Here is a 57,671-nt window from a genome sequence, read left to right on the forward strand (position 1 = left end):
CGGTCCAGGCCTCCGGGAACCCGGGCAGGTCCTCGCCGCCGAACTTCGCGTAGTGCAGGGACGGCATGTCCTTGTTCGCCTCGAGGTAGGCGTCGAGGTCCTCGGCGACGACCGGCGACTGCGGCAGGACCCACTCGGACGGCACCTGCTCGCCGGCCCAGATCATCTGCGCCGCGAGGATCGGCGTGCGCCACTGGAAGTTGGAGTACACGGCGCCGATGGCGGTCATGTCCGTGTCCTTCCACTTGCGCAGGAAGCTCATCTCGTCCTCGCCCATGAAGACGGGGTACGGCTTGCCCGCGTCCTCGAACGCCTCGACGGCCGCGACGGCGCCGTCGCCGGCGTCCATCCAGATGCCGTCCACGTCCCCGCGCTGGAGGTACTGCGTGACGATGTCCTTGATCTTCGCCCCGTCGCCGCCGGTGAACTCGGCGCCCACGACCTCGAGCTCCGACTCGGAGAAGATCTTGTCGGCCGCGGCCCAGCGGTTCTCGAGCACGTCGACGCCGGGCAGGATGCGCAGCGCGAGGACCTTCGAGCCGGGCTCGAGGTTCTCGACGAGGAACTCGGCGCCGTCGGCGCCGTACGCGTAGCCGCCGATCGGGTGGATGAACGTCACCATGCAGTCGGTGTTGACGCCGCGGTCGAACACGATGACGGGCTTGCCCGACTCGCACGCCGCCTCGACGGCGGGCGTGAGGGTCGCGGTGGTCGACGGCGAGATGATGATCGCGTCGCAGTCGCCCGCCGCGACGAACGCCTGGATGTCGGAGATCTGCTTGTTGTCGTCGTCGGCGGCGTCAGAGACGCGGAACTCGCCGATCACGCCCTCCTCGGTGAGGACGTCGACCTGCTGCTGCATGGTGATGAACCCGGTGACGCGCCACGGGTTGGACACCGACGCGTTCGAGAAGCACAGCGTGTTGCCGCCCTCGGCGCTCGCGAACTCGGCCGTGTCCACGTACTCGGGCTCGATGGCCTGGAGCCACGGCTGGTCGGCCGGGCCCTCGGGCACGACCTCGCGCTGGGCGAGCTGGCGGTCGTAGTCCGCCTGGACGAACCACTCGGAGTCGGCGCCGCCGGACTCCTCGCCCGCGGGGCTCTCCTCGGCCGAGGTCTCCCCGCCCGTGTCGGTGGGGGTGTCGGTCGTGCAGGCGGCCGCGAGGAACAGCGTGGCCACCGCCGTGCCGGCCAGGAGTGCTCGTGTACGTCGCATGTCCTTCTTCTCCTTGGTGAGACGTCGTCGTCCCGCAACGTGCGGGGAAGGGGGTACAGCTCGGGTGCTGCCGCACGGCCGTGCGCGGGGGTCCGGCAGGGGTCGTGCGCGGGGAGGGGCGCGGGCGTCGTCGCCGGGCGCGCGGGGCTCAGGCGTTCGCGGGGGCGGGCTCCTTCGGTGCGGGGGTCGGGCCCGCCGCCGGCGGGGCGTCGGGGGTGGACGCGCGGCGCCGCGACCGGCGCGGCAGCGCGGCGTAGGCGACGGCCGCGATGATGATCACGCCCTGCACGGCGGGGCGGATCGTCGACGGCAGGCTCAGCTGGTTGAAGAGGGTGAACAGCGCCTCGAGCGTGAGCGCGCCCGCCATCGCGGCGATCACGGTCCCCCGCCCGCCGCCGAGGACGACGCCTCCGAGCACGACGGCGGTGATCGCCATGAACTCCAGGCCCTGCCCGACCTGGGCGGTGACGCCGGCGTACCCGCCGATGAGGATCGCCGCGACGGTCGCCAGGAAGCCCGAGAGGAGGAAGGCGCGCGTGCGCACCCACCACACCGAGCCGCCCGCGTAGCCCGCCGCGACGTCGTTGTCGCCCGTGGCGACGAGCGTGCGGCCGAACGGGCGGCGCATGAGCAGGGCCGCGGCCACGCCGAGCACGACGACGACGAGCAGCGCGTACGGCACCTGGAACTGGCCCGGGGTGTCGGGGATGCCCCCGCGTCCCCACTGCCGGAACCCGTCGGTGAGGGCGCCCGTGGGGGCGCCGCCCGTCCAGAGCCGGATCGCGCCGTAGAGCACGAGCATCATGCCGAGCGTCGTGATGAACGACGGCACCTTGAGCAGCGTGGTCACGAGGCCGTTGACGAGCCCGACCGCGAGGCCGAAGACGATCATGAGGGCCATGACGGGCCAGGTCATGGAGTCCTCGCCGTCCATGAGCTTCGCGGCGATGACGACCTGGGCGCCCACGAGCGACCCGACCGACAGGTCGAACTCGCCCGAGACGATGACGAAGTACTGCCCGATCGCGAGGATGACCAGCGGCGCGGCCTTCTTGACGAACGCCATGAGCGACATGGGCTCGCCGAACGACGGGTTCATCACGAGGATGACCGCGAAGACGAGCACGAGCAGAGCGAACACGGTCCAGCTGCCGCCCGCGGTGAGGCGCTCGAGCCAGCCGGCCCGCGGCGCGCGCGCCGGGATGGTCCGGCGCGTGGTGTCGGTGGTCATGCGGACGCACCTCCGGTGCGGGTCGGGCGGAAGCGGGCCCGGCTGCTCGCCGGGTCGATCTGGCGCCGGGCGTACAGGGCGACGGCGGCGATGATGATGACGCCGCGCAGCACGTCCTTGAAGAACGGGTCGACGTCGAGCACGTTGAACACCGTGTCGAGCACGGCGAGGATGAGCACGCCGCCCACCGTCCCGACGACCGAGCCGCGCCCGCCCATGAGGAGCGTCCCGCCGAGCACGACGGCGGCGATCGAGTCGAGGTCGAGACCGTAGGAGTAGACGAGCGCGTTGCCGGTGCCGAAGCGCGCGGCGATGAGCAGACCGGCGACGCCCGCGCAGACCGAGCACAGCACGTGCGCGAGGACCAGCGTCCGGTCCGTCCGGATGCCCGAGAGCCGCGCGACGTCGGTGTTCCCCCCGACGGCGAACATGTGGTATCCGGGGCGGGTGCGCGTCAGGAGCACGACGCCCGCGGCCGCGACGAGCAGCATGACGATCGTCGAGACCGGGACCGGCCCGACACGCGTGTACCCGAACATCTGGAACGAGGCGGGCACCTCCCCCGCCGGGCCCTTGAACTGCGTGTCGAGGTAGCCCTTGATGATGAGCCCGACGCCGAGCGTCGCGATGAACGCGTTGACCCGCAGCTTCGCGATGACGAGCCCGTTGACGAGGCCGACGACCGCCGCGACGCCCACCGCCGCGAGGACGCCGAGCCAGACGCGTGACGGGTCGCCCGCCATGGTCGTCGCGCCGACGATCGAGCTGAGCGCGACCACGTAGCCGACGGACAGGTCGAGCGACTTGCACAGGACGGCGAACGTCTGCCCGATCGCGACGAAGCCGAGGAGGCTCGTCTGCGTGAGCATGTACGCCGTGTTCGCCGTGCTGAACAGGTTGCCGCCGCCCACGGCCACGAGGACGCCGGCGATCACGAGGATCCCGACGAGGGCGAGGTAGACGATCTCCGTCGAGCCCAGCCGGCGGCGGCGCGCGGGGGCGCGGCTCGCGGTGGGGGCGGCGGTCGCGACCGCGGTGCTCATCGGTGCTCCTTCGGGCCGTCGGGGGCGTGCGGGGCGCTGCGGGGCGTGGTGCCGGGGTCGGCGCCCGGGAGGTCGTCGGCGTCGGCGAGGGCGCCGAGGTCGACCTGGACGTGCTCGCCGGAGGTGTCCTCGCCCGCGCCCGTGGCGAGCGCCATGACGGTCTCCTCGTCGCTGCCCGCGGGGAGCTCGCCCGCGAGGCGGCCGTCCCGCATGACGAGCACGCGGTCGGCCATGGCGACCACCTCGGGGAGCTCGGACGAGATGAACAGGACGGCGACGCCGTTCGCGGTGAGCTCGCGCATGAGGTCGTAGACCGCGCGCTTGGCGCCCACGTCGATGCCGCGCGTCGGCTCGTCGAGCACGATGACCTGCGGGTCCGTGACGAGCCACTTCGCGAGGACGACCTTCTGCTGGTTGCCGCCCGACAGGTACTGGACCTCGGCCTCCTGCGAGCTCGCGACGAGCTCGAGCGAGGACAGGATGCCCGGGATGCGCTTCGCGCGCCGGTCGGCCTGGCCGGGCACGACGGCGTCGAGCACGAGGCGCGCGTTGGCGAGGATCGACTGGCCCAGCGCGAGCCCCTCGGCCTTGCGGTCCTCGGTGACGAGCGCGAGGCCGGCGCGGACCGCCTGGCGCGGCGAGCGCACGTCGACCGGCTTCCCGCCGACGAGGACGCGGCCGCGCGTGAACCCCGCGATGCCGAAGACGCCGTGCGCGATCTCCGTGCGTCCCGAGCCCTGGAGCCCGGCGAGCGCGACGATCTCGCCCGCGCGGACCTCGAACGACACGTCGTCGACCTGCGTGTTGCCGACGCCCTCGAGCGCGAGCCGCACCTCGCCCGGGACGATCGCGGGGTCCTTGTCCGGGAAGTACCCCGCGAAGTCGCGGCCGACCATCGTGCGCACGAGGCGGTCCGCGTCGATGTCCGCCGTCGGCGTCGTCAGCACGTGGTTGCCGTCCTTGAGCACCGTGATGGTGTCGCAGAGGTCGAAGATCTCCTTGAGGCGGTGCGAGACGTAGAGGATCGCGACGCCGCGCTCCTTGAGCCGGTGCACGAGCTCGTAGAGGAGCTCGACCTCCTGGTCGGCGAGCGCCGCCGTCGGCTCGTCCATCGAGATGATCCGCGCGTCGTAGGAGACGGCCTTGACGATCTCGACGATCTGCTGCTGCGCCACGGACAGCGAGCCGACGCGCGTCCACGACGCGAGCCCCGTCAGGCCGAGCTCGGTGAGCAGGGCGGTCGTGTCCGCGTGCATGCGCCGCCGGTCGACGAGGCCCGCGCGGCGCGGCTCGCGGCCGAGGTAGACGTTCTCGGCGACGGACCGCTCGGGCAGGAGGTTGAACTCCTGGAACACCGTCGACACGCCTGCGTGCTGCGCGGCGAGCGGTGAGGCGAACGTCGTCGTCTCGCCGTCGAGCTCGAGCGTGCCCGCGTCGGGGCGGTGCACGCCGGCGATGATCTTCATGAGCGTCGACTTGCCGGCGCCGTTCTCGCCGACGAGCGCGTGGACCTCGCCGGGCCGCACGTCGAGGTCGATCCCGCGCAGCACGGAGTTCCCGAAGAACTCCTTGCCGATGCCGCGCAGGCGCAGGAGCGGCCGGTCGTCGCCCTCCCCCGCGGCGGGACGCGGCTCGCGCGTCGTCGTCGCGGTCACGACGCGACCTCGACCCAGCCGCCCGTGCGCACCGACGTGGCCACGGCCTCGGCGAGCCGTGCGGCGCGCAGGCCGTCGTCGAACGTGGGCAGGCCGTCCGGGACGGCGCCCCCGATGGCCGCGGCGGTGTCGGCGACGAGCGCGTCGAAGCAGTCCTGGTAGCCCTGCGCGTGCCCGGCGGGGAGGCGCGAGTACCGGACCGCCGCCGGGGAGAGCGTCTCGGGGTCGCGCACGAGGAGGCGCGACGTCGTGCGCCGGCCCTCCCAGAGCGTCTCGGGCTGCTCCTGGTCGAACGCGAGGGTGGACTCCGAGCCGGAGATCTCCAGGTAGAGCCGGTTCTTGCGGCCGGCCGACACCTGCGAGATCACGGCCGAGCCGAGCGCGCCGCCGTCCGTCGCGTACTGGAGCGTCACGGCGTCCTCGGTCGCGACCTCGTGCACGACGCCGTCGGCGCCGCGACGGTGCTGGTTCACCGTGGCCGACTGCGCGACGAGGCGCACGATGCGCTGGCCCGTCGTGAACTCCAGCAGGTCGCAGAAGTGGGAGCCGATGTCACCGAACGCACGGCTCGCGCCGCCCAGGGCGGGGTCGACGCGCCAGTTGTCGTCGGAGTCGCGCAGCAGCCAGTCCTGCAGGTACGAGCCGTGCACGAGCGAGACGGTGCCCACCTCGCCGCGGCGCACGCGCTCGCGCGCCTCGCGGACCATGGCGTGGAAGCGGTAGGTGAACGGCACGACGGCGACGCGACCGTCCCGCTCGCGCGCCGCGGCCGCGAGGCCGGCGAGCTCGACCGCGCCCGCGACGTCGGTCGCGAGCGGCTTCTCGCACACCACGTGCTTGCCGGCGGCGAGCGCCGCGCGCGCCAGGGGGACGTGCAGGTGGTTGGGCGTGCACACGTGCACCACGTCGACCTCGGGGTCCGTGAGCAGCTCCTCGACCGTCGCGACGGCGCGCTCGGCGCCGAGACCCGGCGCGGCGGCGCGCGCGATGTCGAGGTCGGCGGCGGCGACGCTCACGACGCGGCCTCCGCCCGTGCGCACGGCCCGGGCGTGGACCCCGCCCATGAACCCGGTGCCGAGGATCCCGGCGCGATACCCGGCGGCGGGCAGCCCGAGCTCGTCGGGGCTGCTGGCGGGGAAGGTGCTTCGGGCGGTCGAGGCCCCTGGCGTGGTCGCTCCCGGGAGGGGCGTCTCCGGCTCCAGCACCGGGGTACGCACGTCCTGCGCGACGTCGTCGGCTCGCATGGATGACAACGTAGGGGCACTTATGTCGAGGGTCAAGCAAAAGCCGAACATTGACCGTCACGGTTAGATAACCCTGGCCGCAAAACAAATGTGAAGGCTCACATAGTCGTGCCCGGACGCGCGCACGCCACCGCCCCCGGCCGTCGGGACGACCGGGGGCGGTGGCGCGTCGGACTGCCCCCACCCGCCGGCCGGCGACGCCGGCCGACGGGGAGACTGCGGTGCTACTTGGTCGAGAACGCGGCGTCGAAGGCCGCGTCAGGCGCGTCGAACGCGTACTTCTTGACGAACTCCAGGGCCTCGGGCGCGCCGACGAGACGGTCCATGCCCGCGTCCTCCCACTCGACCGAGATCGGGCCCTCGTAGCCGATCGTGTTGAGCATGCGGAACGCGTCCTCCCACGGCACGTCGCCGTGGCCCGTGGAGATGAAGTCCCAGCCGCGGCGCGGGTCCGCCCAGGCCAGGTGCGAGCCCATGCGGCCGTTGCGGCCGTTGTGCATCCGCTTCTTCGTGTCCTTGCAGTCCACGTGGTAGATGCGGTCCTTGAAGTCCCACAGGAAGCTCACCGGGTCGAGGTCCTGCCACACCATGTGGCTCGGGTCCCAGTTGAGGCCGAACGCCTCGCGGTGCCCGATCGCCTCGAGCGTGCGGACCGTCGTCCAGTAGTCGTACGCGATCTCGCTCGGGTGCACCTCGTGCGCGAACCGCACCCCGACCTCGTCGAACACGTCGAGGATCGGGTTCCAGCGGTCCGCGAAGTCCTGGTACCCGGCGTCGATCGCCTCCTGGGAGACCGGCGGGAACATCGCGACGTACTTCCAGATCGCCGAGCCCGTGAAGCCCACGACGGTCTTCACGCCGAGCTTCGCGGCGAGGCGCGCGGTGTGCTTCATCTCCTCCGCGGCGCGCTGGCGCACGCCCTCGGGGTCGCCGTCGCCCCACACGACGTCCGGCAGGATGTCGCGGTGGCGCTGGTCGATCGGGTCGTCGCACACCGCCTGGCCCTTGAGGTGGTTCGAGATCGCGTAGACCTTGAGGTCGTACTTGGCCAGCAGGTCGAGCTTGCCCTGGACGTACTCGTCGTCGTCCCAGCGCCAGGGGTCGAGGTGGTCGCCCCAGCACGCGATCTCCAGGCCGTCGTAGCCCCAGCCGGACGCGAGGCGTGCCACCTCCTCGAACGGCAGGTCGGCCCACTGCCCGGTGAAGAGGGTGATCGGTCGTGCCATGGTCGTGTCTCCTTCGGTCGTTCTCGGTTCGTGCCCGGGGTCACCGGGCGGACGTCTTGGTCAGGGGGCGGGGCGTGTCCCCCGCGGCCTCGTCGGTGCCCGACGCGCGCGCGCGGCGCCGCACGACGACGTAGCCCGCGGCGAGCAGCAGCGCGGCGACCACGGCGACGGCGACCCACACGAGCGCGCTCGTCGACCCGTCGTCCGTGGCGGTGCCGTCGCCCGCGGCGCCCTCTCCGGCGGCGTCGTCGCCTGCGGCGGCGTCGTCGCCGGCCGCGTCGGCGCCCGCCGCGTCACCCTCCGCGCCGGCGGCCTCGCCGCCCTCCTGCGCCGCCGCGTCGTCGCCCTCGCGCGGGGCGGGCTCCGGCAACGGCACGACGTCGACCTGCGCCGTCGCGGTGGCCTCGGCGGGGTGGGTGATCGTGGCGGTGAGCGTCCAGTTGCCGTCGGCGAGGACGCCGGGGTCGGACGTGTACCAGCCGACGCCCTCGGACGCCGACCGCAGCGTGAGGGGGCCGACGGTCTCGCCGGCCGCGGACTCCCCCGTCACCGAGACGTCGGCCGCCTCCTCCACGGGGTGGCCGTCGACCTTCCAGGTGAGGTTCGCGGACACGCCGCCCTGGCCGTCCGTGCCGAGCGAGATGACGACGTCGCCGCCGTGGGCGCCGGCCGGGGCCGCGCCGACGAGCGCGAGCACGCCGCCGAGCAGGAGGCCCAGCGCCGCGGTGAGGAGCGCGCGGGGGCGGCGCCGCACGGGGGCGGTCGTCCGGCGGAGCGGCAGGAGCCGCGTGCCGCCCGGAGGTCGGGGGCTGGTGCGCTGGCGGGGCGTACGGGACATCGGGTCATCACCTCGTCGTGGGTCCGTGTGCGGTGGGGGGCGGCGGTCGTCGCCGGTCCCCCGGGGTGCCCCGGCGCCGGGCCGGAGCGCCCGTTCCCGGGCGCCGGGGCCGGAGACCCGGAGGTCCCCGTCGTGCTCGTCGTGCGGGCAGCGTACGGTCGGCCCGGCCGATGGGCCGCCCGGACGCCCGAGCGCCCGCGCGCCGAGCGCGGTGCCCGGCGGGCCGGTGCTCAGCGCACCGACCCGCCGGAGCTCGTCAGGAGCAGGACCGGGCCGCGTAGTCCGCCGTCCCGGAGAACGTCCTCCCCTCGGCGTCCGTGGCGGTCACGGTCACGGTGCCCGCGTCGACCGCGACGGCGCGCGACGCGAACGACTGGTACGCGTTCGCACCCGGCGCGACGTCCGCGACCTGCTTCGACCCGTACGGGGTCTCGAGCGTGATCGCGAGCGGGACCGTGTCGTCGTTCGCCGCGCGGACCGCGACGAACACCTTGCCGGCCATGCAGCGCGTCTCCGCGGTGATGGTGACGGCGATCGGCTCGGCCTCGTCCTCGACCACCCGGAAGTGGCCGAAGGACGCCGGAGCACCGGTGTCGGCCGACGCCCCGAGGGCGAAGAGACCGACCTTGGCGTCCGCGGCGGGCGCGTTGGTCACGCTCTCGTCGAACGTGGTCCACGTCTCGCCGTCCGCGCTGTACGCGCCGGTGAACGTGTCACCGGAGCGCGTGAGGCGCAGGTGCCACACCGACTCGGCGAGGCTCCCCGTCTGCGGCTGCGGGTTCTGCACCACGCCGCCGACCTCGCTGCGCAGCTCGATCCGGGCGTTGCGCGCCTGGCCGGCCTGGTTGTCGACCACGTAGTCGAGCTTCACGTAGTCGTCGTCGCCGCCGTAGACGATCAGACCGCCCTGCTGGTACTGACGGTCGAACGCGGAGCCGTCGACGACGGTCTCGATCGTCCACTCGTCACCCGGCTGGTCCTGCAGCACGATGTTCGGCACCGGGCGGTTGTCCGTCCCGTAGATGTCCGTGGGCGTCGTGTCGATCTGCAGGGAGCCGTCCGCCACGCGGTAGCCGGTCGGGTCCTCGCGGACGATCGACCAGCGGCACGTGTCGAGGGCGTCGCCGTCGAACTCGTCGTCCGGCCCGGGGGCCGCCGCCGTGTCGTCGGGCGTGATGTGGAACCAGTCGAACTCGGCGTCGACGACCGGGGTGGTCGTGTTGTTGCCCTTGAGGGCCACGAGCCCGATCTTCGCGTTCTCCAGGTCGGCGATCGACTTGGTCTGCGGCATCGTCGTGAAGTCGATGCCGTCGGCCGAGTACGCCGCCTGGAGGCTCGCGCCGTCGCTGACGAACCGCACGTAGACCGTGTCGGGGTAGTCGGCACCGAGCGCGGCCGAGTTGGACTCGTTGACCTCGTTCGGCTGGGCGTTCTCCTCACGGATGAACTGGAAGATCCGCGTCGCCGGGTCTGCAGCGGCCGACCGGCCCTGGAGCACCATCTTCGCGTAGTTGTCCTGGTCCTCCCAGATCAGCAGACCGGCCTGCTGGTACTGCTGGCGGGCCGGCAGGGTCACCTTCGCGGTGGCCGTGAACGGTCCGTCCGGGAGGTCCTGGAGCACCAGGTTCGGCACGGCCGTGTTGTCCGTGCCGTAGAAGTCCCGCGTCGCCGTGGGGACCACCAGGCGCCCGTCGCGCACGACGAGGTTCTGGTCGCGGTTCGTCACGGTCCAGCGGTCCTCGTCGAGGTCGGTGCCGAGGAAGTCGTCCGAGCGGCCGGAGAAGCAGAGCCCCGGACCGGTCTCGGGCGCCTTGACGGTCACCGTCGTGTACTCGACCGAGTACGCGCCGCGCTCGTCGGTGGCCCGCACCTGGAGCCGGTAGGTGCCCGGCTGGTCGTACGTGACCGCGAACGAGTCGGTGCCGTCGACGAACCCGTCGCCGAGGCCCGCGTCCCACGCGAACGTGACGGCCTCGTCCTCGGGGTCGGTCGCCGTGACCGACGCCGTGACCTCCAGAGGAGCGGTGCCCTCCGTCGGCGTGACCTCGAACGTGTCGATGGTCGGGCGCACGTTGTCCGTGACGCCGCGGCCGTCGAACTCGAGCCAGTTGACGTTCATCTGGCCGGCCACGTTGACGAAGTAGAGCGTCCCCGTGCCCTCGGGCACGTCGGTGATCTCCGTCGTCGCCATCGTGTACGCCTGCCAGTCACCGGTGTTCGGCACGGTCACCCGGCCGATCTCCGGACCGTCGGGCGCGTCCCAGCGCACGGACACCGTGCCGCCCGAGGGCGACGCGACGCGCATGCCGAGACCCTCGACGTTGTAGAGCGACATGGGCTCGTAGGCCCACCAGTCGTCGACCTCGATGTAGCCGAGGTTCTGGCCGCCGCCCGCGCTGTCGCTGGTCTGCTCCGTCTGGACGCCCGGGTCACCGGTGCTCGCCGAGCCGGGGAGCCGGCCCGTCGAGGTGTAGTACTCGGCCTGGAGCAGCTTCGGCTGCAGGATCTGGAGCGAGTTCGTCGTGAGCGGGACGCCCACCTCGCCGCCGTCGTCGGTGTAGAACGCCTCGAGCACCCAGAAGATGTTGGCCTCGAGCCCGTGGCCCTCGTCGCGGGCCGTCTGCATGACGCCCTCGCAGCCGGTCAGCTCCTCCATCGGGTGCGCGTGGGCGTCGTGCCCGAGCGCGGTCATCATCTGCAGGTTGGAGCAGTCCACCTCGCCGTCGGGGTCCTCGACCTCGACGACGTAGCGCACCTGGTCGCCCCACTCGAACACGCCACCGTTGTCCGGGAACGTGATCGTCACGCTCGGCGCCTGGTTCCCGACGACGATGCTGACGTTCGCGAAGCCCGTCTGGCCGTTCGCGTCGGTCGCCACGAGCTGCGCGGTGTAGCTGCCGTTCTCGGTGTAGGTGTGCACCGGGTTCGCCTCGGTCGACGGGTCGGACCCGTCGCCGAACGTCCACTGCAGCGAGATCGGGTCGCCCGCCGGGTGGCGGGTGCCCTCCGAGGAGAACTGCACCGTGAGGGGCGCGGCGCCGCTGGTCACGTCCGCGCTGGCGCGGGCGATCGGCGTCGGATCACCCTGCACGTAGTTGACCTTGTAGATGCCCGACGTCGTGTTGTTGCCGCCGAAGCCCTGGCCCCAGTCGATGACGTAGAGCGAGCCGTCCGGACCGAAGTCGAAGTCCATCGCGCGGTAGAAGCCCGCCGCGGGGTCGAAGTGCTTCGGCAGGATCCGGTTGATGTCGACGAGCTCGTCGCGGTTCTCCCCGTCGAGCTGGAACGAGTACATCTTGCCCTGGTTCCACTCGCCGAAGATCGCCTTGCCGTCCCAGTACTCGGGCCACTTGACGTCCGAGTCGAGCTCCGGGTCGTAGTCGTAGACGGGGCCGCCCATGGGCGCGCCACCGCCGCCGATCTCCGGGAAGAGCGGGTTGCCGGCGTAGTTGTACCAGACGTCGGCCGCGACGGCCGGCGGGAGCTGGGTCAGGCCGGTGTTGTTCGGCGAGTCGTTCACGGGGCCGTTGGCGCAGTCGAACGCCTGGCCCGACTGGCCGGTCGCGAAGTTGTAGTCGATGTACGCCGCGTTGTCACCGGTGCAGTACGGCCACCCGTAGAAGCCCGGCTCCGCGACGATGTTCCACTCGACCGTGTTCCCCGGGCCGCGGCTCGGGTTGGCGTTCTGCGCGTCGGGGCCGTAGTCGCCGACGAGCACGTTGCCCGTCTTCTGGTCCACGCCGATGCGGAACGGGTTGCGGAAGCCCATCGCGAAGATCTCGGGCTTCGTCTTGTCCGTGCCCGGGGCGAACATGTTCCCCTCGGGGATCGTGTACGTGCCGTCGTCCTCCGGGTGGATGCGCAGCACCTTGCCGCGGAGGTCGTTCGTGTTCGCCGACGTGCGCTGCGCGTCGTACGACGTGCGGCCCGCGCGCTCGTCGAGCGGCGCGTAGCCGGCCGACTCGAACGGGTTGGTGTTGTCGCCCGTCACGATCACGAGGTTGTCGTCGCCGTCGAAGACCATGTCACCACCCGCGTGGCAGCACGTCTCGCGCTGCGTCGGGATGACGAGGACCTTCTCCTCGCTCGCGGCCGAGATCGTCCGGGTCGCCTCGTCATACGTGAAGCGCGAGACGCGGTTGTGCGGCCCGTCCGTCCCGACGTCCTGCGGCGACCAGAAGAGGTAGACCCAGCCGTTCTCCCCGAAGTCCGGGTCCAGGACGACGCCCGTGAGCCCGTCCTCGTTGGCCTGCGTGACCGCGAGGGTCATCGCCGTCGTGGTCTGGTTGCTCTCCGGGTCGATGAGGCGGACGCGCCCGTCGCGCTCGACGTAGAAGACCGTCCCGTCGGGGGCGACGTCGAGCATCATCGGGTTGGACGTCTCCTCGTCGAGCGAGACGACCTCGTAGCTGTCCGACTGCGACGCGGCGCAGTCCGACGGCACGACGCCCGCGGCGGTCTGGATGCCGCCGAGCAGGTGCTGGAGGAACTCCGGCTCCGCGTAGGACTCGTTCGTGTGGCCGCCGCCGGTGTACCACGAGCGGCCGCCGTCGTACGCCTGGCACCAGGCGATCGGGTGGTCGGCGCCCATCGCGCCCGACCCCGCGGTGTAGGACGTCTCGTCCAGGCTCGCGAGCACGTGGACGGTGTCACGCGGGTTGGTGCGGTAGTTGTACCACTCGTCGTAGCGGTCCCAGCGCGACGGCAGGTGCGCCGTCGACTCGTGGGCGTGGTCCTCGACCTTGACGGTCGCGTCCTGGTTCTGCGGGTGGCTGCTGAAGTACGCGCCGACCAGCTCGCCGTACCACGGCCAGTCGTACTCGGTGTCGGACGCCGCGTGGATGCCCGCGTACCCGCCGCCGTTCTGGATGTAGCGCTCGAACGCGGCCTGCTGGTCGTCGTTGAGGACGTCACCCGTCGTGGACAGCCACACGACGGCGTCGTACTGCGCCAGGTTCTCGTCCGTGAACGCTCCCGCGTCCTCGGTCGTGGTCACGTCGAAGTCGTTCTCCGCGCCGAGCTGCTGGATCGCCGCGATGCCCGCGGGGATCGACCCGTGCCGGAACCCGGCGGTCTTGCTGAAGACGAGCACGTCGAACGGTGCGGTGTCGGCGGCGGCTGCGACCGGAGCCGCCGGAGCGACGCTCCCGGCGGCGGGGGCCGCCGTGGCCGACACCGCCGTCGCGATGGTCAGGGGGAGAGCGATCGCCGCCGCGGCTGCTGCCGCGACCGTGCGCCTCATGGCGAGCGATCCTCCAAGCACGTTTCTCACAAGGTCTCCTCGTCGAGATGGGGAACTGTGCTGCGCTCCGCCGGGTCGGCGCCATCGGCCTGCCGTCCGTCCCGGGCTCGTCGGCGGACTGTCTCGGTGCTCCGCCGGGCACCTTCCTCGCCGCCAGCGCGGCGGTCGTACCTCCTCTCGTCGTCCGGTCGTCGGCCGTGCACCTGCGCGCGGCCGACGACCGGTCTGCCGTCCGTGCGGCGGGTCGAGAACTAGGGCTCGACCCAGCCGCCCGACGCCGCGCTGCGCTCGACCGCGTCGAGCACGCGCTGGACCACCAGGCCGTCCGCGAAGGTCGGCGCCGGGTGCGTCCCCGCGGCGATGCCCTCGACCAGGTCGACGACCTGGTGCGTGAAGGCGTGCTCGTAGCCGAGGCCGTGGCCCGCGGGCCACCAGTGCCCGACGTACGCGTGCTGCGGCTCCGTCACGACGATGCGGCGGAAGCCCGCGACGGCCGGGTCGTCGGCGGCGTCGAAGTAGTGCAGGACGTTCATGTCCTCGAAGTCGAACGCGACCGAGCCCTTCGACCCGTTGATCTCCAGCCGGATCGCGTTCTTGCGGCCGTAGGCGAACCGGGTCGCCTCGAACGTGCCGATCGCGCCGCCGGACATCCGGGCGAGGAAGATCGCGGCGTCGTCCACGGTGACGGGGCCGCGCTCGGTGCCGCCCTGTCCTGAGAGACCGGCGAACTCCGTCGCGACGGGACGCTCCTTGACGAACGTCTCGAGCAGGCCGGAGACGCTCGTGATCCGCTCGCCGGTGATGAACTGGGCGAGGTCGATCACGTGCGCGCCGATGTCGCCGAGCGCGCCGCTGCCGGCCTTGGTCTTGTCCAGACGCCACGACAGGGGCGCGTCCTCGTCCGCGATCCAGTCCTGGAGGTACTGCGCGCGCACGTGCCGCACGGTGCCGATGCGGCCGTCGGCCACGAGCTGGCGCGCGAGCTGGATCGCCGGCACGCGGCGGTAGGTGAAGCCCACCATCGCGACCTGCCCGCGCCGCGCGGCGGCCTCGGCGGCCGCGACCATCTTCTCGGCCTCGGCGACCGTGTTCGCGAGGGGCTTCTCGCAGAGCACGTGCTTGCCGGCCTCGAGCGCGGCGATCGCGATCTCGGCGTGGGTGTCGCCGGGCGTGCACACGTCGACGAGGTCGACGTCGTCCCGGCAGACGAGCGCCTGCCAGCTCGTCTCCGTGGACTCCCAGCCGAGCCGCTGCGCGGCGGCGGCGACCGCCTCCGGGTTGCGGCCGCCGAGGACCCGCATCCGCGGGTCGAGGGGGAGGTCGAAGAACCGGGGGGCGGTCCGCCAGGCCTGCGAGTGCGCTGCCCCCATGAACGAGTACCCGACCATGCCGACGCCGAGCTGCGCGCCGTCGTTTCCTGCCATGACGTTCCTTCCGTGCTTCTCACGGCGCACGCCCACGGTCCGGCCGGGCGGTACCCGGGCGGACCGTGGGCGTGGTCCGCGTGCTTCCTGCTGCGTGCTGACGGGTGTCAGCGGGTCCGTCAGGACTGGAACGCGGTGGGCAGGTACTGGTCGACGTTGTCCTTCGTCACGACGGGCGCGAAGAGCTGGACCGTGCGCGGCACGTCGGACGACGCGAGGTCGCTGAGGTTCTTCTCGTGCGCCACGAGGCGGGCGAGCTTGATGCCGTCCGCGGCCTGCGTCGACGGGTAGACGACCGTCGCCTGGAGGACGGAGTCACCGGCCTGGATGTGCTCCATGACCTGCTTCGAGCCGGCGCCGCCGACCATGAAGAACTCGTCACGGCCCGCGTTCTCGATCGCGGAGAGCACGCCGACGCCCTGGTCGTCGTCGTGGTTCCAGATGGCGTCGATCTGCGGCGCGGCCTGGAGGAGGTTGGCCGTCGCGGCCTCGCCACCCTGGACCGTGAAGTCCGCGGCGACGCGGTTGTCGACGTCGAGGCCGCAGTCGGACAGCGCGTCCTCGAAGCCCTGGCTGCGGTCCTGCGTGAGCGGCAGCGAGTCGATGCCGGCGATCTCGGCGACCACGGCGTCCGGGTTGTCGCCCAGCTGCTCGCAGATGTACTGGCCGGCGCTCACGCCCATGCCGTAGTTGTCACCGAGGACGGTGGTCCGCGCCGCGAACGGGCTGGAGAACTCACGGTCGACGTTGATGACGGGGATCCCGGCGTCCATCGCCTTGGTCGCGACCTCGGTGAGCGCGGCGCCGTCGAACGGCAGCAGCACGATCGCGTCGACGCCGTCGTTGATGAAGCCCTCGATCTGGCTGATCTGGACGTTCACGTCGTTCGTGCCGTCGGCGACACGGAGCTCGACGTCCTCGTACTCCGCGGCCTCCGCCTCGGCGGCGGTCGTGATAGCGCCCATCCAGCCGTGGTCGGCGGCGGGGGCCGAGAAGCCGATGACGATCGGGTCGCCCGGGGCGTCGTTGTCGGAGACGGCCTGGTTGGCGCTGCCCCCGCCGTCGCCCTCGGCCGTGCCCTCGTCCTGCGGCGTGTTGGAGGTGCACGCCGTCGCGATCAGCGCGATCGAGGCGGCCGAGACCGTCGCGAGCGTGATGCGGCGGCGGAGGGTGGTGCGTGCGGACATGGGATCTCCTTCGATGCTGTCCTGCGGGTGGAACCTCAGGGGAACTGGCGGGGTGGGGGTGGTGCGGGGCTCGTCGGGCTGCGGCGTGGTGCGGGGGCGCCGCGGGGCCCGGGGTCGCTAGGTGGTGCGCCGGGAGAGGCGCTGCTGGAGCAGGACCGCGCCGACGATGATCGCGCCCTTGGCGATCTGCTGCACCGAGCTGTCGATGTTGTTGATGATGAAGACGTTCGTGAGCGTCGTGAAGATCAGGACACCGAGGACGGTGCCGACGATCGTGCCCCGGCCTCCCGCGAGGAGCGTGCCGCCGACGACGACCGCCGCGATGGTGTCCAGCTCGAGGAGCAGACCGTTGGTCGAGGACCCGGCGCTGGTGCGGGCGAGGATCATGACGCCGGCGATGCCGGCGGTGAGGCCGGACAGCGCGTACACGTACAGGAGGTGGCGCTTGACCTTGATGCCCGCGAGACGAGCGGCCTCGGCGTTGCCGCCGACGGCGACCGTCCGGCGGCCGAACGTCGTGCGGTTGAAGAGGAACCAGCCGAGCACGGCGACGACCGCGAAGATCCACACGATCTTCGGCACCCCGAGGAGGTTGCCGCGGAAGATGTCGTTGAACGCGTCGACCTGGACGATCTGCGTGCGCTTCTGCGCGATGAGCTCGGCGAGGCCGCGGGCGGCGACGAGCATCGCGAGCGTCGCGATGAACGCCACGACCCGGCCGTAGGCGATGATCAGGCCGTTGAGGAGACCCGCTCCGAGGCCGACCGCGAGCGCGCAGATCACCATGACGACCCAGCCGTACGACTGCGTCGCGAGCGTCGTCGCCCAGACCGAGGACAGACCCAGCACGGAGCCGACCGAGAGGTCGATGCCGCCCGTCGTGATGACGAACGTCATGCCGATGGCCAGGACGCCGGTGACCGACCCGAGGCTGAGGATGGTCATGAGGTTGCTGACGCTCGCGAACCGCTCCCCCGCCGTCGCGAAGCCCACGGCGCACAGGAGGAGCAGAGCGACGACGAGGCCGATGTTCCGCCCCGCGGCGCCGGACATGAACCCGCTCTTGCGGCGTTCGCCCGCGGCCTTCTCGACCCGGGCCGACTCGTCGGCCTCCGGCTTCTTCGTCGGCATCGACGCCGACACCTGCTGCTCGCTCACGCGACACTTCCTTCCATGACCATGTCGAGCACCTGGTGCTCGTCGATGGAGCTCGAGGGCCCCTCGTGGACGACGCGACCCTCGGAGACGACGAGGACGCGGTCGGCGAGGCCGAGGACTTCGGGGATCTCGCTGGACACGACGACGACGGCGGCACCCTCGTCGGCGAGCCTGCGGATGAGGGCGTAGATCTCGGCGCGCGCGCCGACGTCGACGCCGCGCGTGGGCTCGTCGAGGAGCAGCACGCGGCAGCCGTGGACGAGCCAGCGGGCGAGCATCGCCTTCTGCTGGTTGCCGCCCGACAGCGTGCGGATGGCCCGGTCGACGCCGGTGGGGCGCAGCTCGAGCGAGTCGGCCTGCTCCTTCGCCGCCTTGCGCTCGGCGCTCTCGTCGAGGAGACCGAAGCGCGCGAAGCGCGAGAACGTCGAGAGCGTGACGTTGCGGTAGACGGGCTCGTCGAGGAGCAGGCCCTGGCTCTTGCGCTCCTCGGGCGCGAGCCCGATCCCGGCACCGACGGCGGAGGCCACGGACCCGGGCCGCAGCCTCGTGGAGTCGACGGTCACGGTGCCCGCGGTCGCCTTGCGCGCTCCGTAGACCGTCTCGATGATCTCCGAGCGGCCCGCGCCCACGAGCCCGGCGAGACCGACGATCTCCCCGGCGCGCACCTGGAACGACACGTCCGCGAACACGCCGCGCAGGCTCAGCCCCGCGACGTCGAGCACGACGGGAGCGGCGTCCACCGGGCCGTCGGAGTCCGGGAAGACGTACTCGACCGAGCGCCCGGTCATGAGCGTGATGAGCTTCGCCGTCGGGGTCTCGGACACCGGGAGGTTCTGCGCGACGGTCCGGCCGTCCTTGAGGACGGTGATGCGGTCGCCGATCTCGCGGATCTCCTCGAGCCGGTGGGAGATGTAGACGACGGCGACCCCCGCCTTGGTCAGCTCCTTGACGACGCGGAAGAGGTTGCCCACCTCCTCGGAGTCGAGCACCGCCGAGGGCTCGTCCATGATGATGACGCGCGCGTCGTGGGACAGCGCCCGGGCCATGGAGACGATCTGCTTGCCGGCGGCCGACAGCCGTCCGACCTCCGTGCTCGGCGAGACCTCCGAGTGCCCGAGCCGCTGGAGCAGCTCGCGCGTCTTGCGCACCGCCTCGCGGCGCTGGGAGAACCCCATGGTCGCGAGCTCGTGCCCGAGGTAGACGTTCTCCGCGACGGTCAGGCCGTCGACGACGTCGAGCTCCTGGTACATCGTCGCGACGCCGTGCTTCAGCGCTGCGACGGGGTCGGAGATGGTGATGGGCTCGCCGTCGAGGAGGATCCTGCCCTCGGTGGGCTGGTGGGCACCGGCGAGCACCTTGATGAGCGTGGACTTGCCGGCCCCGTTCTGGCCGAGGAGACAGTGGACCTCGCCCGGGAGGATCTCGAGATCGACGCCGTCGAGCGCACGAGCCCCGGGGAAGACCTTGACGATGCCCTGCATCTGCAGGAGCGGCTGGGGAGGGTCTGCGGTGACCATGCGGTGAACCTAGCGAACCTTTTGACGAGCGTCAATCATAAGGTTGTCGTCTTTTGCCACTGTTACCACTCCGTGACCGACAAAAGTGTGCGCGCCCTGATCGCCGGATGGGAACGCTCCCGCCGCTCCCGGGGTGCCCCGGGGTGCTGTGGAGGCGATAGTGTCCGGCAAGCCCTGTACGAGCAGGGATGCCGAAGATGCGACGTGCGATCGGGGACCAGGGGGAGCTCGTGGGGCGGTCGTCGCCCGGACCGGAGGCCCACCGTCGGGCCTCCACACCTTTCGACGACGTCCATGTCGCCTTGGGAGGGGACAGTAGGGTACCTTTTGGCGATCGTCAAGCAAAAGCCGATGACTCGTCCGCCTGGTACGGACGACCGACGAGAGGCTCCGTGATTCACTGTGCCCATGGAGGAACTGCTGAAGTTCGCGCCGCGCCCGACCGGTGCCGGCGACATGTTCCAGCTGCTCCGGGACGGTCAGCCGCGCACCCGTGCGGACCTCGCAGCGATCACGGGGCAGGCGCGGTCGACCATCGCCGCCCGGATCGACCTCCTCATGACGGCCGGCCTCATCGCCCCCGCGGGCGAGGCCAGCTCGACCGGCGGGCGCCCGCCCGTGACCTTCGCCTTCAGCCCTGAGGCGCGCATCGTGCTCGCCGTGGACCTCGGCGCGACCCACGCCCGCCTCGCCGTCACGGACCTCGCGTCCAACGTGCTCGCCGAGACCGACGCGGCCCTCGCGATCGCGGACGGTCCCGACGTGGTCCTGTCGTGGGTCGCGGACACCGGCGAGAAGCTCGTCGCGACCACGGGGCGCAGCATCGACGACCTGGTCAGCGTCGGCGTCGGCCTCCCCGGCCCCGTCGAGCACTCCTCCGGACGGCCCATCAACCCGCCGATCATGCCCGCATGGGACGACGTCGACGTCCCCGGGATCCTGCAGAAGCGGTTCGACGCCTCCGTGCTCGTCGACAACGACGTGAACATCATGGCGCTGGGCGAGCACCGCACCGCGTGGCCCGCGGTCACCGACATGCTCTTCGTCAAGGTCGCGACGGGCATCGGCTCGGGCATCATCGCCGACGGCGAGCTCCGGCGCGGCGCGCAGGGCGCCGCGGGCGACATCGGGCACGTCGCCGTCCCGAGCGCCGCCGACGTCCCGTGCCGCTGCGGGAACGTGGGCTGCCTCGAGGCCGTCGCGAGCGGCCAGGCCGTCGCCGCGGCCCTCGCCGCCGCGGGCCTCGACGCGACCACCAGCTCCGACGTCGTCGCGCTCGTGCGCGGCGGCGACCTCGCCGCGAGCCAGGCCGTGCGCCAGGCCGGGCGCGACATCGGCTCCGTCCTCGCGGCGTGCGTCAGCCTGCTCAACCCCTCGCTCATCGTCATCGGCGGCATCGTCGCCGAGGCGGGCGAGCACCTCATCGCGGGCATCCGCGAGATCGTCTACCAGCGCTCGCTGCCCCTCGCGACGCAGCACCTGCGCATCGTCACCTCGCAGGCACGAGGTCAGGCCGGCGTGCTCGGTGCGAGCGCCATGGCCGTCGATCACGTACTCTCGCCCGCAGCGATCGACGCGCTCATCGCCTGAGCGCGGTCGACGGGGGCCGCTGCCCGCGCGCGCGGGCGCGACGAGTGTGACGAAGCACGAGGAGGAGTCATGACCGAGCGGAACCGTCGAGCGCTCGTGGTCCGGGGCGGGTGGCCCGGGCACGCACCCGAGGAGGCCGCCGAGCTGTTCATCCCGTTCCTCGAGGCGTCCGGCTACGACGTGACGCTCGAGGGGTCGCTCGAGGCGTACGCCGACGAGGAGTTCATGACGAGCCTCGACCTCGTCGTGCAGTGCTGGACGATGGGCGAGATCCTCCCGGACGAGATGCGCGGCCTGCGCACGGCCATCGCGAACGGCACCGGGTTCGCGGGCTGGCACGGCGGCATCGTCGACTCGTTCCGGCTCGCCACCGACTACCTGCAGATGGTGGGCGGGCAGTTCGCCGCCCACGCGCACGACCTCGTGGACCACACGATCGAGATCGTGCCCGAGCGCGGGGACCACCCGATCGTCGCGGGGATCGACTCGATCGCGCTGCACTCGGAGCAGTACTGGGTGCTCGCCGACTCGTACAACGACGTCCTCGCGACCACGACGATCCTCCCGCGCGACGGCGACCCGTGGCACGAGCCCGTCGTTTCCCCCGCCGTGTGGACGCGACGCTGGGGCGCCGGACGCATCTTCGTGTGCGCGGCGGGGCACCAGCTCGCCGACCTCGAGGTGCCTCCGATCCGCACGATCGTCGAGCGCGGCATCCTCTGGGCGAGCCGCTGAGCCCGCGCGCATGACCGCCTTCCGCGGCCTGCTCGCCTACCCGATCACGCCCCTCACCGACGACGACGCCCCCGACCTCGACGCTCTCGGCCGCCTGGTCCGGGACGCCGCCGGTGCCGGGGTCGACGGCGTCGTGGTGCTCGCGTCGTCGGGCGCCGGGGTCACGTTCGACCCGGACGAGCGCGACGCCGTCGTGCGGGCGGCCGTGTCCGCGGGGTCGACGGGCGCCACGGCCGTGCCCGTCCACGTCGCGGTGAGCGGCGCGTCGACGCGCGAGGTCCTCGCACGAGCCCGTGCTGCGCGCGACGCGGGCGCCGACGGGCTCGTGCTCGCGCCGTTCTCCTACCTCCCGCTCGACGAGGCGGAGGTCGTGGCGCTGTTCGAGGCGGTCGCGGCGGACGTCGACCTGCCGGTGTGCTTCTACAACCGCAGCGTCCAGACCGCGTACGACCTCACGCCGGGCGCCCTGGCGCACCTCGCCCGCACGACGACCGTGGTCGCGGTCAAGGACGCGGCGTCGACGCCCGCGCGACCCGGAGGGCGGGTCGCCGAGCTGCGGGACGCGACCGACGGCCTCGGCGTGAGCGTCGGGCTGAGCGGCGACGTCCCGCTCGTGCGCGGCGCCGAGCCGGCCGATGCCTGGCACACCGGGCTCGCCGCGCTCGTCCCCGCGGAGTACGTCGCGCTCCGCCGCGCCCGCACCGCGGGCACGGTGCCGGACGCGCGGGTCGCCCGCTGGCTGCACGACCTGACCGCCGTGCTCGCCGACCTGCGCCCGGTGAGCGGGTTCCACGCCCTCGCCACCCTGCTCGGCGTACCGACCGCTCCCCCGCGCGGGCCGTCGCTCCCCGTCCCGCCCGACGGCGTCGCGCGGCTGCGCGAGGTCGTCGGGCGGCGGCCCCGGGGCTGAGCCGTCAGACCGCCGCGAGCACCGCGGCGTGCAGGTCGAGCAGGCCGGTGGTGCGCTCGCTCGGGCCGCGGCCGAAGCCGCACTCCGTCGCGACGCCGACCGGGCGGTCGCCGAGCACCGACGCCGCCGCGGCGAGCCGACGGCGTGCGCCCTCGACACCGTCCTCGTGGTGCAGGAGCCCGAGGTAGAGCTCGGTCGCCGGGTCCAGGCGCAGGTCCGCCAGCGGCGCGACGTACGCGACGTCGTCGCGCGCGATAGGGACCGGCAGGTGGACCCACTGGACCGGCCGGTCGAGGTGCTCCACGAGGGCGTTCGCGACGCGGACGAGGTTCGCGGTGTCCGTCGGCTCGACGAAGTGCTTCTCCGCGACGTCGCCGTAGCAGAGGTGGAACCCCAGCTCGGCCGCGGCGGGGACGTGCCGGGCGAACGCCGCCGCCCGGCGCGCGCAGCCGACGACGACGTCCTCGTCTCCCCCGGCCTCGGCGTCGAACCACGCGCGCGCGGCCCCGCCGCCGAGGTTCGCGCCCTCGACGAACGCGAACTCGGTCGCGAGGTCGACCTGGACCGCGAGGTCCTCCGCGGGGATCGCGGCGCTGATCGCCGCGAGCTCGCGGACGAGCGCGGCCTCGTACGCCGGGTGCACCGCCGCGCGGTCCTGGGGCGCGACGAACGCCGTCACCGGCGCGAGCGGCGAGGGCAGGCACACCTGGAAGCGGGCCCCGGCCGGTAGGGCGCCCTCCTCGCGCAGCGCGACGAAGTCGGCGTACGAGGCGAGGGCCGCGTCGGCGTAGCCGAGCGGGCCGAACCGCAGGTCGGCCGCGTCGACGGAGCCGTCGAGGACGTGCGGGCGCACGTCGAACCCTGCGACGACGACCGGGTCCACCGGGACGCGCGCGAGTCCGTCGACGGCGGAGAACCGCTCACCCTGGAAGAGGATCCAGTGGAACCGCTCGCCGACCTCCCCGTCGGGGACGCGGCGCACGTGGTCGCCGAGGTGCTCCCCCACCGCACGGAAGGTCTCGCGCGCGGTCGGCAGGTTCACGGAGCCCACGAGGTGGGCGCCGCGCAGGGTCGGGAGGGTACGGGACGGGGCGGTGGTGGCGTCGAGCACCGGAGCATCGTAGGCGCCCGGCCCGACGCGCGGCTCAGCCGTCCGCGCCGGGCTCTGCCCCGCCGTCCGTGGCCGGGGCGTCGCCCGCGTCGTCCGACGCCGGGCCCGCACCGAGGCGGTCGGCCACGGCGTCGGGCCCTCCGGCGAGGAGCGCGACGAAGCCCTCCTCGTCGAGGATCGGCAGCCCGAGGTCGCGCGCCTTGGTCTCCTTGGAGCCGGCGCTCGCCCCGACGACGACGTAGTCCGTCTTCTTCGAGACCGACCCGGACGCCTTGCCGCCCGCCGCGATGACGGCCTCCTTGGCGCCGTCGCGGCTGAACCCCTCGAGCGACCCCGTCACGACGACCGTCAGCCCGGCGAGCGGACCGGTCGGCTCCTGGCGCGCGCCGGGGCCGGGGTGGTCGGGGATCTCGAAGCGCACTCCGGCCGCCCGCCAGCGGTCGACGATCTCGACGTGCCAGCCGACGGTGAACCACTCGACGACCTGGTCGGCGATCACGGGCCCGACGCCCTCGACCGCGGCGAGCTCGTCGCGCGTCGCCGCCCGGATCGCGTCGAGCGAGCCGAACCAGTCCGCGAGGGCACGCGCCGCGACCGGGCCCACGTGCCGGATGTTCAGGCTGACGAGGATGCGCCAGAGGTCCTTCGTCTTCGCGAGCTCGAGCTCTTCCACGAGCTTCGTCGCGTTGGTCGACGCCTCGAAGAGGGGCTCCCCCGCCTCGATCGCCGCGCGCTCCGCGGCCTTCGACAGCTTGCGCTTCTTCCGGAACGGCCACACGGACTTGACGGTCGCGGTCGAGCCGTCGGGCATCGTGATCTCGGCCGGCTCGCCCGTGCCGTCGTACTCGCGCGGCAGCCCGGTCTCGGAGTCGCGCACGACGACCCGGATCGGGACGAGCTGCTCGACGCTCAGCTCGAACAGCCCGGCCTCCGTGCGCAGCGGCGGCTCGGCCGGCTCGAGCGGCTGCGTGAGCGCGGCCGCCGTCACCTCGCCGAGCACCTCGACGTCGAGCCCCCCGCGCGAACCGATGTGCTCGACGCGGCCGCGCACCTGGGCGGGGCACGACTCGGCGTTGGGGCAGCGCAGGTCGACGTCGCCCTCCTTCATGGGGCGCAGCGGCGTGCCGCACTCCGGGCAGTCCGCGGGCATGACGAAGTCCTCGCGCGGGTAGCCGTCGTCCGCGAGCGCCGCGACCGGGCCCAGGATCTCGGGGATGACGTCGCCCGCCTTGCGCAGCACCACCATGTCGCCGATGCGCACGCCCTTCGCGCGGACGACGTCCTGGTTGTGCAGTGTCGCCTGGCGCACCGTGCTGCCCGCGACCTTGACCGGCTCCATGACGGCGTACGGGGTCGCGCGGCCCGTGCGCCCGACGCCGACCTGGATCGCGAGGAGGCGCGTGTTGACCTCCTCGGGCGGGTACTTGTAGGCGATGGCCCACCGGGGCGCGCGGCTCGTGGCGCCGAGCCGCCGCTGGAGCGCGAGCTCGTCGACCTTGACGACGATCCCGTCGAGCTCGTGCTCGATGTCGTGCCGGTGCTCGCCGAAGTAGGCGATGCGGTCCATGACCTCGTCGAGCCCGTGCACGACCCGGTTGTGCGGCGACACCGGCACGCCCCACTGCTCGAACAGGGCGTAGGCGTCGGACTGCCGCGCGAGCTCGGCGTGCTCGCCTGCCTCCCACTGGAGCGCACCGACGCCGTGCGCGTACATGCGCAGGTTGCGGCTCGCGGTGACGGCCGGGTCCTTCTGGCGCAGCGACCCGGCCGCGGTGTTGCGCGGGTTCGCGTACGGCGCCTGGCCCGCGGCGACGAGCTTCTCGTTGAGCGCGGCGAAGTCCGCGACGCCCATGAACACCTCGCCGCGGATCTCGATGACGTCGGGGTGCGTCGCGGGGTCGCCGGCGAGGCGCTGCGGGATGCTCGGGATCGTCCGCACGTTGGCGGACACGTCCTCGCCCGTGCGCCCGTCGCCGCGCGTGGCGGCCCGCACCAGACGGCCCTTCTCGTAGAGCAGCGCGATGGCGAGGCCGTCGATCTTGACCTCGCACAGGTAGTCCACCTCGGCGTCCGCGGCCACGCCCAGGTCGCGGTGCACGCGCGCCGCCCACGCGGCGAGGTCCTCGGCGCTGAAGGCGTTGTCGAGCGAGAGCATGGGCTCGAGGTGCTGGACGGTCGCGAAGCCGGCCGCGGCCCGGCCGCCCACGCGCTGCGTGGGCGACTCGGGCGTCTGGAGGGCGGGGTGCGCGGCCTCGAGCGCCTGCAGCTCGTGCATCCGCGCGTCGTACTCCGCGTCGGACGAGACCGGCTGGTCCTCCTCGTAGTAGGCCCGCTGGTCGGCCTCGACCTGGGCGACGAGCTCGGCCCAGCGCCGCTGCGCCGCGGCCTCGTCCAGCTCGGCGGCGGACGACGCCGCGGGCGCGTCCTCGTCCGTCGGGGTCGGGGGGGTCGGCGCTGACGTCGCGGGGGTGCTCTCGCTCACCCGCACATCATCGCGCGGACCGCCCACATCCGCCGCCCCCGGACCGCACCCCGGCGGGCCCTCACCCCCAGCCGTGCGAGGCGTCCTCGTGCATCGGCGGGCACGTCCCGCCCGGCTCCGTCGCGGCCTCGAAGTGCCACATCTCGTTCGCGTACGTGCGGCACAGGCCGAACCGGGGGCCGTGCTCGCCGAGCCACAGTGCGCCGTCGGTCGGCCCGACGTCGATCGCGAGGCCCGCGACGTGCTCCGAGGTCTCGGGCGGGAGCACCCACCGGTGGGCCTCCTCGGGCGACCCGTAGCGCTCGAGCGCCGCCTCGACGAGCTGCTCCTGCTCCGCCGCGGTGCGCCACCCCGAGGTGAGCGTCAGCTCGACCCCCTCGGCGTCGGCGGCGGCCCGCGCCTCGTCGAAACGGCGTTCGAGCTCGGGGTCCAGCCCGGTCGCGGTCTGGGGGCGCAGGGTGGGCGACGGGTCGGCGACGGCGTCGCCGTCGTGCGTCGTCACGGTGAGGTACGTGAGCGCGCCCGCCGCGCCGAGCGCGCCGACGGCGAGGACGCCGAGCACGGTGCGGGCGACGCGCCGCGGGCCGCGAGAGCCCGGGACGTGGCGGGCGGGCGGCGTGGGGCGCAGGGGTGTCGTGGCCATCTGACGAGGCTCGCCCGCGGCGACCTCGCGCCACATCGACCCGACGGCGACTCCTCGACCCCGCCGTGCGGTGCAGCCGGACGGGGAGCGTCCGCCCCCGGCCCGACGTCGTTCCGCCCTGGGGCGGAGGCGGCACGGGCCGGGTTCCCTCCCGGGGCGGTGCCGCGCACGACCCGCCCCCGCTACCGTGGACGCGTGCCCCCGACGACCCGCCTGCCCGTGTGGGCGCAGGACCTCGCGACCGCGCTCGTCGCGGGCGCCGTGTGGTTCACCGTGGTCATGGTCATGGAGCGCGGCGACTACTGGTACCCGCGCTTCCCCGACTCGTACCGGATCGCCGGCCTGGGGATCGTGCTCGCGCTCGCGCTGCGGCGCGTCGCGCCCGGCCCGCTGTTCTGGGGCACCGTCACGCTCTACCCGCTCGCGATCCCCTGGATCATGCAGACCCCGTTCGAGCTCGTGCCGCTCATGATCGCGGCCTTCGCGGCGACCCGGTCCGGGGCGGTGCCGCCGGTCCTGGCGACCGTCGGCGCCGGCCTCGCGGCGTTCGCGCTGCAGCTCGCGGGGCGCCCGGGGCTCGTCCTGCCGCCCCGAGCCTTCTTCGTCGAGGAGCTCTGGGTCGCGAACTCCCCCTCCGACGTCGTCCTCGCGCTCGCCCTCGTGCTCGTCGCGGTCGCCGCCGGGTACTTCTTCCGCCGCCTCGCCCTGACGTCCGAGAGCCTGCGCGAGCGCAACGCGGAGCTCCAAGAGCTCCAGGCCGAGCTCGCGGAGCGCGCCGTGCTCGCCGAGCGCACGCGGATCGCGCGCGAGCTGCACGACGTCGTCGCGCACCACATGTCGGCGATCGTCGTGCGCGCCCAGGCGGCGGACCGCGTCGCGGCGAACCGCCCGGACGCGCCGGCCGAGGCCGTGCGGTGGATCGCCGACGAGGGCAAGCAGGCGCTCACCGCGATGCGGTCCGTCGTGCAGGTGCTGCGCCGCGGCACCGAGGCCGACGGCGGCACCGCGGCCCTCGCCCCGACGCCCGACGGCGACCGGGCCGCGGACGAGCTGCGCGCGGCCGCCCGCCGCCTGCGCGACGCCGGGCGCGCCGTCGACCTCACGCTCCCCGACCCGTGGCCCGCGACGAGCGCCGAGTCCGGCCTCGCCGTCGTCCGCATCGCCCAGGAGGCCCTGACCAACGTGCTGCTGCACTCCCTCGCCCACGACGTGACCGTGACCCTGACCGACCGTGCGGGCGACCTGCGCCTGCGCGTCCACGACGCCGGACCGCCGCTGCCGAGCACCGACGGGCGGCAGGGGCACGGCCTGACCTCCATGCGCGAGCGGGCGCTCGCGGCCGGGGGCGCGCTGTCCGCCGGGCCGGACGGGCGCGGCGGCTGGACGGTCGAGGCGCGAGTCCCCCGGGCGGCGGCGTGAGCGCCCCCGGCACGGGCACGACGCCGGTCCGCGTCGTCGTCGTGGACGACCAGGCGACCATCCGCCTGGGCCTGCGCATGATCCTCGACAACGAGCCGGACGTCACGGTCGTCGGCGAGGCCGGGGACGGGGAGACGGCGGTCGCCATGGCGCGCGCCCTGCGCCCCGACGTCCTGCTCATGGACGTGCGCATGCCCCGGCTGGACGGCATCGAGGCGACCGCGCGCATCGTGGCCGACCCCGAGCTCGCGGCGGTGCGCACGCTCGTCCTCACGACGTTCGACGACGACGAGTACGTGTACGGCGCGCTGCGGGCGGGCGCCGCGGGGTTCCTCCTCAAGGACGCGGACCCGCAGTCGCTCGTCGACGCCGTGCACCGCGTCCACGCCGGCGACTCCCTGCTCGACCCGGCGGTCACGGGCCGCATCATCTCGACCTACGTCGAGCTCGCCCGGCAGGCGCCGCTCGCGGCCTCCGACGCCGTCGAGACCGGGTCCGCGGTCACCGGGCTCGACGCGGCGACCCCGCGCGAGCGCGAGGTGCTCCTCGCGGTCGCGCGCGGCCTGTCGAACCGCGAGATCGGGGCGGAGCTGCACCTCACCGAGGCGACCGTGAAGAGCCACGTGCGGTCGCTGCTCACCAAGGTCGGGCTGACGAACCGGGTGCAGCTCGTGATCCTCGCGTACGAGGCCGGGTTCGTGCGGCCGGGCGGCACGGCCTGAGCCCGGCTCACGCCTCCGGGGGCAGGCCCTCGACCGCGTGCCCGAACGCCTCGACGATGCGCCACATGTCGCCGAGCAGCACCTCGAGGCGCTGCTCGAACCCGTCGCCCACGTAGACCCACGTGTCGTGCGACCCGTCCCTGCGGTGGAGCGACACCACGAGCTCCGACGCCGACCGCTCGTCCCGGTGCACGCCGTCCGGCGACGCGTGCGCCGCGAGGGTCGTGGCGGGCACCGTGAGCTCCGGGCCGAGGTGCTTGCGGTCGTGCGGGTGGTCGCCCTCCTCGTGGACGGCCACGCACCACGGCGGGCAGTCGTCCACCTGCCAGGACGGCCTCCCGAGCGGCGAAGCCCACACTGCTGATCCCCCTGTCGTGCTGTCGAGCACGTCGGTCATGCCGATCACCTCCCCGGCGACGGGACCATGATGCCGGGGGCGTCCGACACGCCGGACCGCGCCGTTACGAAGGCGGTGGACGGAGGAGCGAGACGGGGTCGACGTCGAGCCGCTCGGCAAGCTTCTCGACCGAGCGGAGGGTCAGGTTGCGCTCCCCGCGCTCGACCCCGCCCATGTAGGTCCGGTGGACGCCGAGGAACTCGGCGAAGTCCTCCTGGCTCATCCCGCGGCCGACCCGGAGGGTCCGCAGGTTCTCACCCAGCGCGCGCTGCAGATCTCCTTGCACGCGTGCAACCGTCACCCAGCGCTACTCCTCGGTCTACAGACTTATCGGTATCACCCCGTTCTCGACCGACCCCCTCCCCCCGCTCCGCGAGGGGCGCCCGCGCCACGCGTGCTACTCATAGATAGCACATCGCGGGCCCTCCCGTCACACGACGGAGCCCGACGGCGGAAGGGGACTCGCGCCGTCGGGCTCCGGGTTTCGTGGGGCCGGGAAGGGTCAGCCGGCCGCCACGCTCCCGGCAGGCGGGGTCGCCGCCTGCCCGTCCTCGGTGCTCGCGCCCTCGTGGGCCGCGAGACGCTCTGCCCGCACGACCTCGCGGCTGCTGCCGCGGTAGGCCGCGACGAGGATGTCGCGCATGTCCTCCAGGACCGGCATCCGCGGGTTCGCCGGGGCGCACTGGTCCTCGAACGACCGGAGCGCGAGGTCGTCCAGGCGGCTCATGAACGCCCGCTCGTCGACGCCCTGCGCGGCGAACGTGGCCTCGATGCCCACCTTGGCGCGCAGCTCCTCGACCGCCCTCGCGTACGACTCGACGCCCTCCTCCGGGGTGGAGGCCGGCAGCCCGAGGTGCTTCGCGATCTCCTGGAACCGCTCCGGGGCCACGTAGCGCTCGTACTTGGGCCAGCTCGTGAGCTTCGTGGGCACCTGGCCGTTGTAGCGGATCACGTGCGGCAGGAGCACCGCGTTGGTGCGCCCGTGCACGAGGTGGAAGGTCGAGCCCACGGTGTGCGCCATGGCGTGCACGATGCCGAGCATCGCCGAGCCGAACGCCATGCCCGCGATGGTCGCCGCGTTGTGCATCTTCTCGCGGGCCTTCGGGGCCGCCGCGCCCTGCGTGACCGAGTCCTCGATGTGCTCGAAGACCATCTTGATCGCCTGCAGGCACAGCCCGTCGGTGAAGTCGTTCGCGTAGACGGAGACGAACGCCTCGGTCGCGTGCGTGAGGGCGTCGAAGCCCGAGTCGGCGGCGAGCTTCGCCGGCATGGTGTCCGTGAGCACGGGGTCGACGATGGCGACGGTCGGGGTGAGCGCGTAGTCCGCGAGCGGGTACTTGAAGCCCGTCTCCGGGTCGGTGATGACCGCGAACGGCGTCACCTCCGCGCCGGTGCCCGACGACGTCGGGATGCACACGAGCTTCGCCCGGCCCCCGAGCTCCGGGAACTTGTACGCGCGCTTGCGCACGTCGAAGAACTTCTCCCGCATGTCGGAGAACTCGATCTCCGGGTGCTCGTACCGCAGCCACATGACCTTGGCGGCGTCCATCGGCGACCCGCCGCCGATCGCGATGATCGTGTCGGGCTCGAAGTCGCGCATCGACTCGGCGCCGCGGTTCACGGTGCCGACGCTCGGCTCCGGCTCGACCGCGTCGATGATCTGGATCGCGACCTTCTCCTCGCGGCGGGCGAGGACGTCGAGCACGCGGTCGACGACGCCGATGCGGCTCATGACCTTGTCGGTGACGATCGTGACGCGGTGCACGTCGCGCATCTGCGCGAGGTACTGGATCGAGTTCGGCTCGAAGTACGTCTTGGCGGGCACCTTGAACCACTGCATGTTGTTGTTGCGCCGCCCGATCCGCTTGACGTTGATGAGGTTGACCGCCGACACGTTGTTCGACACCGAGTTCGCGCCGTAGCTGCCGCAGCCCAGCGTGAGCGACGGGAGCAGCGCGTTGTAGATGTCGCCGATGCCGCCGAGCGACGTCGGGCTGTTCCACAGCACGCGCACAGCCTTCACGCGCGACCCGTAGCGCTCGACGAGCGCCTCGTCGGACGTGTGGATGGCGGCCGAGTGGCCCAGGCCGTCGAGCTCGACCATGCGCTCGGCCAGGCGGACGCCGTGCTCGGTGTCCCGCGCGCGCAGCACGGCGAGGACGGGCGTGAGCTTCTCGCGGCTCAGCGGCTCGTCGGGGCCGACGTCGTCGATCTCGGCAAGGATGATCGACGTGTCGTCGGGGACCTCGAACCCCGCCTCGCGCGCGATCCACACGGGCGACTTGCCCACGACCTTCGGGTTGAGCTTCGCCCCGGCGCAGTTCGTGCCGTTCGCCTCGACCCCGAAGATGAGGCGCTCGAGCATCGCCTTCTCGGCGGGCGTCACCCGGTAGGCGTGCAGGCGGGCGAGCTCGCGCATCGCGTCGTCGTAGATCACGTCGTCGAGGATCAGCGCCTGCTCCGAGGCGCACACCATGCCGTTGTCGAACGCCTTCGACATGACGACGTCGTTGATCGCGCGGCCGAGGTCGGCGCTCTTCTCGACGTAGGCGGGGACGTTGCCGGCCCCGACGCCGAGCGCCGGCTTGCCGGCCGAGTAGGCCGCGCGGACCATGCCGTTGCCGCCCGTGGCGAGGATGAGCGCGACGCCGGGGTGGTGCATGAGCGTGCTGGTCGCCTCGATCGACGGGTGCTCGACCCACTGGATGCAGTCGTCGGGCGCGCCGGCCGCGACCGCGGCGTCGCGCACGATGCGGGCCGCCTCGACCGACGAGCGCTGCGCGCTCGGGTGGAACGCGAACACCACGGGGTTGCGCGTCTTGAGCGCGATGAGCGACTTGAAGATCGTGGTCGACGTCGGGTTCGTCACCGGCGTCACGGCGCACACGACGCCGACGGGCTCGGCGATCTCGACGACGCCCGTGAGCTCGTCGCGCCCGATGATGCCGACCGTCTTCAGGTTCGCCATCGAGTTGGGCACGTGCTCGCACGCGAAGATGTTCTTGGTCGCCTTGTCCTCGAAGACGCCGCGCCCGGTCTCGACGACGGCCATCTGCGCGAGGTGGCCGTGCTGGTGCAGGCCGGCGACGGACGCCTTGAGGACGATCCGGTCGACGTCCTCCTGCGTGAGGCTCATGTACTGGTCGAGCGCCTTGCGGGCCCGCTCGACGAGGACGTCGATCTCGTGCGTCGTGCGGGTGTCCTCGGTGCGGTTCTCGACCTTCGTGCTGGCGCTCTTCGCGCTCATGCGTCCCCTCCGGTGCCCGACCTCGCCGGGCGTCGGCCGCGGGTGTGCCGGGGCCGGGATGCCCCGGCTCCTTCGGCGGTCTCTCTACTTGTGAAGGTTTTCACAAGGCGCTCGTGCCCACAAGGGTCGAGCCCCGATGCGGGCCGAAGGTCCCCGCCTCCTCGTGACCTCCGCACCACGGGCCGCGCGCCGTAGGGTGGGTGACCATGACCGCCGAGCAGACGACGAGCCCCTCGCCCGCGACCGAGAGCCGCGCCGCGACCGACCGACCCGACGGCACCCCCCACGACCCGTACCTCTGGCTCGAGGAGGTCGAGGGCGACGAGGCGCTGGCCTGGGTCCGCGCCCGCAACGCCGAGGTCGCCGACACGCTCGAGACCGCCGACGAGTTCGCCGCGACCGAGCGCGCGATCCGCGAGGTGCTCGACTCCGACGCGAAGATCCCCGAGGTCTCGAAGATCGGCGACCGGTACTACAACTTCTGGCGCGACGCGCAGCACGAGCGCGGCGTCTGGCGGCGCACGACGCTCGAGTCCTACCGCACCGACGACCCCGAGTGGGAGACCGTCCTCGACCTCGACGCGCTCGCCGCGGCCGAGGGGGAGTCGTGGGTCTGGCACGGCGCGAGCGTCCTGCGCCCGACGCCGGAGCAGCTCGCCGCGGGCGAGCCGTGGCGGCACGCGCTCGTCGAGCTCTCCCCCGGCGGCTCCGACGCCGACGTCACGCGCGAGTTCGACCTCGTGGAGAAGCGGTTCGTCGCGCCGGAGGACGGCGGCTTCCACCGCGCCGAGGCCAAGGGCTCGCTCGGCTGGATCGACGCCGACACCGTCTACGTCTTCACCGACTTCGGCGAGGGCACGCTCACGCCGTCCGGGTACCCGCGCGTGGTCAAGCGCTGGACGCGCGGCACCCCGCTCGACGCCGCGGTGACCGTCTACGAGGGCACCGACGAGGACATGTACATCTCCGCCTGGCGCTCGCACACGCCCGGGTTCGAGCGCGACTTCGTGCACCGCTCCAAGGCGTTCTACTCCGACGAGCTCTACCTCGCCGAGCGCACCGGCACGCCCGAGCAGCGCCTGACGAAGATCGACGTGCCCGACTCCGCCGAGGTCGGCGTGCGGCGCGAGTGGCTCCTCGTCGAGCTGCGCGACGACTGGACGGTCGGCGGCGCGACGTACCGCGCCGGGTCGCTCCTCGCGGCCCGGTTCGACGACTTCCTCGCGGGCGACCGCGGCTTCACCGTGCTCTTCGAGCCGACGGCGACGACGTCGCTCGCCGGCGCCACGTGGACGCGCCACCACCTCGTCGTCAACGTGCTCGACGACGTGAAGAACCGGCTCCACGTGCTGACGCCGCCGGACGCCGCCGCGCCCGGGGGCGCCGTCGGGCAGGAGGCCGCGGACGCGCCGTGGGTGCGCTCGGAGATCCCGGGCCTGCCCGCGCTGGGCACGGTCGCCGTCGGGGCGGTCGACCCCGTCGACACCGACGACCTCTGGCTCGTCACGACCGACTACCTCACGCCGACGACGCTCTCGCTCCTGTCGCTCGGCGAGCACCCGGGCGACGCGGGCGCGCCCGAGGTCGTCAAGTCCAACCCCGCGTTCTTCGACGCCGACGGCATGACGGTCGCGCAGCACTTCGCCACGTCCGACGACGGCACCCGCGTGCCGTACTTCGTCGTGGGCCGCGCGGACCTCGTCGCGGGGGCGGGCGAGGGCGGCAGCGGAACCGGTACCGCGCCCACGCTCCTGTACGGGTACGGCGGCTTCGAGATCTCGCTCACGCCCGCCTACTCCGGCGCGCTCGGCCGCGCGTGGCTGTCGCAGGGCGGCGTCTACGTCGTCGCGAACATCCGCGGCGGCGGCGAGTACGGGCCCGCGTGGCACCAGGCCGCGCTCAAGGCGAACCGCCACCGCGCCTACGAGGACTTCGCCGCCGTCGCGCGCGACCTCGTCGCCCGCGGGATCACCACGCCCGAGCACCTGGGGATGGAGGGCCGCTCCAACGGCGGCCTGCTCGCCGGCAACATGCTCACGCAGTACCCCGAGCTGTTCGGCGCCGTCATCGTCGGCGTGCCGCTGCTCGACATGCGCCGCTACACGAAGCTCCTCGCGGGGGCGTCGTGGGCCGCGGAGTACGGCGACCCGGACGACCCCGAGCAGTGGGAGTTCATCCGCACGTTCTCGCCGTACCACCTGTTCGACGCCGAGCGCGAGTACCCGCCCGTGCTGTTCACGACGTCGACGAAGGACGACCGCGTCCACCCGGGCCACGCGCGCAAGCTCGCCGCGAAGATGCTCGGCGAGGGCAAGGACGTCACGTACTACGAGAACATCGAGGGCGGCCACGGCGGCGCCGCGAACAACGCCCAGGCCGCGCACATGGCCGCGGTGCACTACCGCTTCCTCGCCGAGCGCCTCGGCTGACCGGGCGCTCCCGCCGGGCCGAGCAGGTGGTCCTGGCGCGTCCGCGAGACCGGACGCGCCAGGACCACCTGGTCGGCGAGGTGCGGGCGGGCCTCAGGAGTGCGGCACCGTCGCGGTGATGAGGGTGCCGTCCTCGCGGCGGTTGCCGGAGAGGGCGCGCAGGCTCGGGCGGCCCGGCCTGACCGGGCCCTGGCCGTCGAGCGCGACGCGCGCGACCTCGCCCGGGACGACCTTCACCTGCTCGCCCCGCACGACGACCTGCGCGCCGTCGCCGGTCTCGGCGTCGAGCTCGATCGCGTCGGGCAGCACGGTGACGCGCAGCCGCGAGCCGCGCCACTGCACGCGGAACGTGAGCGACTCCCACTCCTGGGGCAGGCGCGGGTCGAACGTGAGGTCGCCCTCGGAGTCGCGCATGCCGCCGAACCCGTACGCGAGCGCGGACCACGTGCCGCCCGCGGACGCGACGTGCACGCCGTCGGACGCGTTGGCGTGCAGGTTCGCGAGGTCGACGAAGATCGACGACACGAAGTACTCGAGCGCGAGCTCGTGGTACCCCACCTCGGCCGCGACGATGGACTGCACGACGCCCGAGAGCGTCGAGTCGCCCGTGGTCAACGGGTCGTAGTACTCGAAGTCGGCGAGCTTCTCCTCGGCGCTGAAGTGCTGCCCCTGGAGGAACAGCGCGAGCACGACGTCGGCCTGCTTGAGCACCTGGTAGCGGTAGATGACGAGCGGGTGGTAGTGCAGCAGGAGGGGCCGCTTGTCCTCGGGCGTGTGCGCGAGGTCCCAGATCTCGCGCTCGAGGAAGTGCGAGTCCTGCGGATGGATGCCGATGCTCTCGGCGTACGGGATCGACATGTGGTCGGCCGCGCGGACCCACTCCGCGGCCTCGTACGCGCCGAGCGAGAGCCGGTCCACGAGACGCGCGTAGTCCTCGGGGTGGTCGGCCTTCATGCGCTCGACGACGTACGCCGCGGCGCGAAGGTTGAAGCGCGCCATGACGTTCGTGAAGAGGTTGTCGTTGACGACGGTCGTGTACTCGTCCGGCCCGGTGACGCCGTGGATGTGGAAGTTGTCGTCGCCGTTGGCGCGCCAGAAGCCGAGGTCCTCCCACATGCGCGCGGTCTCGACGAGGATGTCGGCGGCCTCGCGGCGCAGGAAGTCCTCGTCGCCCGTCGCGCGCACGTACTGCACGAGCGCGTAGCTCACGTCGGCGTCGATGTGGTACTGCGCCGTCCCGGCCGCGTAGTAGGCGGACGCCTCCTCGCCGTTGATCGTGCGCCAGGGGAAGAGCGCGCCCTTCTGCGACAGCTCCGCGGCGCGGCGCCGGGCGGCGTCGAGCATCTGGTAGCGGAAGCGCAGCGCGTTGCGCGCGTACCGCGGGCTCGTGTACGTGAGGAACGGCAGGACGTAGATCTCGGTGTCCCAGAAGTAGTGCCCGCTGTACCCGGAGCCGGTGAGGCCCTTCGCGGGGACGCCGTTGCCCTCGGCGCGCGCCGTGGCCTGCGCGAGCTGGAACAGGTTCCAGCGCACGGCCTGCTGGACGCCCGGCTGGCCGGGGATCTCGACGTCGGAGCGGGCCCAGAAGTCGTCGAGCCACTCGCGCTGGAGCGCGAGCTGGGCCTCGACGCCGGTCTCGCGCGCCCGGTCGAGCGTGCGCCGGCAGCGGTCGACGAGCTCGCGCGACGGCACGCCGCGCGACGTGTGGTACGCGACGAGCTTGGTGAGCCGGATGGGCCGCCCGGGCTCGGCGTGCACGCGGAACACGTGCTTCGCGAGGTCGTCCTCGGCGAGCGTGCGCACGTCCCACTCGTTCTCGGTCTCGAGCAGGTCGTCGGCCGCGACGGCGAGCGTCATGCCGGAGTTGGTGCAGCGGTAGGACAGCACGAGGCGCTCGTCGTCGCCGAACTGCGTCTGCGGCTGCAGCACCCGGCCGGTGAACTGGTTCGTCTTGCGCGGGTCGAAACCCTCCCCCAGCGACGCGGACCGGACGTGGTACTCGTCCTGGCCGTCCTGGCGGTTGAGGATCTGGGACGAGATCGCGACGGGCGCGGCCGCGTCGAGGAGCGTGACCTCGAACGTCATGACCGCGAGGTGGCGCTCGACGAACGACACCACGCGCTGCGAGCGGATCTGCACGCGCTTGCCCGACGGCGTGCGCCACAGCAGCTCGCGCCGCAGGACGCCGTCCTGGAGGTCGAGCGAGCGCTCGTAGTCGATGAGGTCCGCGACGGGCAGCAGGAGAGGCTCGTCGTCCACGTAGAGGCGGATGACCTTGGCGTCCGGGACGTTGACGATCGTCTGCCCGACGCGCGCGAAGCCGTACGCCTCCTCCGCGTGCCGGATGGGCCAGGTCTCGTGGAAGCCGTTGACGAACGTGCCGTGCGAGTGGGACTCGCGGCCCTCCTCGACGTTGCCGCGCATGCCGAGGTAGCCGTTCGCGACGGCGAACAGCGTCTCGGTGACGCCCAGGTCCTCCGCGGAGAACTGCGACTCGACGAGCCGCCACGGGTCGGCCGGGAAACGCAGGCGGTCGACGGTGCCGCGCTCGTCGGCGGTCCGGCGGATCACGCGCCCGCCTCCTCGTCGGCGGGGCCGGTGACGGCGGGACGGGCGACGTCGGCGGTCGCCGCGCGCGGACGGTCGAGGACCGTCGCGTCGAGCTCGCCGAGGTCGGCCACGACGACGTCGGCCCCGTGCGCGAGCAGCGCGTCCGCGCCCACCCCGCGGTCGACGCCGAGCACCAGACCGAACCCGCCGGCCGCGCCGGCCTGCACGCCCGAGAGCGCGTCCTCGACCACGACGGCCTCCGCGGCGGGGACGTCCAGCAGCTGCGCCGCGTACAGGTACGTGTCCGGTGCGGGCTTGCCGGCGACGTGCTCGCGCGCCGCGACGTTCCCGTCCACGACGACCGCGAACCGGTGCGTGAGCCCGGCCGCCGCGAGGACGGCGGGCGTGTTGCGCGACGACGACACGACGGCGACCGCCGCGCCCGCCGCGGTCACGGCGTCGAGGAACCGGACCGAGCCCGGGTACGGCGCGATGCCCTCCTCGGCGAACATGCGGTTGACGATCTCGTCCTTGCGGTTGCCGAGCGCGCACACGGTGGACTCCCCCGGCGCGTCCGTGACCTCGCCGCGCGGCAGCGTGACGCCCCGCGACGCGAGGAACGTCGCGACGCCGTCGTACCGGGGCTTCCCGTCGATCGACGCGAAGTAGTCCGCGGCGGTGTACGGGGCGAGGCCGTGCGCGGCGCAGTAGGGCGCGAACAGCCGTTCCCAGGCGCGCATGTGGAGCTCGGCGGTCGGCGTGAGGACGCCGTCGAGGTCGAACAGCACGGCTCGCAGGACGGGCATGGAGATCCTTCGCGGTGGGGGGACGAGGGTCTGCGCCCGGCCGTTCCCGCGCCGTCCGGAGGCCGCGGGACGGCCGTCCGCACGTCGCCGTCGTGACCGTCGCGCGAGGTCAAGCGTACGCACCCGGAGGCGTGCGCGGAAAGCGCTCAGGGCGTGTCCGGGCGACGCTCAGGCGTGGGCGCGCTCGGCCAGGACGTCGGCGACGCGGCCGAGGTTCGCGAGCAGCGCGCGGTGCTCGTCGGGCGTGCCGGCGACCCCGCGACCGGGCCCGCCGCCGACGCCGGACCGCGGCGCACCGAGGAGCGTCACGTCGTCGAGCGCGGGCAGCCCGAGCCCGATGCGGCGCCACGGCACGCTGACGAGGTCGGCGAGCTCACCCAGCGCCGGCCCGGCGCACTGCGAGACCTTCGCGGGCGGCAGCGCGGCCCAGAGGCGTACGCCCCGCTCGACCGCGCGCGCGACCGTCTCCCAGGACCGCTCGTCCCAGGCGCCGAGCGTCAGGCCGACCGCGTCGGCGCCCGCGAGGACGACAGGCGCGACGCCCACCCAGGCGGGGCCCACGTGGACGACCGTCGACGCGGACGCGGCGCGCGCGGCGTCGAGCACCGGGCGCAGCCCGTCCACGAGGTCCGGGCCGGGGACGGCGCGCAGGCGCGAGTAGCCCGAGAACGTGGGCAGCACGCCCGCGCCCACCTGCGCGAGCAGCGGCTCGTCCACCTGCACGACGACGTCCGCCCCCGGGACCTGACGGCGCACCTGCGCGACGTGCTCGGTCACGCCCGCGGCGAGCGCCTCGACGACCTCGCGCACCGCGCCGCGGTCGGACAACACGCGGTCGCCGCGCGCGAGGTACACCTCGGCGGCGAGCGTCCACGGCCCGGTGACCGTGACGGCGAGCGGCCCCGCGTACCCGGCGCCCGCGATGGTGAGCGCCTCCACGTCCTCGCGCAGGTACGCCTCCGCGCGGCGCAGGTCCGCGCCGCCGTGGTCCGCGAGCTTCCAGCCGTGGGGGCCGAGCTCGACGGGCAGCCCGGGCAGCAGCGCCGCCGTCCGCCCCGTCGCGTCGGCGCCGGGCCCGCGGCCCGGGAGCTGGACGAGGAACGGCACTCCCCGCACGCCCGTCGGCACGGCGGCGAGGTCGCCGAGCACCGTGAGCTGCGCCTCGAGGACGTCCGCGCCCTCTCCGCCGGGCCACGGCCCGAGCCCGCTCACCGCGGTCATGCCGCACCCCCGGGGGCCGCCTCGCGCGGGAGACCGCGCACCTCGTCACGAACCACGTGCCGTCCACCTCTCTCCAGGAGCACACCGGAACACCGAGCCGTGCCGCGACCCCGCCGGGGTCCGGGGGCCGCACGGCCGTCCCGCGGAAGGACCCCGCCATGGGCACGCACGAGAACAAGGCCGCCGCCGTCGCCGTGCACACGCACGCGATCCCGGGCAACCACGCCGACGCCGTCGCGGCGCTGCTCGCGCCGGGCTTCCGCAACCACGACGCGGCACCGGGCGGCGACGGCGGCGACGAGGGCCTCGTCGCGACCATGCACTGGTACGCGGACGCGTTCGAGGACCAGCACGTCGAGGTGCTGCACGCGGTCGCGGAGGGCGACCTCGTGGCGCTGCACGTCGAGCTCAGCGCGCGGCACACCGGCTACTTCCGCGGCGTCGCGCCGACGGGCCGCCGGTTCCGCGTCCGCGAGATGCACGTGCTCCGCTTCGCCGAGGGACGCGCGGCCGAGCACTGGTGCGTGCGCGACGAGTCGGCGCTCGTGCGGGCGCTCGCTCACCCGGCGGCCGTCGGCGTCGGCTGAGCCTCCGGCTCGCGCGGGGCGCCGGAGCCTCGCCCGGCCCGGTACGCCCGGTCGACCGTGCCCTGCCCGAGCACGCGCGTGCCGGCGTAGACGACGAGCGACTGACCGGCCGCGACGCCCCGGAGCGGCGTGCCGGTGAGCTCGACCTCGATCGACCCGTCGGGGAAGGCGCGCACGCGCGCGGGGACGGGCGCACCGTGCGCACGCACCTGCACCTCGACGTCGGCCGCCTCGCCCGCGGGCGGGCGCGCGTCGTCGAACCAGACGGCGGACCCCGCCTCGATCCGGTCGACGCTCAGCAGCTCGGCCGGGCCGACGACCACCCGGTTGCTCGCGGGCTGGACGTCGAGCACGTAGCGCGGGCGGCCGTCGGGCGCGGGGCGGTCGATCCCGAGCCCCTTGCGCTGCCCGACCGTGTACGCGTAGGCGCCCTCGTGCTCGCCGAGCACCGTGCCCTCCGCGTCGACGATCTCGCCCGGCCGCGCGCCGAGGCGCGCGCGCAGGAAGCCCTGGGTGTCGCCGTCGGCGACGAAGCAGATGTCGTAGGAGTCGGGCTTCGCGGAGACCGACAGGCCGCGCCGCGCGGCCTCGGCGCGGACCTCGTCCTTGGACGCGAAGCCGCCGAGCGGGAAGACCGCCCGCGCGAGCCGCTCGGGACCCATGACCGCGAGGACGTACGACTGGTCCTTCGCCGCGTTCGGGGAGCGGTGCAGCTCGCGCACCGTGCGCACCCCGTCCGGCGCGGACGCGTCGGGGACCTCGCGCGTCTCGACGCGCGCGTAGTGGCCCGTCGCGACGGCGTCGAACCCGAGCGCCGTCGCCTTGTCGAGCAGCGCCTCGAACTTGATGTGCTCGTTGCAGCGCACGCACGGGTTGGGCGTGCGCCCGGCCTCGTACTCCGCGAGGAAGTCGGCGACCACCGTGTCCTCGAACCGCTCGGAGAGGTCCCACACGTAGTACGGGATGCCGAGCACGTCGGCCGCGCGGCGCGCGTCCCCCGCGTCCTCGATCGAGCAGCACCCGCGCGAGCCGGTGCGGAACTGGTCGCGGTCGCGCGAGAGCGCCATGTGCACGCCGACCACCTCGTGCCCGGCCTCGACCGCGAGCGCCGCGGCGACGGCCGAGTCGACGCCGCCCGACATGGCGGCCAGGACCCTCACGCGGCGCCTCCCGTGCGGCTCGTGACGCGCGTGCGCGCCGGGCTCGACGCGAGGCCCGCGGCCCGGGCGCGCTCGACGGCTCGGGGCAGGGCGTCGAGGAGGCGCGCGACGTCGTCGCGCGTCGACGTCACGCCGAGCGAGAAGCGGAGGGCACCCCGCGCGTCCGCCTCGGGGACGCCCATGGCGAGCAGGACGTGCGACGGCTGCGGCACGCCGGCCTGGCACGCCGAGCCGGTCGAGGCCTGCACGCCCGCGGAGTCGAGCAGGTAGAGCAGGGAGTCGCCCTCGGCCCCGGGGAAGGTGAAGTGCGCGTTGCCGGGAAGCCGGACGACGTCGTCGTGCGCGCCGGGCTCGGGCCCGCTGAGGTCGGCGTCCGGGACGCGCTCGCGCACGCCCGCGACGAGCTCGTCGCGCAGCGCGGCGAGGTGCGCGGCCCGCTCGGCCCGGTGCGCGACCGCCTCGGTGACCGCGACGCCGAACGCGCGGATCGCGGGGGCGTCGAGCGTCCCCGAGCGCACGCCGCGCTCCTGGCCGCCGCCGTGCAGCACGGGCGTGAGCGGGGCGTCGCGCCGGGCGACGAGCGCGCCGACGCCGACCGGGCCGCCGAGCTTGTGCCCGGAGACGGTCATCGCGTCGAGGCCGCTCGCGGCGAAGTCGACCGGCACCTGCCCGACGGCCTGCACGGCGTCGGAGTGCACCGGGATGCCGTGCGGCCGCGCGAGCTGCACGACCTCCGGCACGGGCTGCAGCGTCCCCACCTCGTTGTTGGCCCACATGACGGAGATCAGGGCGATCTCGTCCGCGTGCTCCGTGATCTCGGTGCGCAGGGCGGCGAGGTCCACGCGCCCCTCGGCGTCCACGGGCAGCAGGACGATCTCGGCGCCCGCGTGCTCCGCCATCCAGAACGCGGGGTCGAGCACCGCGTGGTGCTCGACGGCGGACACGACGATGCGCCGCCGGCGCGGGTCGGTGGTGCGCCGGCCCCAGAACAGGCCCTTGACCGCGAGGTTGTCGGCCTCCGTGCCGCCCGCCGTGAAGACGACCTCGCTCGGTCGCGCGCCGAGCGCGGCGGCGACCGACTCGCGCGCCTCCTCGACCGTGCGCCGCGCGGCGCGCCCCGCGGCATGCAGCGACGACGGGTTGCCCGTGCGGGTCAGCTCGTCGACGAACGCGTCGCGCGCCGCCGGGGACAGCGGCGTCGTGGCGGCGTGGTCGAGGTACGCCGTCACGGGGACGGGGGTCGGCCCGCCGTGCGCGCCGGGGCGGGCGCCGGTCGCGGGGCCGGGAGCAAGGGTCACGGTCACCCAGTCTACGAACCGCAGGGCCGCGCTCGTGGTCCGAGGGGTGGGCGGCGCTGGACATCCCGGCGGAAAGCGCTAGGTTGTGGGACATCTACGCCCGGCCGTCGCCGGGCGCTCGCCCGGTCGCAGGACCGCCGTCGCGCGCCACACGTCGCCGCGGGACGGGAACGTGCCGCGGGCGGGACCGTCCAGCCACCGACAGGGGAAGTGGCCTCTCGATGCCCGACGACGTCGCGCCGCCCGCCGTCGAGGCCGCCGGGGACGTCCCGGTCGCCTCGGGCGGCCGGCGCCTGCTCTGGGCCGACCTGCCGCTCGCGCTGCGCGACGAGCTGGAGGCGGTCGCCGGGGGCAGGGTCGTGCACGAGCGCTCGGTCCCGGCCGGTTTCAGCCCGGGGCTCGCGTCCGTCCTCACGCTCGACGACGGCAGCCGCCTCTTCGTCAAGGCCGCACGGACCGCCGACGAGCCCGTGACCGCCGACCTGCACCGCGCCGAGGCGAAGGTCGCGACGCGGCTGCCCCGCGCGGTCCCGGCGCCGCGCTTCGCCTGGGGCCACGGCGACGGCGACTGGGTCGCGCTCGCGTACGAGGCGGTCGACGGGCGCTCGCCCGGCACGCCGTGGGACCCGCACGAGCTCGACCGCGTGCTCGCGGCGCTCGTCCGCGTCGCGTCCGTGCCCGGCGCCCGGGCGATGCGCCTGCCGCCGACCGGCCCCGACTTCGCCGACATGGCGACCGGCTGGCGGGCCCTGCGCGCGCACCCCGACCCCGGCCTCGCCACGCTCGTGCCCTGGGCCGCGGCGCACCTCGACGCGCTCGCGGAGGCCGAGCGCGGGGCGCTCGTCGCGTGCGAGGGCGAGTCCTTCGTGCACGGCGACCTGCGCGCCGACAACGTGCTGCTGACCCCGGAGAAGGTGTACCTCGTCGACTGGCCGTACGCGTCGCGCGGCGCCGCGTGGCTCGACCTCGCGATGCTCCTGCCGAGCGTCGTCATGCAGGGCGTCCGGGAGGTGTGCGAGCCCGTCACCGTGAGCGCCGACCCGGCGCGACGCGCACGCGGGGGCGCCTGGGCGGCTGCGACGTTCGCCGCGCACCCGCTCGGCCAGGACGTGCACCCCACGGACCTGCGCGCCGTCGTCGCGGGGATCGCCGGGTACTTTCTGCACTCCGCGCGGCAGCCCGCGATCCCGACCATCCCTCGCCTGCGACCGTTCCAGCGCGCCCAGGGCGTCGCGGCCGTCGCGTGGCTGGAGCAGCTCGGGCTCTGAGCGCGTGACGGCCCCGGCGCCGTCGTGGCGCCGGGGCCGTCGTGGCGTGGGGCCCGGGCGTCAGTCCTGCCAGACCTGCACGACCGCGGGCCGCGGCCCGGCGAAGGCTCCCGGCGGCACCGGGGCGCCCGGCGTGAGGTAGTCCGGGAAGTGCGACAGCTGCGCGTCGAACGTCCCGTCCTCGCCGGGGTGCTGCACCGCGACGTAGACCATGCGGTCCGCCGAGTCCACGACGGGCCCGCACGTCTCGGCGCCGCGCGGCACCGAGAGGAACTGCTCGACCCGCCCGCGCTCGCGGCCGTCGAGCGTGACCTTGAACAGGCCGTCGCACTTCTGGATCGTGCTCGGCTGGCCGTCGGTCGAGATCCACAGGTTGCCCTCGGCGTCGAACGCGAGGTTGTCCGGGCACGAGATCGGGGAGACCTTCTCCTTCGGGTAGCCCGAGAAGTAGGTGGAGGTGTTCGTCGCGGGGTCGCCCGCGACGAGCAGCAGGTTCCAGCGGAAGGTCAGCGACGCGGCGTCGTCGCGGTCCTCGACGATCTCCACGACGTGCCCGTCGCGGTTGGTGTTGCGCGGGTTCGGCTCGGTCGCGGCCTCGGCCGCCGCCGGCCCGCGCGCGGTGTTGTTGGTGCACGCGACGTAGACGCGACCCGTGACCGGGTTGGGCTCGACGTCCTCGGGGCGGTCCATCTTCGTCGCCCCGACCTTGTCGGCCGCGACGCGCGTGTAGACGAGCACCTCCTCGACGCTCATGCCCTCGACCTCGCTGCGCCCGTCGACGACGAGCGGGACCCACTCGCCCCGGCCGTCGAACGCGCCGTCGGACGGCACCGCGCCCGAGCCGTCGATCTCGGACGCCGGCGAGTCGCCGCGGAACCGCGCGACGTACAGCGAGCCCTCGGTGAGCAGCGTCTTGTTGTGGCGGCGCGCGCCCTCGCTGTTCCCCGGGCGCATCGTGCGCGACGAGACGAACTTGTACACGTAGTCGAAGCGCTCGTCGTCGCCCATGTACGCGACCGCGTTCCCCCGGCGCGAGAGGATCACGTTGGCGCCCTCGTGCTTGAACCGGCCGAGCGCGGTGTGCTTCACCGGCGGCTCGTCGGGCGCGTACGGGTCGATCTCGACGATCCAGCCGAACCGGTTCGGCTCGTTCTCGTACCCGGGGTTGCGGGCGTCGAACCGCGGGTCGTCGAGCTCCCACCCGTACCCGGTCGCGGCGTCGCGCAGGCCGTAGCGCGCGTCGTGACCCGTGCCCGACGTGCGGAAGTAGCCGTTGTAGTTCTCCTCGCCCGAGAGCACGGTGCCCCACGGGGTCGTGCCGCCCGCGCAGTTGTTGAGCGTGCCGAGCACGCGCGTGCCCGACGGGTCGGCGACCGTCCTGACGAGGTCCGACCCCGCGACGGGCCCGGTGAGGCGGAACTCGGTCGTCAGGTGCACGCGGCGGTTGTACCGGCTGTCGGCCACGTAGTCCCACGGCGTCCCGGTCCGACGACGGCGCACCTCGACGACGGACATGCCGTGCGCCGCGCGCTCGATCGCGCGGCGGGTCGGGGCGTCGTACGAGGCGTCGAACATGATCGCCGGGTTCGTGTACTCGTGGTTCGCGACGAGCAGCCCGCGCGTCCCCCGGCCCGGCCCCTTGCCCGCGCCACGGCCGCCGGCGAGGGCGTGCTGGCGCTCGAACGGCAGGATGTCGAGGTAGTCGTTGTTGTAGCCGAACTGCCGCGCCTGCTGCTCCGGGGTCTGGCGCGAGACGTCGAACGGCGCACCGCCGCGCAGGATCGGGTCGCCCCAGCGGATCACCGGGCGCCACCGGTAGCCCTCGGGGACGACGAGCGCGTCGCGCGTCGCGGGCTGGGGCGAGATCGCGCCGAAAGCGAGGCCCTTCTGCGGGCGGCCACCGCCGTGGCCGCCGTGCGCCACGACGCCCTGGGCGGCGGCGGGCGGCGCGGCGACGGTCTGCGCGCCGAGCACGACGGCCGCGGCTCCCACCGCGAGCCCGCCGAGCAGCGCGCGGCGCGACAGCGCGCCCGCGACCACGTCGCGGAACGTCTCGTTCGCGCTCTCGTTGGGGACCGGGTGCGAGCACGCGTCCGCGCACTTCAGCCGGCAGGTGACGGGGCTGCGCTTGCCGCGCGCGTGCGGCGCGACGGAGAGCAGGCGGCGATGCTCAGGGGCAGGCGTGATCGTCATCGGTCGTCTCCACGGGTCGGGGGGCCTCCCCGTCACCGGGGAGTCGGCCCGACGCTAGGAACGATCGATGACCGGCCGGCCACCGCCCGGAGGACACCGGGTGAACTCTCGGCGCCGGCCGGGTGCTCAGCCCTGCGACGCCCGGTGCTCGCGCAGCACCTCGGCCGCCTGCGGCAGCACGTCCGCGAGGTCGCCGACGACCGCGAAGTCCGAGATCTCGAACAGCGGGCACTCCGGGTCGTTGTTCACCGCGACGATCACCTGCGAGGCCTGCATGCCGCCGCGGTGGTGCGGAGCGCCCGAGATGCCCGCGCCGATGTACAGGCGCGGCGCCACGGTGACGCCCGTCTGCCCGACGAACTGGTCGTGCCAGCCCTCGTAGACGGCGTCGCGCGTCGCGCCCACGGCGGCGCCGAGCGCGTCGGCGAGCTCGACCACGGGGCCGAAGTCGCCGTTCGTGCCACGGCCCCCGGCCACGACGATCGCGGCCTCCCCGAGCGCGGGGCGCCCCGCGCCCGCGGACGCGTCGACCGTGCGGGACACGACGCGCGCCGCGGTCGCCGCCGGCGTCAGCTCGACGCGCAGCGCCTCGACCTCGGTCGCGACGGCGGCGTCCGCCGGCTGCGGCACGACCGAGTTCGCGCGGAGCGTCAGCACCGCCGGGTCGGTGAGGATCTCGCTGCGCACGTCCCACGAGCCCGCGAAGACGCGCTTGTCGGCCACGAGGTGGGTGCCGTCGTCGTGCAGCGCGGAGGCGTCGACGACGAGGCCGGCGCCCGTGAGGAACGCGAGGCGCGCCGCGGCCTCCTTGTTCGGGAACGACGACGCCAGCAGGACGGCGTCGGCGTGCGACGCGCGCGCGGCGGCGGCGAGGACCTCGGCGACGACGGGCGTCAGGTGCAGCGCGTCGCCGGTGACGACCTCCCCGCCCGACGACGGCTCGGCCTGGCGCACGAGCGCGACGCCGTGCGCGCCGAGCTGGGCGAGGACGCCGACGCTCGGCGCCTCGAGCGCGACGGCCTCCACGCGCCCGAGCGCGCGGCCGAGGGTGATCAGCTCCAGCACGGGCGTCCGCAGCTCGGTGGCCGCGGAGTCGAGGAGGACGAGGACGGTACGGGCCCCGGGGGTGCTCATGTGCGGACGCCTCTCAGACCAGGTCGTTGCGGATGAGGAACTCGGCGAGGGCGCGGCCGCCCTCGCCCTTGTCGACGACGATCTCGGCGTCGGGGCGCGGCGGCCGCGGCGACGCGTCGAGCACGCGCGTGCGGGCTCCGGCGTCGCCGACGAGCGCCGCGTCGACGCCGAGGTCGGCGAGGCTCCACGCCTCCACGGGGCGCGTGCGCGCCGCCATGATGAGCTTGAAGTTGGGCATGCGCGGGTCGTTCGCGTGGTCGGTGACCGACACGACGGCGGGCAGCGGCGCCTCGAGGACCTCCTCGACGCCGTCGAGCTCGCGCGTGACGCGCGCGGTGCGCGCGCCCGGCTCGCCCTCGACCTCGAGCTTCCCGGCCAGCGTGAGCTGCGGCAGGCCGAGCTCGGCCGACAGGAGCGCCGGGACGACGGAGCCCAGGCCGTCGAGCGCGGCCATGCCCGTGACGACGACGTCCACCGGGGCCTCGTCCGCGAGGCGGCGCACCGCGGCGGCGAGCACGCGCGCGGTGCCGAAGTAGTCGGAGCCCGCGATCGCGTCGTCGCTCACGCGCACGCCGCGGTCCGCGCCGAGCTGGAACGAGCGGCGCACGGCGCCGTCGGCGTCCGGCCCCGCGACGGTGAGCACGACCACCTCGCTGGTCTCGCGCTCCGCCTCCGGCAGCGCCTCCTTGAGGCGCAGCGCGGCCTCGACCGCGTTCTCGTCGAGCTCGTTGAGCGTGCCCTCGTCGGCCCGGCGCACCACGCGGCCGTCCTCGAAGCCCCGGTCGGCGTGGATGTCCGGGACGTACTTCACGGCGACGACGATCCGCATCGGCTGCTCTCCCTGTGCGCTGGGCGGTCGGCCGGAGAGGTACCCGGCCCGCTCCGCCGAAGCCTACCGGCGGGCGACCGGAGGAGCCGGTGACACCCGCCACAATGGACGGGTGCACGAGCCGTCGCCCGACCCGAGACCCGCCCCGCCGACCGCGCCCGGGAGCGTCGACCGGCACGCCCTCGTCCCGCCGCTCGGGGTGCGCCCCGCCGGGGACGGCGTCGACGTCGCCGTGCTCGCGTCGCACGCGACCGCCGTCGAGCTGTGCCTCGTGGACGTCGTCGACCCGGCGCTGCCCGCGCACGACCCGGCGCGCTACCGCGAGCGCCGGGTCCCGCTCGCCGGGCCGGCCTACGGCGTCTGGCACGCGCACGTCCCGGGCGTCCGCCCCGGCCAGCGCTACGGCTTCCGCGTCCACGGCCCGTGGGAGCCCGCGGCCGGGCTGCGCCACAACCCCGCGAAGCTGCTCGTCGACCCGTACGCGCGGGGCCTCGTCGGCGAGCTCGTCGACGACCCGGCGATCCGCGGCCAGGTCGGCGACGACCCGTACGGCCCGCCCGACCCGCGCGACTCGCTGCCGTTCGTCCCGCACGCCGTCGTGGTCGCCGAGCCGGCCGGGACGCTCGCTCCCCGCCCCCGCGTCCCGTGGCGCGACACGGTGGTCTACGAGGCGCACGTGCGCGGGCTCACGCAGCGCCTGGAGGCGCTGCCCGAGCACCTGCGCGGCACGTACGCGGGCGTCGCGCACCCGGTGGCGATCGAGCACCTGCGGAGCCTCGGCGTGACCACCGTCGAGCTGCTCCCCGTGCACGCGAACGTGCCGGAGCCGCACCTGCTCGCGAGCGGCCGCACGAACTACTGGGGCTACTCGACGCTCGGGTTCTTCGCGCCCCACGCCGCGTACGCGACGCGCGCCGCGCAGGACGCCGGGCCGGCCGCCGTGCTCGACGAGGTGCGCGGCATGGTGCACCTGCTGCACGAGGCGGGGATCGAGGTCCTGCTCGACGTCGTGCACAACCACACGTGCGAGGGCGGGGCTGACGGGTACCACCTGTCGTGGCGCGGCCTCGACAACGCCGGGTACTACCTGCACGACGGCGGCACGCCCGCGCGCCTCGCGGACGTCACCGGGACGGGCAACTCGCTCGACTTCCGCCGCCCCGCGGTCGTGCGGGCCGCGCTCGACTCGCTGCGGTACTGGGCCGAGGTCGTCGGGGTCGACGGCTTCCGGTTCGACCTCGCCGTGACGCTGGGCCGCGGCGCGACCGGGTTCGACCCGGACCACCCGTTCCTCGTCGCGCTCCAGACCGACCCGGTGCTGTGCGGGCTCAAGCTCGTCGCCGAGCCGTGGGACGTGGGCCCCGGGGGCTGGCGCACCGGCCAGTTCCCGCCGCCGCTCGCGGAGTGGAACGACCGGTTCCGCGACGCGGCCCGCCAGTTCTGGCTCGCGGACGCGCGCGAGGCGTCGCACGGGCGCCCGGGGCACGGCGTGCGCGACCTCGCGACGCGCCTCGCGGGGTCGGCCGACCTGTTCGGCCACTCGGACCCGCCGCTCGTGCGCGGGCCGGTCGCGTCGGTGAGCTACGTGACCGCGCACGACGGCTTCACGCTCGCCGACCTCGTGGCCTACGACCACAAGCACAACCTCGCGAACGGCGAGAACAACCGGGACGGCACGGACGACAACCGGTCCTGGAACCACGGGCTCGAGGGCCCGGTCACCCCGGACGCCACCGCGGGCGGCGTGCTCGACGGGCTCGGCGTCGAGATCGCCCCGCTGCGGCGCCGTTCGATCCGCAACCTCCTCGCGACGCTCGTGCTCGCCGCGGGCACCCCGATGATCACCGCGGGCGACGAGATGGGCCGCACCCAGCGCGGCAACAACAACGCCTACGTGCAGGACGACGAGACGTCCTGGGTGTCGTGGGACCTGTCCCCGTGGCGCAAGGACCTGCTCGCCACCGCGCGCCACCTCCTCGCGCTGCGGCGCGAGCACGCCGCGCTGCGCCCCGACGCGTTCTTCACCGGCCGCCCGCGCCCGGCGGAGCCGGACGGCCCCGGCGGCGCGGCGTCCGGTGCGGGGGCTGGTGCGGCAGCCGGCACGGGGACCGGTGGGGAAGGCGGCACCGAGGCGGGTGCGGCAGCCGGCACGGCGGCCGGTGGAGAGGGCGGCACCGGGGCGGGCACGGCGGCCGGCAGCGGCCAGGGCCCCCTCCCGACGGCGGTGCCCGACCTGGCGTGGTTCGACGCCGACGGCGGACCGCTGGACCACGGGGCGTGGCACGACCCGGGCGTCCGGACGCTCCAGATGCTGCGGACCGCCCCGGAGCCGGGCGACGCCGACGTGCTCGTCGTGCTCACCGGGGCGCTCGACCCGGTCGACGTGACGCTCCCGGGTCTGCGGGCCGCCGCGGGCGGCGAGCCCGAGCGCTGGGAGCTCGTGTGGGACTCCGACTGGGAGCACCCGGACGACCCGGACCGCTCCCCGGGCGAGAGCGCCGCCCGCCCGGGCGACGTCGTCGGGCTCGAGGCGCTGAGCCTGCGCGTGTACGTGTCCCCCACCCCGCAGAGGGAGAGCCCAGGTCTCCCGAGGTAGAGCCGTGGTCTCGCGAGGTAGAGCCGTGGTCGCCCCTGCCCGCCGAGGTCTGGACACGTGCTCTACTCTTCCCGCATGAGTGACAGCGCGGTCGACTCCTCCCCCACCTCTCCCACGATCGAGGACCCCGAGGTCGTCGTCGTGGGGGCCGGGCTCTCCGGTCTCGTCGCGGCGACCGAGCTCACGGCCGCGGGTCGCCGGGTGGTCCTGCTCGACCAGGAACCGGCGGCGAGCCTGGGCGGCCAGGCGTGGTGGTCGTTCGGCGGGCTCTTCCTCGTCGGCTCTCCCGAGCAGCGGCGCATGGGCGTTACGGACTCCGCCGAGCTCGCGTTCGACGACTGGCTCGGGTCCGCGCAGTTCGCGCCCGGCGCGGACCGCGGCGAGGGGCCCGACCGCCACGGCTACGCGTGGGCGCAGGGCTTCGTCGACTTCGCCGCCGGGGAGATGCGCGGCTGGCTGCACGACAAGGGCGTGCGGTGGTTCCCGCTCGTGCAGTGGGCGGAGCGCGGCGGGTACCCGGTGCGCTCGGGCGCCGACGGGTCCGCCGCCGGCGCGCACGGCAACTCCGTGCCCCGCTTCCACGTCACGTGGGGCACCGGCCCCGGCATCCTCGAGCCGTTCGTCCGCGCCGCCCTGGACGCGCGCGCCGCGGGCCTGCTCGACGTCCGGTTCCGGCACCGGGTCACGTCGCTCGTCGTGACCGACGGCGCGGTGACGGGCGTGCGCGCGCAGGTGCTCGCGCCGTCGGACGCCGGGCGCGGGGTGCCGTCCTCGCGCGACGTCGTCGGGGAGGTCGAGATCGCGGCGAGCGCCGTCGTCGTGACCTCGGGCGGCATCGGCGCGAACCACGAGCTCGTGCGCTCGCGCTGGCCGCAGACGGCGGGCCGGCTCCCCGCACGCATGCTCTCCGGAGTGCCCGACTCGACCGACGGGCTCATGATCGGCGTCGCCGCCGACGCGGGCGCGGCCCTCGTGCACGAGGACCGCATGTGGCACTACCCGGAGGGGATCGCGAACCACTCGCCGGTCTGGACGGACCACGGGATCCGCATCCTGCCGGGACCGAGCTCGCTGTGGCTCGACGCCGACGGCAACCGGCTGCCCGCCCCGCTGTTCCCCGGCTTCGACGCCCTCGGCGCGCTCCAGCACGTCACCGAGCGCGGCGACGACCACTCCTGGTTCGTGCTCAACAAGGCGATCATGGAGTCGGAGTTCGCGCTGTCCGGCTCGGAGCAGAACCCCGACCTCACGGGCAAGGACGTGCGGCTCCTCGCCCAGCGGGTGCTGCCCGGCGCCGTCGGACCGGTCGCACGGTTCGCCGAGCAGTCGCCGGAGTTCGTATGGGCCGACACCCCCGAGGAGCTCGCCGCCCGGATGAACGCGCTCGTCGAGGCCACGCCGGGCTCGCGCGGGCACGTCGACCCGGCGGCCCTGGCGCGCGTCGTCCGCCTGCGCGACGAGCAGGTCCGCACGGGGCTGGGCAAGGACCCGCAGGTCGTCGCGACGGCGATGGCGCGCCGCTACCGCGTCGACCGCCTCATCCGCGTGTCGCCGCCACGGCCCCTGACGACGCCGAAGGACGGGCCGCTGCTCGCCGTCCGCCTCTCCGTGCTGACGCGCAAGACGCTCGGCGGCCTGTGGACGGACACCTCCGCGCGGGTGCTGCGCGCGGACGGGTCCGTGCTGCCCGGGCTCTGGGCCGCGGGCGAGGCGGCCGGGTTCGGCGGGGGCGGCGTGCACGGCCACCGCGCGCTCGAGGGGACGTTCCTCGGCGGGTGCCTCTACTCCGGCCGTGTCGCGGGCCGCGCGGTCGCCGCCGACCTGGGCTGACCCGGGTAGGGTCGGCGACCATGACCGTGCCCGACGACGCGTCCCCGGCCCCCGCGCCCGGCGCCCCCGCGGCGGTCGACCACCTCGACACCGCCGCGTGCGAGCGCCTGTTCCGCCGCAACGGTCTGCCGCTGCTCGTCGAGGGGCACTCGCTCGACCGCGACGTGTTCGGGCGGTCGGCGCCGTTCCTGCTCGTCGTGCTGCTCGCCGAGCTCTCCGGGGCGGTGCGCTCGGGCTGGCCCGCGTGGGCGAACGCGCTCGCGCTCCTCGGCGCAGCGGCCCTCGTCGCGGGCGCGTACGCAGGGCTCAACGTGGTACGCGGCCGGCCGTGGTCCACGCTCCCCCAGTCCGTCGGCGTCCCCGAGCTCGCGTTCTTCGTGCTCGTGCCCGCCCTCCTGCCGGTCGTGTTCGGCGGGCAGTGGGGCGACGCCCTGCTCACCGTCGTCGGCAACCTCGTGCTGCTCGGGGTCGTGCGGGTCGTCGTCGGGTACGGCGTGCTGTCGTCCCTGTGGTGGGGGCTCGCGCGCGTCACCGACGAGCTCGGCGCCGCCCTGCTGCGGCTCGTGCGCCTGCTGCCGCTGCTGCTCGTGTTCTCCCTCGTGCTGTTCTACAACGCCGAGGTGTGGCAGGTGTTCGACCGCACGCACGGCGTCGCCGACCTCGTGCTCGGCGCGTTCTTCGCGCTGCTCGTCGTACTGTTCGTCGGGCTGCGCTCGCCGGCCGAGGCCCGCGAGGCGCTCGCGGAGACCGTCGCCCGCCACCCCGGGCACGAGCGTGCGGCGCGCTTCAGCCGCGGCCAGACGGCGAACCTCGCGACGATGATCGCGACGAGCCAGCTCCTCCAGGTCCTCGTCGTGAGCCTCGGCATGGGCGTGTTCTTCATGGCGCTCGGGACGCTCACGGTGACCCCCGAGGTCATGGCGCTGTGGGACGTCGACGGCGGCACCTGGCAGCGCACGCTCTCGCTCGTCGGCGGGGGTGGCGTCGGCGGCGCGGACCTCGTCGTGACGCAGACGCTGCTGCGCGTCTCCGTCGCGATCGCGACCTTCACCGGCCTCTACTACGCGATCTCCGTGCAGGTCGACGCCGTGTACCGCGAGGAGTTCGTGGACGGCATCGAGACCCAGCTCGCCGACGTGCTGCGCGCGCGCTCGCGCTACCTCGACCTCCTCGCCCCACCCCCGTCCGCGAGATAGAGGCTGTGGGCTCGAGGTAGAGCTCTGTGCGTTCTACCTCGCGACCGGTGCCTCTATCTCGCGGCGCGTCGCGCGAGCGCGGCCCGGATCCGGCCGAGGAGGAGGTCGGGATCGGAGAGGTCGTCCCACGTCACCCGCAGGACGAGCCAGCCGGCTTCCACCAGCGCGTCGTGCCGAGCCTTCTCCGCGAGCAGACGGCCCCGCGGGTCGCCGTACTCGCCGCCGGAGTACTTGACGGCTCCGTCGAACTCCACCGCCACACGGAACGTCGTCCACGCGAGGTCCAGCCGGTACGTGCCGCGCCAGGTGGTCGCCGTGTGGTTCGGCTCGGGGTGCGGGAGACCTCCGTCGACCACCAGCCAGCGGACCACGCTCTCGCCCGGCGACTCCGACCGGGCGTCTGCCTCGGCGAGCAGCCGACGCGCACGCCGGACGCCGCGCCCACCGGCAGCCGCCTCCAGGACCTCCTCGACCCTCCGTACGTCGGCCCCCGCACGGAACCCGGAGTCCGCCACCACGATGCCTGACGTCGCGCTCAGGGAGCGGGCGCAGTCGACGATCGTGCGCTCCAGCGAGGTGACCGGCAGGCCGCCGAGCTCGGCGCGATCTCTCTCGGGCAGTGCCGTCCAGTGCCTGCGGAACCCGGGGTCGGACCGGCGCACGGACGGGTTGCCCAGCTGCGTCACGTGGACCTCGTCCGCGAGGCGCCAGGTCCACAGGCCGTGCAGCACGGCCGCGGTCGAGTGGCTGAACCAGTAGTCGGTCGTCAACCGTCCCGCGAGGGCGACCGCACGCGCGACGACGGCCTCCCGCCGCCGCTGCGCCGGTGGGGCAGCGGGCGGAGGCGGGGCGACGTAGTCACCCTGACGCACCCGGACGAGCGTGCCGCTGCGGACGGCGGCGGCGATCTCCGCGCGCCGCTCCACCGAGAACCGCACGACCGGCGGCAGCGTCGCCGGGGCACGCGCGTCGTCCGCTCGTCCCGGTGCGTGCCCCGCGCTCCGGGGACGGCTCACCGTCCGACGTGCGTGCTCGACCTCGCGTCCGTCCGCGCTCATGGGCTCAGACTGGCCGAGCGCGGTGGGGTCGGCCAGGGGCGACGGCGGATCTGTGGACGACCGTCAACCGTCCGCCTCGCGCCCTTCACCCATCGCGATTCCGCGAGATAGAGCCTCCGGTCGCGAGGTAGAACCTCCAGGGTTCTACCTCGCGACCGGAGGCTCTACCTCGGCGGGGGTGTCAGGCGTTGGTGACGAGGCCCAGCTCGGCGACGCTCGGGAGGCCGTCGTGGGTCGGGACGACGCGGACGGTGTAGCCGAACGGTCCGGACGCGTCGAGCACGACCTCGCCCGCGAACGCGTAGCGGCCGGCCTCGTACGTCTCGGCGAGCGCGAGCGGCTCGGCCGTGAACTCCTCGATGACGTCGGCCTCGCTGACGCGACCGTGCACGACCTGCACCTGGACGTCCTCGGGGCGCAGGTCGCCGAGCGACACGTACGCCCGGACCGTGAGGCGGTCGCCGACCTGCGGCACCTCGCCGATGCCGGCCGAGTCGACGTGGTCGACGCGCACGCGCGACCAGCCGTCGCGCACGGCGTGCTTCCACTGCGCGAGCTCCCGGGCGGGCGCGAGCCCGTCGGCGGCCAGCGCGCGCCCGGCCGCGGCGGCCGGGGCGTACAGGCGCGTGACGTACTCGCCGACCATGCGCGTCGCCTGGACCTTGGGGCCGAGCGTCGCGAGCGTGTGCCGCACCATCTCGAGCCACCGGCCGGGCACGCCGTCGGCGTCGCGGTCGTAGAACCGGGGCGCGACCTGCTGCTCGACGAGGTCGTAGAGCGCGGCGGCCTCGAGGTCGTCGCGACGGTCCGCGTCCTCGACGCCGTCGGCGGTCGGGATGGCCCAGCCGTTCTCGCCGTCGTACCACTCGTCCCACCACCCGTCGAGGATCGACAGGTTGAGGCCACCGTTGAGGGCCGACTTCATGCCCGACGTCCCGGACGCCTCGAGCGGGCGCAGCGGGTTGTTGAGCCAGACGTCGCAGCCCGGGTAGAGCGACTGCGCCATGGCGATGTCGTAGTTGGGCAGGAAGACGATGCGGTGCCGCACCTCGGGGTCGTCCGTGAAGCGCACGAGCTGCTGGATGAGCCGCTTGCCCTGGTCGTCGGCGGGGTGCGACTTGCCCGCCACGACGAGCTGGACCGGGCGCTCGGGGTGCAGCAGCAGCGCCTTGAGCCGCCCCGGGTCGCGGAGCATGAGCGTGAGCCGCTTGTACGTGGGGACGCGGCGCGCGAACCCGATGGTGAGGACGTCGGGCGAGAGGACGTCGTCGACCCAGCCGAGCTCCGCCGGGGTCGCGCCGCGCTCGCGCCAGGACTTGCGCACGCGGCGGCGCGCCTCGTCGACGAGCCGGCCGCGCATCTCGCGGCGGATCGCCCAGAGCTCGCCGTCGCCGACGGCGCCCTCCCCGTCGCCGCGCAGCCAGCGCGACGACGCGTGCTCGGCCGTGAGCTCGTCGAGCCCGAGCCGCTCGGCCTCGAGGGCCGCGAGCGCCGGGTCGACCCACGTGGGCGAGTGGACGCCGTTCGTCACCGAGGTGATCGGGACCTCGCGGGCGTCGAAGCCCGGCCACAGGCCCTCGAACATGCCGCGCGACACCTCGCCGTGCAGGAGGGAGACGCCGTTCGCCCGCCCGCCGAGGCGCAGGCCCATGACGGCCATGTTGAACACGGTCGGGTCGCCGCCGTCGTAGTCCTCGGCCCCGAGGGCGAGGACGCGCTCGACGGGCAGGCCGTCGACCGCCATGTCGCCGCCGAAGTACTGCGTGACGAGGTCGCGGCCGAACCGGTCGATGCCGGCGGGCACGGGCGTGTGCGTCGTGAAGACCGTCGCGGCGCGGACGGCCTCGAGCGCCGCGTCGAACGTGAGGCCCTGCTCGACGAGCTCGCGGATGCGCTCGACGCCGAGGAACCCCGCGTGGCCCTCGTTGGTGTGGTAGACCTCGGGCTCCGGCGCGCCGGTGAGGCGCGACCACAGGCGCAGCGCGCGCACGCCGCCCACGCCGAGCAGCAGCTCCTGCTGGAGGCGGTGCTCGCCGCCGCCGCCGTAGAGGCGGTCGGTCACCTTGCGCGCGGCCTCGTCGTTGCCGGGCACGTTCGAGTCGAGCAGGAGCAGCGGCACGCGGCCGACGGCCGCGACCCACACGTGCGCGTGGAGCGTGCGACCCCCGGGCAGGGCGAGCGAGACGCGCGCGGGCGTGCCGTCGTCGTCGCGCAGGAGGGTGAGCGGCAGGCCGTCCGGGTCGAGGAGCGGGTACGTCTCGACCTGCCAGCCGTCGCGCGTGAGCGACTGCTTGAAGTAGCCGGCGCCGTAGAGGAGCCCGACGCCGACGATCGGCACGCCGAGGTCGCTCGCGCTCTTCAGGTGGTCGCCCGCGAGGATGCCGAGGCCGCCGGAGTACTGGGGCAGCACCGACGTGATGCCGAACTCGGGCGAGAAGTACGCGATCGCGGCCGGCAGGGAGCCACCGCTCTTCGACGCCTCCGCGGCACGCTGCTGGTACCACAGCGCGTCGTCGAGGTAGTGGCGCAGGTCGGCCGCCGCGGCCCGCACGCGCTCGACGAACGCGCCGTCGGTGGCGAGCTCCGCGAGGCGCTCGGGACCGAGCGCACCGAGCAGCGCGACGGGGTCGCCGTGGACCGCCGCCCACGTCTCGGGGTCGATACCGGCGAACAGGTCGCGCGTGGGCGCGTGCCAGGACCAGCGCAGGTTGTGCGCGAGCTCGTCCAGGTCGCGCAGCTCGGCGGGCAGCAGGGTGCGGACGGTGAACCGTCGGATGGCTCTCACGGGGACGAGACTACGCAGCCTGGCGCCGGTGCACACCCCCGCGCCGCAACCTGCGTGTAACGCTTGCATGAAATTTCACCCGGGTATCGTGCGCGACCCGTGCGCGACGCGCCGACCCCTCCCCCAGGTGCCTGGCCCCCGTGCCCCTCGATACGTTGTGCGTGTGACGTCGACCCCTCCGGCCCTCGCGCCGCACCGCCCCCGCGCCACCGGTGCCCCTCGCCCCCGAGGCGGCGCCCCCGCCCCCGCCCCCGCCGCACCCGTCGGACGCATCCCCGTGCTCGAGGTGTCGCCCGTCGTCGAGGGCGGCCGGTGGCCCGCCAAGGCCGTCGTCGGCGAGATGGTGCCGATCGAGGCGACCGTCTTCCGGGAGGGCCACGACGCCGTCGCCGCGACCGCCGTCCTCGTCGCGCCCGACGGCACCGAGCGCACGGCACCCATGGTCGACGTCGCCCCCGGGCTCGACCGGTTCCGCGCCACGCTCCACCCGGACG

40 protein-coding genes (1 of these 40 running past the window's edge) are annotated in these 57,671 nt (G+C 74.0%); 12 read left to right on the forward strand and 28 right to left on the reverse strand.

Annotated elements, in window-relative coordinates:
• The 12 genes from ACPCUX_RS16345 to ACPCUX_RS16400 form a co-directional block, all read right to left on the reverse strand.
• A partial coding sequence (locus ACPCUX_RS16345) for a substrate-binding domain-containing protein (RefSeq protein ID WP_423389180.1) occupies window positions 1-1,216 on the reverse strand: 1,216 nt, incomplete at its 3' end.
• 148 nt (window positions 1,217-1,364) lie between these two features.
• Complete coding sequence (locus ACPCUX_RS16350; protein WP_051028488.1) at window positions 1,365-2,447, reverse strand: ABC transporter permease; 1,083 nt, start codon at window positions 2,445-2,447, stop codon at window positions 1,365-1,367.
• Window positions 2,444-3,490 carry an ABC transporter permease gene (locus ACPCUX_RS16355; protein ID WP_085387595.1) on the reverse strand — a complete coding sequence of 349 codons (1,047 nt, stop codon included), beginning with the start codon at window positions 3,488-3,490 and terminating at the stop codon, window positions 2,444-2,446. The genes ACPCUX_RS16350 and ACPCUX_RS16355 overlap by 4 nt, the downstream gene beginning before the upstream one ends.
• A complete protein-coding gene (locus ACPCUX_RS16360; RefSeq protein WP_083711953.1) occupies window positions 3,487-5,145 on the reverse strand; it encodes a sugar ABC transporter ATP-binding protein in 1,659 nt (552 codons plus the stop codon). Before ACPCUX_RS16360 ends, ACPCUX_RS16355 begins: the two co-directional genes overlap by 4 nt.
• Window positions 5,142-6,389, reverse strand: coding sequence for a Gfo/Idh/MocA family protein (locus ACPCUX_RS16365; protein WP_423389181.1), 1,248 nt, complete (start codon window positions 6,387-6,389; stop codon window positions 5,142-5,144). The genes ACPCUX_RS16360 and ACPCUX_RS16365 overlap by 4 nt, the downstream gene beginning before the upstream one ends.
• A 224-nt stretch (window positions 6,390-6,613) precedes the next feature.
• Window positions 6,614-7,615, reverse strand: coding sequence for a sugar phosphate isomerase/epimerase family protein (locus ACPCUX_RS16370; protein WP_021483379.1), 1,002 nt, complete (start codon window positions 7,613-7,615; stop codon window positions 6,614-6,616).
• A 40-nt stretch (window positions 7,616-7,655) separates the two neighbouring features.
• Window positions 7,656-8,453: a hypothetical protein gene (locus tag ACPCUX_RS16375; RefSeq protein ID WP_144722670.1), complete on the reverse strand. Its 798-nt coding sequence runs from the start codon at window positions 8,451-8,453 to the stop codon at window positions 7,656-7,658.
• A gap of 256 nt (window positions 8,454-8,709) precedes the next feature.
• Window positions 8,710-13,695: a ThuA domain-containing protein gene (locus ACPCUX_RS16380; protein ID WP_423389182.1), complete on the reverse strand. Its 4,986-nt coding sequence runs from the start codon at window positions 13,693-13,695 to the stop codon at window positions 8,710-8,712.
• A gap of 251 nt (window positions 13,696-13,946) precedes the next feature.
• Complete coding sequence (locus ACPCUX_RS16385) at window positions 13,947-15,119, reverse strand: Gfo/Idh/MocA family protein (RefSeq protein WP_043655201.1); 1,173 nt, start codon at window positions 15,117-15,119, stop codon at window positions 13,947-13,949.
• Between the two features lie 119 nt (window positions 15,120-15,238).
• Window positions 15,239-16,306 (reverse strand): substrate-binding domain-containing protein, encoded by a 1,068-nt coding sequence (locus tag ACPCUX_RS16390; RefSeq protein ID WP_021479937.1) that lies wholly within the window; start codon window positions 16,304-16,306, stop codon window positions 15,239-15,241.
• Between the two features lie 117 nt (window positions 16,307-16,423).
• Window positions 16,424-17,464, reverse strand: a complete 1,041-nt coding sequence (locus tag ACPCUX_RS16395; RefSeq protein WP_034655390.1) for an ABC transporter permease — start codon at window positions 17,462-17,464, stop codon at window positions 16,424-16,426.
• Window positions 17,461-18,981 carry a sugar ABC transporter ATP-binding protein gene (locus ACPCUX_RS16400; protein ID WP_043655207.1) on the reverse strand — a complete coding sequence of 507 codons (1,521 nt, stop codon included), beginning with the start codon at window positions 18,979-18,981 and terminating at the stop codon, window positions 17,461-17,463. Before ACPCUX_RS16400 ends, ACPCUX_RS16395 begins: the two co-directional genes overlap by 4 nt.
• Before the next feature lie 408 nt (window positions 18,982-19,389).
• Here ACPCUX_RS16400 and ACPCUX_RS16405 point away from each other — a divergent pair, with 408 nt between their 5' ends.
• From ACPCUX_RS16405 to ACPCUX_RS16415, 3 genes are all read left to right on the forward strand, one after another.
• A complete protein-coding gene (locus ACPCUX_RS16405; RefSeq protein ID WP_034655387.1) occupies window positions 19,390-20,571 on the forward strand; it encodes an ROK family transcriptional regulator in 1,182 nt (393 codons plus the stop codon).
• Between the two features lie 69 nt (window positions 20,572-20,640).
• The gene (locus tag ACPCUX_RS16410; protein WP_021483712.1) at window positions 20,641-21,306 is read left to right on the forward strand and encodes a ThuA domain-containing protein; all 666 of its coding nucleotides are present in this window, start codon (window positions 20,641-20,643) and stop codon (window positions 21,304-21,306) included.
• A 10-nt stretch (window positions 21,307-21,316) separates the two neighbouring features.
• The gene (locus tag ACPCUX_RS16415; RefSeq protein WP_423389183.1) at window positions 21,317-22,216 is read left to right on the forward strand and encodes a dihydrodipicolinate synthase family protein; all 900 of its coding nucleotides are present in this window, start codon (window positions 21,317-21,319) and stop codon (window positions 22,214-22,216) included.
• 4 nt (window positions 22,217-22,220) lie between these two features.
• On the opposite strand, the gene ACPCUX_RS16420 is transcribed toward ACPCUX_RS16415, so the two are convergent.
• From ACPCUX_RS16420 to ACPCUX_RS16430, 3 genes are all read right to left on the reverse strand, one after another.
• A complete protein-coding gene (locus ACPCUX_RS16420) occupies window positions 22,221-23,327 on the reverse strand; it encodes a hypothetical protein (RefSeq protein ID WP_423389184.1) in 1,107 nt (368 codons plus the stop codon).
• A gap of 34 nt (window positions 23,328-23,361) precedes the next feature.
• Window positions 23,362-25,809: an NAD-dependent DNA ligase LigA gene (gene ligA / locus ACPCUX_RS16425; protein WP_085387588.1), complete on the reverse strand. Its 2,448-nt coding sequence runs from the start codon at window positions 25,807-25,809 to the stop codon at window positions 23,362-23,364.
• Window positions 25,810-25,870: 61 nt separating this feature from the next.
• Window positions 25,871-26,452, reverse strand: a complete 582-nt coding sequence (locus ACPCUX_RS16430; RefSeq protein WP_423389185.1) for a M15 family metallopeptidase — start codon at window positions 26,450-26,452, stop codon at window positions 25,871-25,873.
• A gap of 195 nt (window positions 26,453-26,647) precedes the next feature.
• Between ACPCUX_RS16430 and ACPCUX_RS16435 the strand changes: the two genes are divergently transcribed.
• The gene (locus ACPCUX_RS16435; RefSeq protein ID WP_423389186.1) at window positions 26,648-27,871 is read left to right on the forward strand and encodes a sensor histidine kinase; all 1,224 of its coding nucleotides are present in this window, start codon (window positions 26,648-26,650) and stop codon (window positions 27,869-27,871) included.
• On the forward strand, window positions 27,868-28,593 hold the full coding sequence (locus ACPCUX_RS16440; protein WP_031315413.1) for a response regulator: 726 nt from the start codon (window positions 27,868-27,870) through the stop codon (window positions 28,591-28,593). The genes ACPCUX_RS16435 and ACPCUX_RS16440 overlap by 4 nt, the downstream gene beginning before the upstream one ends.
• A gap of 7 nt (window positions 28,594-28,600) precedes the next feature.
• Here the strand turns inward: ACPCUX_RS16440 and ACPCUX_RS16445 are convergent, their stop codons facing one another.
• From ACPCUX_RS16445 to adhE, 3 genes are all read right to left on the reverse strand, one after another.
• A complete protein-coding gene (locus ACPCUX_RS16445; protein ID WP_128082891.1) occupies window positions 28,601-28,990 on the reverse strand; it encodes a DUF6907 domain-containing protein in 390 nt (129 codons plus the stop codon).
• Window positions 28,991-29,054: 64 nt separating this feature from the next.
• Window positions 29,055-29,276, reverse strand: coding sequence for a helix-turn-helix domain-containing protein (locus ACPCUX_RS16450; RefSeq protein WP_031315411.1), 222 nt, complete (start codon window positions 29,274-29,276; stop codon window positions 29,055-29,057).
• 216 nt (window positions 29,277-29,492) lie between these two features.
• The gene (gene adhE / locus ACPCUX_RS16455) at window positions 29,493-32,237 is read right to left on the reverse strand and encodes a bifunctional acetaldehyde-CoA/alcohol dehydrogenase (RefSeq protein ID WP_144722674.1); all 2,745 of its coding nucleotides are present in this window, start codon (window positions 32,235-32,237) and stop codon (window positions 29,493-29,495) included.
• Between the two features lie 206 nt (window positions 32,238-32,443).
• Here adhE and ACPCUX_RS16460 point away from each other — a divergent pair, with 206 nt between their 5' ends.
• Window positions 32,444-34,666 (forward strand): prolyl oligopeptidase family serine peptidase, encoded by a 2,223-nt coding sequence (locus ACPCUX_RS16460; RefSeq protein ID WP_423389187.1) that lies wholly within the window; start codon window positions 32,444-32,446, stop codon window positions 34,664-34,666.
• Window positions 34,667-34,759: 93 nt separating this feature from the next.
• Here ACPCUX_RS16460 and ACPCUX_RS16465 read toward each other — a convergent pair whose 3' ends face one another.
• The 3 genes from ACPCUX_RS16465 to ACPCUX_RS16475 form a co-directional block, all read right to left on the reverse strand.
• A complete protein-coding gene (locus ACPCUX_RS16465; RefSeq protein ID WP_423389188.1) occupies window positions 34,760-37,237 on the reverse strand; it encodes a glycoside hydrolase family 65 protein in 2,478 nt (825 codons plus the stop codon).
• Complete coding sequence (locus ACPCUX_RS16470) at window positions 37,234-38,022, reverse strand: HAD family hydrolase (protein ID WP_051876909.1); 789 nt, start codon at window positions 38,020-38,022, stop codon at window positions 37,234-37,236. Before ACPCUX_RS16470 ends, ACPCUX_RS16465 begins: the two co-directional genes overlap by 4 nt.
• Window positions 38,023-38,190: 168 nt before the next feature.
• Entirely contained in the window at window positions 38,191-39,243 is a 1,053-nt protein-coding gene (locus ACPCUX_RS16475; RefSeq protein ID WP_085387583.1) for a hypothetical protein, read from the reverse strand.
• Window positions 39,244-39,401: 158 nt separating this feature from the next.
• Between ACPCUX_RS16475 and ACPCUX_RS16480 the strand changes: the two genes are divergently transcribed.
• A complete protein-coding gene (locus tag ACPCUX_RS16480; RefSeq protein ID WP_085387582.1) occupies window positions 39,402-39,830 on the forward strand; it encodes an ester cyclase in 429 nt (142 codons plus the stop codon).
• Here the strand turns inward: ACPCUX_RS16480 and mnmA are convergent.
• Complete coding sequence (mnmA, locus tag ACPCUX_RS16485) at window positions 39,803-40,990, reverse strand: tRNA 2-thiouridine(34) synthase MnmA (protein ID WP_137281229.1); 1,188 nt, start codon at window positions 40,988-40,990, stop codon at window positions 39,803-39,805. The two genes, ACPCUX_RS16480 and mnmA, sit on opposite strands and share 28 nt — an antisense overlap.
• Window positions 40,987-42,219: a cysteine desulfurase family protein gene (locus ACPCUX_RS16490; protein WP_137281261.1), complete on the reverse strand. Its 1,233-nt coding sequence runs from the start codon at window positions 42,217-42,219 to the stop codon at window positions 40,987-40,989. Before ACPCUX_RS16490 ends, mnmA begins: the two co-directional genes overlap by 4 nt.
• A gap of 290 nt (window positions 42,220-42,509) precedes the next feature.
• Here ACPCUX_RS16490 and ACPCUX_RS16495 point away from each other — a divergent pair, with 290 nt between their 5' ends.
• Window positions 42,510-43,556 carry an aminoglycoside phosphotransferase family protein gene (locus ACPCUX_RS16495; protein ID WP_423389189.1) on the forward strand — a complete coding sequence of 349 codons (1,047 nt, stop codon included), beginning with the start codon at window positions 42,510-42,512 and terminating at the stop codon, window positions 43,554-43,556.
• A gap of 60 nt (window positions 43,557-43,616) precedes the next feature.
• On the opposite strand, the gene ACPCUX_RS16500 is transcribed toward ACPCUX_RS16495, so the two are convergent.
• The 3 genes from ACPCUX_RS16500 to ACPCUX_RS16510 all read right to left on the reverse strand — a co-directional run bounded on the left by ACPCUX_RS16500 (window position 43,617) and on the right by ACPCUX_RS16510 (window position 47,712).
• Complete coding sequence (locus ACPCUX_RS16500) at window positions 43,617-45,749, reverse strand: PhoX family protein (protein ID WP_423389190.1); 2,133 nt, start codon at window positions 45,747-45,749, stop codon at window positions 43,617-43,619.
• 126 nt (window positions 45,750-45,875) lie between these two features.
• The gene (locus ACPCUX_RS16505) at window positions 45,876-46,883 is read right to left on the reverse strand and encodes an electron transfer flavoprotein subunit alpha/FixB family protein (protein WP_423389191.1); all 1,008 of its coding nucleotides are present in this window, start codon (window positions 46,881-46,883) and stop codon (window positions 45,876-45,878) included.
• Window positions 46,884-46,896: 13 nt separating this feature from the next.
• Complete coding sequence (locus ACPCUX_RS16510) at window positions 46,897-47,712, reverse strand: electron transfer flavoprotein subunit beta/FixA family protein (protein WP_034655378.1); 816 nt, start codon at window positions 47,710-47,712, stop codon at window positions 46,897-46,899.
• Between the two features lie 112 nt (window positions 47,713-47,824).
• Between ACPCUX_RS16510 and glgX the strand changes: the two genes are divergently transcribed.
• The 3 genes from glgX (at window position 47,825) to ACPCUX_RS16525 (ending at window position 53,334) form a co-directional block, all read left to right on the forward strand.
• A complete protein-coding gene (gene glgX, locus ACPCUX_RS16515; protein WP_423389192.1) occupies window positions 47,825-50,308 on the forward strand; it encodes a glycogen debranching protein GlgX in 2,484 nt (827 codons plus the stop codon).
• A 75-nt stretch (window positions 50,309-50,383) separates the two neighbouring features.
• Window positions 50,384-52,138 (forward strand): FAD-binding dehydrogenase, encoded by a 1,755-nt coding sequence (locus tag ACPCUX_RS16520; RefSeq protein WP_144681017.1) that lies wholly within the window; start codon window positions 50,384-50,386, stop codon window positions 52,136-52,138.
• Window positions 52,139-52,158: 20 nt separating this feature from the next.
• On the forward strand, window positions 52,159-53,334 hold the full coding sequence (locus ACPCUX_RS16525; protein WP_423389193.1) for a hypothetical protein: 1,176 nt from the start codon (window positions 52,159-52,161) through the stop codon (window positions 53,332-53,334).
• Between the two features lie 53 nt (window positions 53,335-53,387).
• On the opposite strand, the gene ACPCUX_RS16530 is transcribed toward ACPCUX_RS16525, so the two are convergent.
• Together ACPCUX_RS16530 and glgP are read right to left on the reverse strand one after the other, a co-directional pair.
• Window positions 53,388-54,392: a hypothetical protein gene (locus tag ACPCUX_RS16530; RefSeq protein WP_423389194.1), complete on the reverse strand. Its 1,005-nt coding sequence runs from the start codon at window positions 54,390-54,392 to the stop codon at window positions 53,388-53,390.
• A 181-nt stretch (window positions 54,393-54,573) separates the two neighbouring features.
• On the reverse strand, window positions 54,574-57,177 hold the full coding sequence (glgP, locus tag ACPCUX_RS16535) for an alpha-glucan family phosphorylase (RefSeq protein WP_423389195.1): 2,604 nt from the start codon (window positions 57,175-57,177) through the stop codon (window positions 54,574-54,576).
• Window positions 57,178-57,340: 163 nt separating this feature from the next.
• Here glgP and ACPCUX_RS16540 point away from each other — a divergent pair, with 163 nt between their 5' ends.
• Window positions 57,341-57,671 carry the start of a maltotransferase domain-containing protein gene (locus ACPCUX_RS16540; RefSeq protein ID WP_423389196.1) on the forward strand. Its footprint extends 1,799 nt past the window's final position, so the window shows 331 of its 2,130 coding nt (coding positions 1-331); it begins with the start codon at window positions 57,341-57,343; its stop codon lies beyond the right edge, outside the window.

It is taken from the genome of Cellulosimicrobium sp. AB352 (assembly GCF_049538415.1).
GTDB lineage: Bacteria > Actinomycetota > Actinomycetes > Actinomycetales > Cellulomonadaceae > Cellulosimicrobium > Cellulosimicrobium funkei.

Coding starts and splice junctions, on each gene's coding strand:
- ACPCUX_RS16510 (WP_034655378.1), bottom strand. CDS start 47,712: ATGCGGATCGTCGTCGCCGTGAAGTACGTCCCGGACATCCACGCCGAC.
- ACPCUX_RS16430 (WP_423389185.1), bottom strand. CDS start 26,452: ATGGCCACGACACCCCTGCGCCCCACGCCGCCCGCCCGCCACGTCCCG.
- ACPCUX_RS16400 (WP_043655207.1), bottom strand. CDS start 18,981: ATGGTCACCGCAGACCCTCCCCAGCCGCTCCTGCAGATGCAGGGCATC.
- ACPCUX_RS16380 (WP_423389182.1), bottom strand. CDS start 13,695: ATGAGGCGCACGGTCGCGGCAGCAGCCGCGGCGGCGATCGCTCTCCCC.
- ACPCUX_RS16520 (WP_144681017.1), top strand. CDS start 50,384: ATGAGTGACAGCGCGGTCGACTCCTCCCCCACCTCTCCCACGATCGAG.
- ACPCUX_RS16505 (WP_423389191.1), bottom strand. CDS start 46,883: ATGAGCACCCCCGGGGCCCGTACCGTCCTCGTCCTCCTCGACTCCGCG.
- ACPCUX_RS16445 (WP_128082891.1), bottom strand. CDS start 28,990: ATGACCGACGTGCTCGACAGCACGACAGGGGGATCAGCAGTGTGGGCT.
- ACPCUX_RS16495 (WP_423389189.1), top strand. CDS start 42,510: ATGCCCGACGACGTCGCGCCGCCCGCCGTCGAGGCCGCCGGGGACGTC.
- ACPCUX_RS16475 (WP_085387583.1), bottom strand. CDS start 39,243: ATGACCGCGGTGAGCGGGCTCGGGCCGTGGCCCGGCGGAGAGGGCGCG.
- ACPCUX_RS16350 (WP_051028488.1), bottom strand. CDS start 2,447: ATGACCACCGACACCACGCGCCGGACCATCCCGGCGCGCGCGCCGCGG.
- adhE (WP_144722674.1), bottom strand. CDS start 32,237: ATGAGCGCGAAGAGCGCCAGCACGAAGGTCGAGAACCGCACCGAGGAC.
- ACPCUX_RS16370 (WP_021483379.1), bottom strand. CDS start 7,615: ATGGCACGACCGATCACCCTCTTCACCGGGCAGTGGGCCGACCTGCCG.
- ACPCUX_RS16405 (WP_034655387.1), top strand. CDS start 19,390: ATGGAGGAACTGCTGAAGTTCGCGCCGCGCCCGACCGGTGCCGGCGAC.
- ACPCUX_RS16390 (WP_021479937.1), bottom strand. CDS start 16,306: ATGTCCGCACGCACCACCCTCCGCCGCCGCATCACGCTCGCGACGGTC.
- ACPCUX_RS16470 (WP_051876909.1), bottom strand. CDS start 38,022: ATGCCCGTCCTGCGAGCCGTGCTGTTCGACCTCGACGGCGTCCTCACG.
- ACPCUX_RS16355 (WP_085387595.1), bottom strand. CDS start 3,490: ATGAGCACCGCGGTCGCGACCGCCGCCCCCACCGCGAGCCGCGCCCCC.
- ACPCUX_RS16460 (WP_423389187.1), top strand. CDS start 32,444: ATGACCGCCGAGCAGACGACGAGCCCCTCGCCCGCGACCGAGAGCCGC.
- ACPCUX_RS16525 (WP_423389193.1), top strand. CDS start 52,159: ATGACCGTGCCCGACGACGCGTCCCCGGCCCCCGCGCCCGGCGCCCCC.
- ACPCUX_RS16530 (WP_423389194.1), bottom strand. CDS start 54,392: ATGAGCGCGGACGGACGCGAGGTCGAGCACGCACGTCGGACGGTGAGC.
- ACPCUX_RS16385 (WP_043655201.1), bottom strand. CDS start 15,119: ATGGCAGGAAACGACGGCGCGCAGCTCGGCGTCGGCATGGTCGGGTAC.
- ACPCUX_RS16375 (WP_144722670.1), bottom strand. CDS start 8,453: ATGTCCCGTACGCCCCGCCAGCGCACCAGCCCCCGACCTCCGGGCGGC.
- ACPCUX_RS16365 (WP_423389181.1), bottom strand. CDS start 6,389: ATGCGAGCCGACGACGTCGCGCAGGACGTGCGTACCCCGGTGCTGGAG.
- ACPCUX_RS16415 (WP_423389183.1), top strand. CDS start 21,317: ATGACCGCCTTCCGCGGCCTGCTCGCCTACCCGATCACGCCCCTCACC.
- ACPCUX_RS16500 (WP_423389190.1), bottom strand. CDS start 45,749: ATGACGATCACGCCTGCCCCTGAGCATCGCCGCCTGCTCTCCGTCGCG.
- ACPCUX_RS16480 (WP_085387582.1), top strand. CDS start 39,402: ATGGGCACGCACGAGAACAAGGCCGCCGCCGTCGCCGTGCACACGCAC.
- ACPCUX_RS16410 (WP_021483712.1), top strand. CDS start 20,641: ATGACCGAGCGGAACCGTCGAGCGCTCGTGGTCCGGGGCGGGTGGCCC.